Source organism: Kribbella sp. NPDC055071 (assembly GCF_053608045.1).
Map to the genome: position 1 here is coordinate 1 of NZ_JBSGUS010000037.1, position 49,236 is coordinate 49,236.

43 protein-coding genes are annotated in these 49,236 nt (G+C 67.5%); 15 read left to right on the forward strand and 28 right to left on the reverse strand.

All coding sequences use genetic code 11. The features are described from left to right. Positions 1-72 precede the first annotated feature (72 nt). From ACWF4Z_RS35940 to ACWF4Z_RS35975, 8 genes are all read right to left on the reverse strand, one after another. The gene (locus ACWF4Z_RS35940) at positions 73-834 is read right to left on the reverse strand and encodes a YebC/PmpR family DNA-binding transcriptional regulator (RefSeq protein WP_452247688.1); all 762 of its coding nucleotides are present in this window, start codon (positions 832-834) and stop codon (positions 73-75) included. 32 nt (positions 835-866) lie between these two features. Beyond that, positions 867-1,460, reverse strand: a complete 594-nt coding sequence (pdxT, locus tag ACWF4Z_RS35945; RefSeq protein ID WP_452247689.1) for a pyridoxal 5'-phosphate synthase glutaminase subunit PdxT — start codon at positions 1,458-1,460, stop codon at positions 867-869. Further along, positions 1,457-2,026, reverse strand: a complete 570-nt coding sequence (locus ACWF4Z_RS35950) for a DUF6891 domain-containing protein (protein ID WP_452247690.1) — start codon at positions 2,024-2,026, stop codon at positions 1,457-1,459. The genes pdxT and ACWF4Z_RS35950 overlap by 4 nt, the downstream gene beginning before the upstream one ends. A 31-nt stretch (positions 2,027-2,057) precedes the next feature. After that, positions 2,058-3,110, reverse strand: coding sequence for a GDSL-type esterase/lipase family protein (locus ACWF4Z_RS35955; protein WP_452247691.1), 1,053 nt, complete (start codon positions 3,108-3,110; stop codon positions 2,058-2,060). A 127-nt stretch (positions 3,111-3,237) separates the two neighbouring features. Then, a complete protein-coding gene (locus ACWF4Z_RS35960) occupies positions 3,238-4,146 on the reverse strand; it encodes a carbohydrate ABC transporter permease (RefSeq protein ID WP_452247692.1) in 909 nt (302 codons plus the stop codon). Continuing rightward, complete coding sequence (locus tag ACWF4Z_RS35965) at positions 4,143-5,138, reverse strand: carbohydrate ABC transporter permease (protein ID WP_452247693.1); 996 nt, start codon at positions 5,136-5,138, stop codon at positions 4,143-4,145. The genes ACWF4Z_RS35960 and ACWF4Z_RS35965 overlap by 4 nt, the downstream gene beginning before the upstream one ends. A 2-nt stretch (positions 5,139-5,140) precedes the next feature. Then, positions 5,141-6,553: an N-acetylglucosamine/diacetylchitobiose ABC transporter substrate-binding protein gene (ngcE, locus tag ACWF4Z_RS35970; protein WP_452247694.1), complete on the reverse strand. Its 1,413-nt coding sequence runs from the start codon at positions 6,551-6,553 to the stop codon at positions 5,141-5,143. 468 nt (positions 6,554-7,021) lie between these two features. After that, the gene (locus ACWF4Z_RS35975; protein WP_452247695.1) at positions 7,022-7,372 is read right to left on the reverse strand and encodes a hypothetical protein; all 351 of its coding nucleotides are present in this window, start codon (positions 7,370-7,372) and stop codon (positions 7,022-7,024) included. 235 nt (positions 7,373-7,607) lie between these two features. On the opposite strand from ACWF4Z_RS35975, the gene ACWF4Z_RS35980 reads away from it, so the two are divergent. Next, positions 7,608-7,853: a hypothetical protein gene (locus ACWF4Z_RS35980; protein ID WP_452247696.1), complete on the forward strand. Its 246-nt coding sequence runs from the start codon at positions 7,608-7,610 to the stop codon at positions 7,851-7,853. An 89-nt stretch (positions 7,854-7,942) separates the two neighbouring features. On the opposite strand, the gene hrpB is transcribed toward ACWF4Z_RS35980, so the two are convergent. Further along, positions 7,943-10,426: an ATP-dependent helicase HrpB gene (hrpB, locus tag ACWF4Z_RS35985; protein ID WP_452247697.1), complete on the reverse strand. Its 2,484-nt coding sequence runs from the start codon at positions 10,424-10,426 to the stop codon at positions 7,943-7,945. A 22-nt stretch (positions 10,427-10,448) separates the two neighbouring features. Further along, on the reverse strand, positions 10,449-11,258 hold the full coding sequence (locus ACWF4Z_RS35990) for a DUF6597 domain-containing transcriptional factor (protein WP_452247698.1): 810 nt from the start codon (positions 11,256-11,258) through the stop codon (positions 10,449-10,451). Between the two features lie 93 nt (positions 11,259-11,351). Between ACWF4Z_RS35990 and ACWF4Z_RS35995 the strand changes: the two genes are divergently transcribed. Further along, positions 11,352-12,164: a class I SAM-dependent methyltransferase gene (locus tag ACWF4Z_RS35995; RefSeq protein ID WP_452247699.1), complete on the forward strand. Its 813-nt coding sequence runs from the start codon at positions 11,352-11,354 to the stop codon at positions 12,162-12,164. Here ACWF4Z_RS35995 and ACWF4Z_RS36000 read toward each other — a convergent pair. Then, entirely contained in the window at positions 12,137-12,634 is a 498-nt protein-coding gene (locus tag ACWF4Z_RS36000; RefSeq protein ID WP_452247700.1) for a MarR family winged helix-turn-helix transcriptional regulator, read from the reverse strand. The two genes, ACWF4Z_RS35995 and ACWF4Z_RS36000, sit on opposite strands and share 28 nt — an antisense overlap. Positions 12,635-12,706: 72 nt before the next feature. Between ACWF4Z_RS36000 and ACWF4Z_RS36005 the strand changes: the two genes are divergently transcribed. Together ACWF4Z_RS36005 and ACWF4Z_RS36010 are read left to right on the forward strand one after the other, a co-directional pair. Further along, entirely contained in the window at positions 12,707-13,756 is a 1,050-nt protein-coding gene (locus ACWF4Z_RS36005; RefSeq protein ID WP_452247701.1) for an FAD-dependent oxidoreductase, read from the forward strand. After that, positions 13,749-14,606 (forward strand): VC0807 family protein, encoded by an 858-nt coding sequence (locus ACWF4Z_RS36010; protein WP_452247702.1) that lies wholly within the window; start codon positions 13,749-13,751, stop codon positions 14,604-14,606. The genes ACWF4Z_RS36005 and ACWF4Z_RS36010 overlap by 8 nt, the downstream gene beginning before the upstream one ends. Before the next feature lie 23 nt (positions 14,607-14,629). Here the strand turns inward: ACWF4Z_RS36010 and pdxS are convergent, their stop codons facing one another. Next, positions 14,630-15,529, reverse strand: a complete 900-nt coding sequence (gene pdxS / locus ACWF4Z_RS36015) for a pyridoxal 5'-phosphate synthase lyase subunit PdxS (RefSeq protein WP_452247703.1) — start codon at positions 15,527-15,529, stop codon at positions 14,630-14,632. A gap of 76 nt (positions 15,530-15,605) precedes the next feature. After that, positions 15,606-16,910: an aminotransferase-like domain-containing protein gene (locus ACWF4Z_RS36020; protein ID WP_452247704.1), complete on the reverse strand. Its 1,305-nt coding sequence runs from the start codon at positions 16,908-16,910 to the stop codon at positions 15,606-15,608. A gap of 376 nt (positions 16,911-17,286) precedes the next feature. On the opposite strand from ACWF4Z_RS36020, the gene ACWF4Z_RS36025 reads away from it, so the two are divergent. Further along, positions 17,287-18,942: a bifunctional 3'-5' exonuclease/DNA polymerase gene (locus ACWF4Z_RS36025; RefSeq protein WP_452247705.1), complete on the forward strand. Its 1,656-nt coding sequence runs from the start codon at positions 17,287-17,289 to the stop codon at positions 18,940-18,942. Positions 18,943-19,289: 347 nt separating this feature from the next. Beyond that, positions 19,290-19,700 carry a DUF4259 domain-containing protein gene (locus ACWF4Z_RS36030; protein ID WP_452247706.1) on the forward strand — a complete coding sequence of 137 codons (411 nt, stop codon included), beginning with the start codon at positions 19,290-19,292 and terminating at the stop codon, positions 19,698-19,700. A 1-nt stretch (position 19,701) separates the two neighbouring features. On the opposite strand, the gene ACWF4Z_RS36035 is transcribed toward ACWF4Z_RS36030, so the two are convergent. The 5 genes from ACWF4Z_RS36035 to ACWF4Z_RS36055 are packed head-to-tail and all read right to left on the reverse strand — an operon-like array spanning position 19,702 to position 24,666. Continuing rightward, positions 19,702-20,175, reverse strand: a complete 474-nt coding sequence (locus ACWF4Z_RS36035) for an Imm26 family immunity protein (RefSeq protein ID WP_452247707.1) — start codon at positions 20,173-20,175, stop codon at positions 19,702-19,704. A gap of 51 nt (positions 20,176-20,226) precedes the next feature. Next, positions 20,227-20,613 carry a hypothetical protein gene (locus tag ACWF4Z_RS36040; RefSeq protein ID WP_452247708.1) on the reverse strand — a complete coding sequence of 129 codons (387 nt, stop codon included), beginning with the start codon at positions 20,611-20,613 and terminating at the stop codon, positions 20,227-20,229. 12 nt (positions 20,614-20,625) lie between these two features. After that, entirely contained in the window at positions 20,626-23,208 is a 2,583-nt protein-coding gene (locus ACWF4Z_RS36045; protein WP_452247709.1) for an RHS repeat-associated core domain-containing protein, read from the reverse strand. A gap of 26 nt (positions 23,209-23,234) precedes the next feature. Beyond that, positions 23,235-24,122 carry an aminoglycoside phosphotransferase family protein gene (locus ACWF4Z_RS36050; RefSeq protein WP_452247710.1) on the reverse strand — a complete coding sequence of 296 codons (888 nt, stop codon included), beginning with the start codon at positions 24,120-24,122 and terminating at the stop codon, positions 23,235-23,237. A gap of 49 nt (positions 24,123-24,171) precedes the next feature. Further along, the gene (locus ACWF4Z_RS36055) at positions 24,172-24,666 is read right to left on the reverse strand and encodes a hypothetical protein (RefSeq protein WP_452247711.1); all 495 of its coding nucleotides are present in this window, start codon (positions 24,664-24,666) and stop codon (positions 24,172-24,174) included. A gap of 86 nt (positions 24,667-24,752) precedes the next feature. Here ACWF4Z_RS36055 and ACWF4Z_RS36060 point away from each other — a divergent pair, with 86 nt between their 5' ends. Together ACWF4Z_RS36060 and ACWF4Z_RS36065 are read left to right on the forward strand one after the other, a co-directional pair. Beyond that, positions 24,753-25,529: an S-methyl-5'-thioadenosine phosphorylase gene (locus ACWF4Z_RS36060; protein WP_452247712.1), complete on the forward strand. Its 777-nt coding sequence runs from the start codon at positions 24,753-24,755 to the stop codon at positions 25,527-25,529. Further along, a complete protein-coding gene (locus ACWF4Z_RS36065; protein ID WP_452247713.1) occupies positions 25,526-26,551 on the forward strand; it encodes an NAD-dependent epimerase/dehydratase family protein in 1,026 nt (341 codons plus the stop codon). Before ACWF4Z_RS36060 ends, ACWF4Z_RS36065 begins: the two co-directional genes overlap by 4 nt. A gap of 527 nt (positions 26,552-27,078) precedes the next feature. Here the strand turns inward: ACWF4Z_RS36065 and ACWF4Z_RS36070 are convergent. After that, positions 27,079-28,227, reverse strand: coding sequence for a sensor histidine kinase (locus tag ACWF4Z_RS36070; RefSeq protein ID WP_452247714.1), 1,149 nt, complete (start codon positions 28,225-28,227; stop codon positions 27,079-27,081). Beyond that, on the reverse strand, positions 28,224-28,922 hold the full coding sequence (locus ACWF4Z_RS36075; RefSeq protein WP_452247715.1) for a response regulator transcription factor: 699 nt from the start codon (positions 28,920-28,922) through the stop codon (positions 28,224-28,226). Before ACWF4Z_RS36075 ends, ACWF4Z_RS36070 begins: the two co-directional genes overlap by 4 nt. 122 nt (positions 28,923-29,044) lie before the next feature. Here ACWF4Z_RS36075 and ACWF4Z_RS36080 point away from each other — a divergent pair, with 122 nt between their 5' ends. The 4 genes from ACWF4Z_RS36080 to ACWF4Z_RS36095 are packed head-to-tail and all read left to right on the forward strand — an operon-like array spanning position 29,045 to position 33,139. Further along, positions 29,045-29,695, forward strand: coding sequence for a glycosyltransferase family 2 protein (locus tag ACWF4Z_RS36080; protein ID WP_452247716.1), 651 nt, complete (start codon positions 29,045-29,047; stop codon positions 29,693-29,695). Further along, on the forward strand, positions 29,692-30,948 hold the full coding sequence (locus tag ACWF4Z_RS36085) for a DUF2064 domain-containing protein (protein WP_452247717.1): 1,257 nt from the start codon (positions 29,692-29,694) through the stop codon (positions 30,946-30,948). The genes ACWF4Z_RS36080 and ACWF4Z_RS36085 overlap by 4 nt, the downstream gene beginning before the upstream one ends. Positions 30,949-30,971: 23 nt before the next feature. Continuing rightward, complete coding sequence (locus tag ACWF4Z_RS36090) at positions 30,972-32,285, forward strand: glycosyltransferase 87 family protein (protein WP_452247718.1); 1,314 nt, start codon at positions 30,972-30,974, stop codon at positions 32,283-32,285. A gap of 5 nt (positions 32,286-32,290) precedes the next feature. Next, positions 32,291-33,139 carry an ATP-grasp domain-containing protein gene (locus tag ACWF4Z_RS36095; protein ID WP_452247719.1) on the forward strand — a complete coding sequence of 283 codons (849 nt, stop codon included), beginning with the start codon at positions 32,291-32,293 and terminating at the stop codon, positions 33,137-33,139. On the opposite strand, the gene ACWF4Z_RS36100 is transcribed toward ACWF4Z_RS36095, so the two are convergent. From ACWF4Z_RS36100 to ACWF4Z_RS36120, 5 genes are all read right to left on the reverse strand, one after another. Beyond that, positions 33,136-33,396, reverse strand: a complete 261-nt coding sequence (locus ACWF4Z_RS36100) for a WhiB family transcriptional regulator (protein WP_452247720.1) — start codon at positions 33,394-33,396, stop codon at positions 33,136-33,138. The two genes, ACWF4Z_RS36095 and ACWF4Z_RS36100, sit on opposite strands and share 4 nt — an antisense overlap. Positions 33,397-33,488: 92 nt before the next feature. Next, positions 33,489-34,958: a glycosyltransferase family 87 protein gene (locus ACWF4Z_RS36105; RefSeq protein WP_452247730.1), complete on the reverse strand. Its 1,470-nt coding sequence runs from the start codon at positions 34,956-34,958 to the stop codon at positions 33,489-33,491. 82 nt (positions 34,959-35,040) lie between these two features. Continuing rightward, positions 35,041-35,838, reverse strand: coding sequence for an alpha/beta fold hydrolase (locus ACWF4Z_RS36110; RefSeq protein ID WP_452247721.1), 798 nt, complete (start codon positions 35,836-35,838; stop codon positions 35,041-35,043). A gap of 48 nt (positions 35,839-35,886) precedes the next feature. After that, positions 35,887-38,595, reverse strand: coding sequence for an AfsR/SARP family transcriptional regulator (locus ACWF4Z_RS36115; RefSeq protein ID WP_452247722.1), 2,709 nt, complete (start codon positions 38,593-38,595; stop codon positions 35,887-35,889). A 177-nt stretch (positions 38,596-38,772) separates the two neighbouring features. Beyond that, positions 38,773-39,567: an AfsR/SARP family transcriptional regulator gene (locus tag ACWF4Z_RS36120; RefSeq protein WP_452247723.1), complete on the reverse strand. Its 795-nt coding sequence runs from the start codon at positions 39,565-39,567 to the stop codon at positions 38,773-38,775. 81 nt (positions 39,568-39,648) lie between these two features. Between ACWF4Z_RS36120 and ACWF4Z_RS36125 the strand changes: the two genes are divergently transcribed. Further along, positions 39,649-42,213, forward strand: coding sequence for a BTAD domain-containing putative transcriptional regulator (locus ACWF4Z_RS36125; protein ID WP_452247724.1), 2,565 nt, complete (start codon positions 39,649-39,651; stop codon positions 42,211-42,213). Here ACWF4Z_RS36125 and ACWF4Z_RS36130 read toward each other — a convergent pair. The 3 genes from ACWF4Z_RS36130 to ACWF4Z_RS36140 all read right to left on the reverse strand — a co-directional run bounded on the left by ACWF4Z_RS36130 (position 42,203) and on the right by ACWF4Z_RS36140 (position 47,329). After that, on the reverse strand, positions 42,203-44,956 hold the full coding sequence (locus tag ACWF4Z_RS36130; protein ID WP_452247725.1) for a YfhO family protein: 2,754 nt from the start codon (positions 44,954-44,956) through the stop codon (positions 42,203-42,205). The two genes, ACWF4Z_RS36125 and ACWF4Z_RS36130, sit on opposite strands and share 11 nt — an antisense overlap. Further along, a complete protein-coding gene (locus ACWF4Z_RS36135) occupies positions 44,953-45,963 on the reverse strand; it encodes a glycosyltransferase (protein WP_452247726.1) in 1,011 nt (336 codons plus the stop codon). Before ACWF4Z_RS36135 ends, ACWF4Z_RS36130 begins: the two co-directional genes overlap by 4 nt. A 313-nt stretch (positions 45,964-46,276) precedes the next feature. Next, the gene (locus ACWF4Z_RS36140) at positions 46,277-47,329 is read right to left on the reverse strand and encodes a DNA glycosylase AlkZ-like family protein (RefSeq protein WP_452247727.1); all 1,053 of its coding nucleotides are present in this window, start codon (positions 47,327-47,329) and stop codon (positions 46,277-46,279) included. 203 nt (positions 47,330-47,532) lie between these two features. Between ACWF4Z_RS36140 and ACWF4Z_RS36145 the strand changes: the two genes are divergently transcribed. Next, entirely contained in the window at positions 47,533-48,390 is an 858-nt protein-coding gene (locus ACWF4Z_RS36145; protein WP_452247728.1) for a hypothetical protein, read from the forward strand. A gap of 110 nt (positions 48,391-48,500) precedes the next feature. After that, a complete protein-coding gene (locus tag ACWF4Z_RS36150) occupies positions 48,501-48,755 on the forward strand; it encodes a GlsB/YeaQ/YmgE family stress response membrane protein (protein ID WP_452247729.1) in 255 nt (84 codons plus the stop codon). Positions 48,756-49,236: the final 481 nt, after the last annotated feature.

A 49,236-nucleotide genomic window follows, 5' to 3' on the forward strand; every position in this document is an offset into this window, starting at 1 on the left:
GGTTTGGTATGCTCTAAAAACACCCCCGGCGCTTCCGCCCGCCGGGCTCAAGCGCCGGTTTTTCTTCGTCTTTTAACTGACGCTTTCCATGACCTCGTCGGAGACGTCGAAGTTGGCGTAGACGTTTTGGACGTCGTCGCTGTCTTCGAGGGCGTCGATGAGGCGGAAGATCTTGCCGGCGCCCTCGGCGTCGAGCTCGACCGTCATCGACGGGACGAAGGACGCGTCGGCCGACTCGTAGTCGATGCCGGCGCTCTGCAGTGCCGTCCGCGTGGCGACCAGGTCGGTGGCCTCGGTGATGACCTCCCACGACTCGCCGAGGTCGTTGATCTCGTCGGCGCCGGCCTCGAGGACGGCCTCCATCACGTCGTCCTCGGTGAACTTCTTGCCGTCCTGCTCCTTGGCCAGGACGATGACGCCCTTGCGGTTGAACAGGTAGGCGACGCTGTTCGGGTCGGCGAGCGACCCGCCGTTGCGCGTCATCGCCGTCCGAACGTCGGCCGCCGCGCGGTTGCGGTTGTCGGTCAGGCACTCGATCAGCATCGCGACGCCGTTCGGCCCGTAGCCCTCGTACGTGATCGACTGCCAGTCCGCGCCGCCCGCCTCGGCACCGGAGCCGCGCTTGACCGCGCGGTCGATGTTGTCGTTCGGGACCGAGGACTTCTTCGCCTTCTGGACCGCGTCGTACAGGGTCGGGTTGCCGGCGAGATCACCACCACCGGTGCGCGCGGCCACCTCGATGTTCTTGATCAGCTTCGCGAAGAGCTTGGCGCGCCTCGAGTCGATGACCGCTTTCTTGTGCTTGGTGGTGGCCCATTTGGAGTGGCCTGACATCGCGAACCCAACCCTTCTACCGCCGAACTGACTTAGTGGCCGCGCACCAGATCGGCGAAGTAGCCGTGCAGCCTCGCGTCCCCGGTCAGCTCCGGATGGAACGACGTGGCCAGCAACCGATCGTGGCGAACCGCGACGATCCTACCCGTGGCCGGGCCGGACCTCACCGTCGACAGCACCTCGACGTCCCGACCGACCCGCTCCACCCACGGTGCGCGGATGAACACGGCGTGGAACGGCGTATCCAGAGCGGCGAACTCCAGGTCCGCCTCGAACGAGTCTACCTGCCGCCCGAACGCGTTCCGCCGGACCGTCACGTCCAGTCCGCCGAGCGTCTCCTGACCCTCGATCCCGCCGGTGATCTGGTTCGCCAGCATGATCATCCCGGCGCAGGTACCGAACGTCGGCATCCCGTCCGCGATCCGCTTCTGCAACGGCTCGAACAGCTCGAACGAGCGCGCCAGCTTGTCCATCGTGGTCGACTCGCCACCTGGCAGGACCAGCCCGTCGACCAGCTCCAGCTCGGAGGGACGCCGTACCGGCCGGGCCTCGACACCGACCTCGGTCAGCATCGCCAGGTGCTCGCGCACGTTGCCCTGGAGCGCGAACACGCCGATCACGGTCATAGCGTCACCCGCTTCTGCCAGGTGAGCGTGACCTCGATCCGGCCCTCGTCGAAGACCGCCGGGAGGCCGCGCTCGTTCAGCAGGGTGAGCACGTCCTCCAGCAGTGGCTCGCCCGGTGCAACATTGGCGGTGTCGGGGTGCCAGATCTTCAGCTCGAGCATGCCGTAGTCCACTGCATGCCAGACGTCGGTGTCGGTGAAGAAGACCAGTCCCTTGGGGTCACTGGCCGCTTCGAGCGTCAGCCGGGCGTCATGGTGGTCGGACGTATAGCGGACGACCACCACCCCCAACTGCTCGAGCTCAGCCAGTACGGCGTCCAGCCGGTCCGGGTCTGTGGTCTCCGGCCACTCCTTGGCGTCCTCGTTGAGGTCCATCACGGCTTCACCCATGAGGAGTGGCACCACGGCGTTCGCGTCCATCGACGGCGCGTCCTCACGGACCGCCTCCGTGAGTGCGGACGTGATCGCCTCGGCGTCGGCGTACCCGGACCGCACCAGGACGCGAGCCAGACCGCGCAGCTCCCGGGCGGTCCGCTCGTCGACGGATTGCAGGCTGTTAGTGCTCACCGACCCAGCCTAGTCCAGGCCTGTCGTGGCCTCAGTGAGCGGCCAAATAGTCCTGGATTGCGGTCGCCAGCTTGACGGAGATCTTGTCCTGGGCAGCGATCGTCGGGTGCGTACCGTCGGTCGTCTCGGTCGCAACATTGATCCAGCCCGTGGTGTCGACGTACGTGACCTTGGCGTCGCCGGCAGCGTTCCGGAGGCCCACCGTTTCGGCGATCTCGGTCTTGTGGGCGGTGTTGAACGGCGACATCGCGAAGATCGTCGCCTCCGGGTAGTACGAGCGGATGTTCTCGAGGAAAGCCAGATAGGCAGGCTTGAAGTTCGGCGTCGTCGGCCCGGTCGACGGATCGTTCGTCCCAAGGTTGATCACCACGTAGTCGGGGACATACCGGGAGGTGTCCCACGCCGGGACGTTCGATTCACCGGGGACGTATTCCGACAGTTTGAGGTACCGGCTCGCCATCCCGCTCGAGTCCGGCGAGCCAGAGCCGGCCGCCGCCGCGATCCCACCGAACGCGACGGTGTTGTGCGAGAAGCCCAGCAATTCCGGCGTTTTGTACGTGAACGAACTCCCCAACGAGTTGACCAGACCCGTCCCGATGAACCCGACCGAGATCGAGTCCCCGATGAATTCCATGGATGGTCTTCTGACGGCAGGCCGGGTGCACGAGCCCTGGTCGAGCTCGAAGTACTGCACCTTCGGAAAGGACTGCTGGTACTCCGAATAGAACCGCACGGAGTGCCGGCCGCTGCTGAGGCCCGACGCGATCGGCACGGTCCCGTTCGCGGTGATGTTCCGCTGGGGCGGGCCACCGTCCACGCTGTAGAGAATCCGACACTGAGCCTCGAGCGCGACCGACAACGACGTACCGGTGAAATCGAACTCGAGCCCGCTTTGGAAGTATCCGTAGACGGATCCACTGGCTTGTTGCTGCCAGCGACCCAGGTACCGAATGTTCCGGTCGGTCGTCGGGACCACGACCGCCGCCGCCGCGGCCGCCGTGGCGAGGTTCGGCACCCCCAGCACGATCCCGATCGACGTTGCTGTGAGGAGTGTCCTTCGGCGGAGTTTCGCTTGTTCGCTCATACGACCGGACGCTAGCCACCGCAATCCCGGGAGTCCTTGGACCAGATTGCTCGATCACCGGACGATATTTCCTGGCGCGAGAACAATGTCCCGAGGCGATTGCCCCGGGACATTGCCGACGTACGAACTACTTCACGCCTCCGGCGGTGACGGAGACCTGCAGCTGACGCTGGAAGATGATGTAGACGACCAGAACGGGCGCCACCGTGATCACCACGGCCGCGAACAACGCACCGAAGTCGACCGCATAGCCGGCCTGCGACGCGAACGACGCCATGCCCTGCGAGAGCACGTAGTTGTCCGAGTTGGTGTTCAGGGCAACGGGGAGCAGGAACTGGTTCCACAAACCCAGGAAGTTGAAGATGGCGACCGAGGCCATCCCCGGACGCGCCATCGGCAGCATCACCGAGAAGAACGTGCGCCACTCCCCCGCACCGTCGATCTGCGCCGCCTCGTAGATCTCACCCGGCAGCGCCTTGAAGAAGCTGTGCAGGAAGAACACGGTGAACGGCAGCGCGAACGCGACGTACGTCATGATCAACCCGGGCAGGGTGTTGAGCAGCTCGATACCGGTGGCATCCCCGATGTTCTTCAGCACGAAGAACAGCGGCACGATCGCCAGGAAGACCGGAAACGTCAAGCCGGCCAGCATGGAGTAGTAGATCAGCCGGTTACCGGGGAACGAGAACCTGGCCAGCACGTACGCACACATGGCACCGAGGATCATCACCAGCACCAACGCGCACCCGACGACGATCACCGTGTTCAGGAAGTAGCGACCGATGCCGGCCGTCGTCCACGCGTTGACGTAGTTGCTGAACCGCAGCTTGCTCGGCAGCGACAGCGGGTTGCCCAGGACCTCCTGCGTGGACTTGAACGAGGACAGCACCGTCCAGACCAGCGGGAGGATCACCAGCAACGACCACAGAATCAGCGCGATGTGGGCGCCGGTGGCGACTCCCTTGCCCTCCCGGGCTCCCTTGCCGGGTGCTTGGGCCTCCGCGGGGAGGTCGACCCGCTCGGCAGTGGTTGTCATCGGCGTACCTTCACTTTTCTGTCACGTCCGCCGGTCAGGGCGTTGACCAGGAAGACCACGAGCGCGAACAGCAGCGTCACGCCGGCCAGCACCACGCCCATCGCGGTCGAGTAACCGAACTGCCCCTTGGCGAAGGCCGTGGTGAACAGTTGCTGGGGCATGACCAGCGTCGAGTTCTGCGGGCCACCACCGGGGTTCAACGCCTGCATGTAGACGAACGCGTCCAGCGCGGCGATGCCGAGATAGATGTACGCCGTTTGCACGTTGTCGCGGATCAGCGGCAACACGATGGACACCGCCGTACGGAAGCGCCCGGCGCCGTCGATGCGGGCCGCCTCGAAGACCTCGGGGTCGATGCCGCGGATGGCCGCGATGAACAGCACCATGTAGAAGCCGACGAAGCCCCAGACCATCACGAACATCGACACCGGCATCGCGGTCCGCGCGTCACCGAGCCAGGCATAGTTCGTGAACTGGTGGAACCCGATCTTCGACAGCACCGCGTCCACGACGCCCGAGCTCGGCGTGAACACCTGGGCCCAGATGAGGCCGATCACGATCGCGGGGATGACGTACGGGAAGAACGAGACGATCCGGTAGAAGCTCGAGTTGCGGAGCCCCCGGACGGTACCGGTGCCCGAGCCGCCGATCGTCACCAGCGTGGCCAGCGTCAGCGCGAGCACGATCGTCACGATCGGCACCACGATCGCCAGCTCCACGTTGTTGCGCACGGCCTTGAGGAAGATGTCGTCGTGGAACAGCTTGACGTAGTTGTCGAAGCCGACGAAGTTCATTCCCTTGCTGAACCCGGTCCAGTCCGTCAGCGAATACCACAGCGCCTGTACGAACGGCGAGATCACGAACACCACGAAGATCAGCAGCGGCAGGCCGAGAAACACGACCATGAAGCTGACCCGGTCGAAGGTCAGCGGCCGGCGGCGCCGGGGGGCGGGCCGCTGCGGCCCGCCCTCCGTCACGACATCCTGCGTCATGGTCACTTGGTGACCGGGATCTTCTTGACGGAGCTGTCGTTGCGCACCTTGTCGGTGATCTGCTGCAGGCCCTTGGCCAGGCCCGCGGCGTCCAGCTGGCCGGACAGGAACGAGTTCCAGACCACGAGCTGGTCGGTGTTCATGCCGTACAGGCCGAACACCTGGTAGTCGAAGATGTTGGTGCCGGCGGCATCCAACATCGCGGTCTGCGACTGCAGCGCGGTCGAACCGAAGCCGTCGGCGGGAACCAGGCCCTTGACGATCGTCGGCGCCAGCCGGGTCTTGGCGAAGTTGGTCGCCGCGTCCTTGGACAGCATGGCCCGCAGCAGTTCCTTGCCGCCGGCGACGTTCTTGCCCTTCGACGGGACGACGAACGGCTCACCGGCCGCGCTACGCAGCGACGCGTACGGCAGCTTCGGGCTCTCGGTGAGCGTCGGCTCCGGCACGCCCTTCATCTGGAAGTCGGCCTTGGTGGCCTTCTTCATCTCGTTCTCGATCCAGGAACCCGACGGGTACAGGATCGCCTGCTGGTCGTTGCTCCACTTCGCCTGGGCGGCGGTGAACTGCGTACCGGCGCCACCGGGGACGAAGTAGCCGTTCTTGACCATGGTCTCCAGGGCCTTGAAGATGCCCTGGAACTGCGGCATCGACCAGCAGTCGGCCTTGAGGTTCTCCAGCGCCAGCCGGACCTCGTCGCCACCCTCCTTGATGGCGCCGTCGACGGCCATCGTGTGGTAGTAGGTCGCGGCTTCCTTGCCCCAGACGAACAGGTACTTGCCCTTCGCCTTGGCCTTGGCGCCGAGGTCGAGCAGCGCGTCGTAGGTCTTCGGCGGCTCCCAGCCGTTCTCCTTGAACAGGCTGTCGGAGTACCACAGGCCGTAGAGGGTGAGGACGTAGTTCATCGCGACGAACTTGCCGTCGAACGTGCCCGGGTTCTTGGCGCCCGGGTACAGCGTGTCGGCGATCTTCGTGCCCTCGTAGTTGTTGGCCTCGAAGACGTCGTCCAGCGTCGCCAGCTGGTCCAGGATCGTGTTGAAGCCGATCTGGTTCGCGCCGGAGTTGTCGATCAGGTCCGGCGGGTTGCCGCCGACGAAGCGCGGCTGCAACTGCTGGGCGATCTGGGTGGACGGGGCGACCTTGAACGTCGAGCCCGCGAACTTCTTCTGCGCGATGTCGGCCGCGAACGACACGTAGTCGTATCCGTACCCACCGTTGAAGATGACCGCGTCGACGGTCGCCTTGTCCGCCATGCCGAACGGGTTGTCCGCGCTCTTCGTACCAGTCTGTCCGGAGTTGCCGCTGTCGCTGCCACTGCCCGCGCAGCTGGCGATCACGCCACTGAGGGGAAGCACCGCGGCCGCCGCCAGGCTCCCTTTCAGGAGACTCCGTCGCCCGATCTTGCTGGTCTCGCTCATTCGGTCCTGCCTCTTCTCACTAGATTCCCGACGGTGCTGATGACACCTGCCCCTTGTGGTGAGCCTCCCCCGCTCTGCAGCAAGCCGCTCGTCACGGCTCGTTGCCCACAGTCCAGCCGCACGATATTCGCAGCAGGGCGCACTCCGACGCACTGCTGCCGAGGTGATTACGCATTGTCTTTGCCAAAGTCGTTCGACGTCAAGCCTCGCGACGGCGAGTCCCCGACCCGACAACGGGCCGCCGACAGGCGTAAATCGACCTCCGCGCGCACGCCCCCACGCTCGCCGTCCTTCCCCACCACCGCGACCGACGCGCCGAATCCGATCCCATTTCGTGACCTCTAGGTGTCCGATACGACGCCTTCAGAGACACAAACAGACAAGTTCGAGCACTTTCACCGCACCCCAACACCTCGGTCCACCCACGAGATCCGGGGCGCTAGGGACGGGTCGGCTCCGGCACGGCCATCAACGACGCTGTACCGCGCCCCAGCCGGCTGCCGCTAGGGCCTCGCGGGCTCCGGGGTCGGTTGCCGTCACTTCGAGCCGGCAACTCGCGACCCAGCAGCGACGCTGAGCTGTGTCCGCGAGATGGCACAGCTCTTCGTAGTCGGCCGGATCGACCACGGCTTCGATCGCCAGCACCAGCCCGACGGACCCGGGTTCGCAGAGATCCAGGAGCAACTCGCGCACCGCGGCCGCCGCGGCCGCGCCGAAGGTGCCACCGATGACGACCCGGGCAACGCCGGCATCCATCGACCAGCTCACACCGTCGGGCGTGGACGAGTCGTCGTACGCGACACCATCGACAGCAAACATGAACCGAATCCTTCGTCAGGCAGTGCGAAACGACCCGCACACTTCCTGACGAGTAACCACCCGGTGCCCGCCGCAAGCGGAATCAAAACCTCGCGTGTCACAGCTCAACGACCCGTGAACCCGCAATTCTGACGAATTCCTGCCCGTCGGATTGACGGCGAATACTAAGGGTACCTGCCTCGGTACACAGCGTGACTATGTTGCGCACGGCAAACAACAGGTGGAGGCGGGTCTCATGAGAACCATCCGACGGATAACAGCAGTTGCCGGGCTGGTCGCGGCCGCGGCGAGCGGTGGTGCGACAGTTGCCGATGCACACGGCACATCAGCGATTCGGGTCCAGTCCGAGGGTGAGGTCGCGTGCGGTTACGACTACGACGCGTGCGTCACCCAGTGGTACGACTATGTGCTCGTCAAGAACTACATCGTCAGCAAGATCTACTACCGAGGCGGCGGCTACCACTTTTACTGGTGGAATTGATTCCTGCTGCGAAGCTCAGCTGGTGGTATTTCGTGAGGGCGCTGGGGTCTCCGGCGCTGGGACGCGTAAGGGTTGTCCTGGCTTCTGGTTCAGGAGCGAGGTTTGGGGCGTTTGGTGGGGGTGGCGGTGAGGGGGTCTTCTGGCCAGGGGTGGCGGGGGTAGCGGGCTCGGAGGTCGGCTCGGACTTGGGGGTAGCCCTGCCGCCAGAAGGAGGCGAGGTCGCTGGTGATCGCGACGGGGCGGCGTGCAGGCGACAGAAGGTGCAGAACGACGGGAACCCGACCGTCGGCGACGGTTGGAGTGGTGGTCCAGCCGAAGACCTCTTGGAGCTTGACTGCGAGGACCGGCGGCTCGGCGCCGTCGTACGTGAGACGCACCTCGGAGCCTGATGGGACCTTGAGCCGTTCGGGTGCGAGTTCGCCGAACCGGGCTGCGGCTGGCCACGGCAGGAGTCGCCGAAGGGCCGAGGTCACGTCGATGCGGGCAAGATCGCCTGCACGTCGTACCGAAGCGAGCTCCGTGCCGAGCCAGTCGTCGAGATGGGTCAGGAGTGCCTCGTCGTCGACCGCCGGCCACGGGGCTCCGAGGTGGGCATGGCAGAACGCGAGCCGCTGCCGCAAGGCGAGTGCGGCCTCGGACCAGCGCAGTACGGACAGACCGCTGCGCCGGATCCCGTCGCGTACGGCGGCTTGAACCAGCAACGGATCAGGCTTTGTGAGCGGTACGTCGGTCAGCACGATCGCACCGAATGTCTCGACGCGCCGCGTCACGATCCGGCCGTCGTCCCAACGGATCTGATCGGTGGTCGAGACGAGGTCGCCCGCGATGTCGCGCGCGGTCTGCTCATCGATCGGCGCCGCGGAACGGATCCGCGCGTCGGCGCGACCAGGCGCCCGATCAGCAACCGCGATCGCCAGCCACGGCGTCGTGCGCAACGGCGACTGAGGATCCAGCGCAGCGCCTGTACCACCAGACATCTGGTACGTCGCGGACTCGGCCGACCGGATCCGCGCAATCCGATCCGGATACGCCAACCCCACCACGATGCCCGCCGCAAGATCATCCGGTACGACGCTCGCCGGGCCGCCGGTCGTCGTACCGAGCCGCTTGGTTTCTTCTCGCCACCGTGCAGTGGCTGCGCGATCCTCGCCACGGCGAAGGGCTCGCCAGCGGGCCGGTAGATCGTCGCCGAAGTCGCGGCCGGAGTCGTCCGAGAGCAGCGCGACGACCTCACGGGCCCGGTCGGCGCCGACCCGCGGCGTACCGTCCAGCAGCGCACGGGCCAAGCGCGGATGCGCCCCGACCGCCGCCATCCGCCGTCCCCGCTCAGTGATCCGGCCGTTGTCGTCGACGGCATCGAGGCGGCGCAGCAGTTCGGTGGCCGCGGTCATCGCCACCGCCGGCGGCGCCTCGAGCAAAGTCAGACCGTCACCAGCCGGCGCACCCCACGCCGCGAGGTCGAGGGCGAACCCGGCCAGATCCGCGATCGCGATCTCCGGCGCGGGGTGATCGTCGAGATGCGCGTGGTCGGTGGCGGACCAGCACCGATAGACCCGGCCGGGCGCCTCCCGTCCGGCGCGACCCGCTCGCTGCTCGGCCGACGACTTCGAAACCCGGCAGGTGACCAACGTGCCGAGGCCGCGGGATTGATCGGTCCGCGGCTCCCGGGCGAGCCCGGAATCGACCACAACCCTGACCCCGGGCACGGTCAGCGAACTCTCCGCAACCGAGGTCGTGACCACGATCCGACGAGTGGCAGCCGGCATCAACGCGCGCTCTTGTTCAGCGCGGGATTGGCGGCCGAACAACGGCAGGACGTTCTCGCCGGCCAACCGACGGGTGACGCCGTTGATCTCGGCCTCCCCCGGGACGAACACGAGGATGTCGCCGTCGTTCTCGGTCAGTGCACGCCGGACGACGGCCGCGACATGATCCAGCAGGCGTGGGTCGACGCGCCCACCGGGAAGCAGCGGTACGGCGACCGGTGGTGGTGCCCACTCGATCGCGACGTCGAACAGCGCTGCGGAGGCCGTGATCACCTCCGCGCCGAGGACGCGGCTCAGGCTGACCGTGTCCGCCGTGGCCGAGGTCGCGACGATCGCCAGGTCCTCGCGAAGATTCGCCCGGATGTCGATGCAGAAGGCGAGCAAGAGGTCGGCATCGAGGTGCCGCTCATGACACTCGTCGATCACGATCGCGGTGACACCGGGCAACTCCGGGTTCTGCTGCAGACGCCGTACAAGGAGCCCTGTCGTCACCACCTCGACGCGGAGTCCTTTGCCACCACTGCGTTCGCCGCGCATCGCGTAGCCGATCCGCTGCCCGAGCGGTTCGCCGGCCAGCATCGCCAACCGGGTCGCGGCTGCCCGCGTCGCCATCCTGCGCGGCTCGGCGACGATGATCGTGCCGCCGAGGGCGTCGGCCAGCGCGAGTGGCAACAGCGAGGTCTTCCCCGATCCGGGTGGCGCGACGAGCACCGCCGTACCGCGCGAACGCACTGCGTCGACCGTGGCAGGCAGAACCGCCCGCACGGGCAGGTCCGCCCCGGGCATCGATGAGTCAGGCAGCAACACGCCTCGACGCTAGCCGACCTTGTCAGGTTGTCAGCTGGAGCACGGGAGCGAAGGAGGCGGAGTGGTCGTGGTTGTCGGCGCAGGTTTGGTGGGTTTCTGCGCAGAAGGTACCGGGTGAAACGCCGGTCAGGCGGAGGCATTCGCGGTTGAGGTGCGACTGGTCGGCGTACCCGGCGCGGACGGCCAAACGGCCCAGGGACGTGGGGTGGTGCTGGGCGATGGAGTACTGGACCAGGGCGAGAAAGCCTTGAAAACGAAGGATTCGGTGCAGGTCCTTGGGTGCGAGGCCGACCGCGGCGTGACAGCGGCGGCGGAACTGCGACTCGGAGATGTGGAGTGCGGCGGTCAGCGACGCGACATCGGCCGCCTGCCAAGGCATCAGGCCGCGGACCCCAGCCGAGATGAGTGGGTCGGGCGGAGCAGTCATCCACGTGCGCACGTGCCGCTGTACGGCGATCAACGCTGCCGATGCCGATGTCGCCGTACCGACGGCGTCGGCTAGCGCGTTGCCCCAGAGATCGGACGCATCGACGGTGAGCCCGGTCAGCTCCGAGGCGGGCACGTCCGAGACGGCCGGGAAGGCGCCTGGCACGAACCGCACTCCGACGACGGTTGTGCCGGGCTCGAGCACCTCGGCGAGCGCTTCGGTCCGTGGGCCTTGCAGGCGTGGCGTGTCGCCGAGCCGGCAGGTGAGCTCGACGGCGCCGTTCGGGATCTGGCGGTGCAGGTACGGCGAGGAATCCCGGCCGATCTCCTGGATCCAGACCGACGACACGACTGAGCGCAGTACGGGAAGGGGCCTCGCTTCCCGGTACGTCTGCTCCTCGCTCATGCCAGCCAGTATGCGCACCGGACCGGCATGGCGGCGAGCATCATGACCGTTTTGATCAAGATCCGGCCGCCGGGCTGTCCTTATCGTTTTGCCATGCCCAACACCAGCATCCAGGCGACGCTCTGGAGCAGCGATCCGCAAGCCTGGGCGGATGACGCGGAGGGTCGGATCCGCCCGCTCTACAAGGATGTGCTCGCCCGCCTGCACCTCGGTCCCGGTACTCGCCTGCTCGACGCCGGCTGCGGTGCGGGTCTGTTCGCCGAGCTGGCCGCCGGCACCGGGGCGGAGGTCACGGGACTGGACGCGGCCGCCGGCCTGGTCGAGTACGCGCGCCGCCACCGGCCGACGGTCAGGTACGTCGTCGACGACCTCCAGCGGATGCCATTCGAGGACGAGGCGTTCGACGTCGTGACCGCGTTCAATTCCGTCCTGTACGCCGCCGACCCGCACGGTGCCCTGGCCGAGATCGCCCGGGTGACCGCCCCCGGCGGCCGCTTGGTCGTGACCGTCGGCGCCGGGCCCGACCAGGCGGAGAGCGCAGCACTGATCAACCCGCTGGCGCGGTACGACGACGTCCCCGACCACGCCGGCTTCGACCTCGCCGACCCCGACACAGCCCGTCGGGCGTTGCTGGGCGCCGGCTTCACCGCTCCCCGGATCACCGACGTTGTCTTCGACGTCGAGTACGCCAACGAGCACGACGCGATCGCCGCCCAACTCCCGGCCGGACCAGTCGTCGCAGCGATCCGCCACTCCGGCCGTCTCGCTGTGGAAGCCACGTTGCGATCATTCTTCGCACCCCGAACCAGACCCAACGGATCGATCCAGATCAACATGGTCTTCCGCTGCTACTTCTGCGAGAGAGAGTTACCCGCTGCTCAGAGGCTGTCTGACGGGTTGAGCTGAGCAACCCTTCGGGTGTTGCGGAGTAGGACCTCGGTGGTGGTCGCGACCCAGTCGGAGATGACCGCCAACTCGGCCGGGGTGTACTTGGCGGCGGCCTCGGTCATGTCGGCCACGAAAGGCCCGAACGCCGCGGCAGTCAACTGTGCCCGCCGTTCGTTCGGGACGAGCTCGATCAGCACCTTGCGCCGGTCGTGCGGGTCGCGGGTCCGGCGGGCGTATCCGGCCTTCTCCAACCGATCAGCGAGGCCGGTGACCGCGCCGGTGGTGAGCCCGGTGTGCTCGGCGATCGCCCCAGCGGTGACCGGCCCCAACCGGTCCAGCACATCGAGGCACTTGCGCTCGACAGAACTCAGTCCCAGCAGGCGCCCGACTGTCTCGTGAAACACCACGATCGCCGTGGCGAACTCGCGACCCAACAGCGATCCGGGCGGCGCCGCCGGCTGGTCGGCGGGTGCGTCTGCTTGCGACATGCCCGCATTCTATCTTAGAGTCTAGATATCTTAGAAGATAAGAGATCTACTGACTAAGAGATTGGATCGGCGATGCGCGTCGTGGTGGTCGGAGCGGGACTGGGTGGCTTGTGCGCGGCCAATGGACTTCAGGCCGCGGGATGCGATGTCGAGGTACTGGAGGCGCAGGACCAGATCCAGGACGAACAGCAGGGCTATCGGATCAACGTCAGCCCGAGCGGGCAGGAGGCGTTGCGTGTCTGCCTGGACGCGGAGCAGTTTGCGGCGTACGAGCAGCTCTTGCATCGCCAGCCGGATGCGGCGGTCTACCTCTACTCCTCGGCGCTCGAACTGCTCGCGCGCTACCAGACCCCGGACCCGCCCGGTGCGATCGACCGGACCCGGATGCGCCGCCTCCTGGCGGACGGGGTGGCTGGCCGGATCACGTTCGGCCGGCGGGTCGACTCGGTCGCGCAGGTCGGAGCTGCCGACCTGATCGTCGCCGCTGACGGCGTCGGCTCGGCGCTGCGCCAGCAGCTGATCCCGGGCCGCGATCCGCAACCACTCGGCTGGTCGGCGATCTTCGGACGCGCCGCGATCACCGAGGCGAACCGCGGCTGGCTGGCGCCAGTGATCCTGCGGAGCAGGTTCTGCGGAGTCGTCGAGGCCGACACCACGCTGGCTCTGTGCGCGTACGACGCTCCGCAGGCCCCCGCGCCGTACGTGATGTGGGTGTTGATGGGCCCCTCCGACGAACTGCCCACCGCACCGGCCGGCTTGCTGGACTTCGCTCAGAGCCGGACCAAGGGCTGGGATCCCCGCGCGACCGCCGTACTGCGGGAAACCGCGGCAGCGGACTGTTTCACCACGCCGCTGCGGGCGATGCCGGAGATCCCGCCGCTTCCAGCGCCGTCCGGCGTACCGGTTGCCTTTCTCGGCGACGCGATTCATGCGATGTCGCCCGCTGGTGGTGAGGGCGCGAACACAGCCTTCGCCGATGCGGCTTTGCTGGTCGCTGCGGTGCGCTCAGGCGAGCCGATCGGCCGGGCCGTTGCGCGGTACCACGAACAGATGCGAGCGATGGCCGGCGAGGCACTGCAGCGATCCGCGAACTACAGCCCGAAGGTGGCCAACGATGCCTGAACCGACCAAGCGCCAGAGGATCGTCTGGGTCTCGACCGCGATCGCGAACCTGGCGGTCGATCTACTCCTGCCGACGGTGATCCTGCTCGCGCTCGCACCGACCGGACTACCGGCCGCGCTCCGGCTCGCGATCGGCGGTGCGCTGCTGAGCGGCAAGGCGATCGGCGGCCGGATCGAGTCCGGCGAGTTCCGGTGGCGCTTCGCTCTCGTCGCCGGGCTGGTGCCGGCCGCCACGATCGTCGGTTGCTATCTCGCCGGCATCGGCTCGACGGCAAGCATGGTGGCCGGAGCAGCCGTGGCGGGCGTCATCGTCATCGCCGACCTGGCCCGAAACCGGATGCGTGCAACCGAAGGGCGACGGGTCGATGCCTTCGCGGTGCTGGTGCTGGTCGAGGTACTGGTCAGCGTCGTGGTGACCTCGATCAGCGGCGACGCCCGCTTCGTGCTGGCCAGGTCTTCGCTGTACCTCGCCGTCGGCGGGATCTTCATCCTGGCGACCACCTGGTCGGAGCGGCCGATGATGCGAACCACCCTGAAACCCGTCGCCAGCAAGGGAGATCCGGTTCGAGCCGAGGCCTTCGAGCGAGTCTGGACGCGGTCCCGCGAGTTCCGCGGCCTGTACCGCGCGATGACGTTCGGGCTGGGGTTGGTGTTCCTGATCGACGCTGTCCTGCGGGTCGCGATCATCTACAGCCAGCCGGCCGACGACGTCACCAAGACCTCACTGACCTCGCAACTGCCACTGATCGTGCTCCTGGTGATCTGGTTCGCCGCCGGCCGCGGTCTCGCCGTACCACGAGCCGAACGCCTCCTCGACGCCGAAACGACCCCACAAAACCAAGCATCCTAGGTCTGTCGGTAGTACCCCGCCCGCTACCAACCACGCTCTGCGAGGCGGTGCGGCTGCGGGATCTCATCGACGTTGATGCCGACCATCGCTTCGCCGAGGCCGCGGGAGACCTTCGCGAGTACGTCGGGGTCGTCGTAGAACGTGGTGGCCTTGACGATCGCCTCGGCGCGCTGGGCCGGGTTGCCCGACTTGAAGATGCCGGAGCCGACGAAGACACCCTCGGCGCCGAGCTGCATCATCATCGCGGCGTCGGCCGGGGTCGCGATGCCGCCGGCGGTGAACAGTACGACGGGAAGCTTGCCGAGCGCGGCGACCTCCTTGACCAGCTCGTACGGCGCCTGCAGCTCCTTGGCGGCGACGAACAGCTCGTCCTCCGGCAGGTTCTGCAGCTTGCGGAGCTCCTGGCGGATCTGACGCATGTGAGTGGTCGCGTTGGAGACGTCGCCCGTACCGGCCTCGCCCTTGGAGCGGATCATCGCCGCACCCTCGGTGATCCGGCGCAGCGCCTCGCCCAGGTTGGTCGCGCCACAGACGAACGGAACGGTGAAGTTCCACTTGTCGATGTGGTTCGCGTAGTCGGCCGGGGTGAGCACCTCGGACTCGTCGATGTAGTCCACACCGAGGCTCTGCAGCACCTGCGCCTCGACGAAGTGACCGATCCGGGCCTTGGCCATCACCGGGATCGAAACGGAGCTGATGATCGAGTCGATCATGTCCGGGTCGCTCATCCGGGAGACGCCACCCTGCGCGCGAATGTCGGCCGGAACCCGCTCCAGCGCCATCACGGCGACCGCACCGGCGTCCTCGGCGATCTTGGCCTGCTCGGCGGTGACGACGTCCATGATCACGCCACCCTTGAGCATCTCCGCCATGCCGCGCTTGACCTTCGCGGTACCGGTCTGGGGGGTCTGGTTCTCGGTCACTGCACATCCTCCTGGTCGTGGTGCGTCACGTACCAGGTTAGGTGGCGGTGGGCATCGATCCTGAGTCCACTTCGGATCAAGTGGACTGGTCTAGTGCTTCTTTGAGGCGTGCGGTGACCAGTCGGAGGGTTGCAGGCGGCGCGGTGAACGGGATCCGGATGTGCCTGCGGTCCGTGCCGTCCGGCGTGAACAGGTCGCCGGCGCCGAGCAGAAGGTTTTGCTCCCGGGCTTTGTCGAGGACGCGACGCGCTCGAGTCTCGGTCAGCTCCAGCCACAGCGTCATCCCGCCGGTCGGTGTGGACCACGCCACACCGTCGAGTGTGTTCAGTCCGGCTTCCAGCGCGTTCAGGTTGGCTCGCAGCCTGGTACGGCGCCGACTGATCACCTTGTCGAGTCTGTGCAGGATTGCCTGGGCCAGGAGGTCGTCCAGTGCACTCGGCGACGCCACGCTGAGCTGTGCGGCCGTGTTGATCCGCCTGCGCAGCTGTTTACCGGTTCTGACCCAGCCGACGCGGAGTCCGCCCCAGACTGTCTTGCTCAGCGAGCCAACGCTGACAGTGCGCGGATAGCGGCTCAGCGGCTCGGCTTGCTGACCACTGGCCAGCCAAAGCGGTCGCATGGTCTCGTCGCTGATCAGGGCAGCGCCGTACCGGCGTGCTATCTCGACCACCGCGGTTCGCCGGTCTGCTGGGAGGCTCAGGCCGGTGGGGTTGTGGTTGTCGGCCTGTAGGTAGATGACCTTCGGACGGTGTCGTCTGCACAGGTGCGTGAGCTGGTCGGTGTCCCAGACGCCGGCGGGCCAGCCTGCGACGTCCAGGCGGTGTTTCCGGAGTAGGTCGAAGGCGGCTGGGTACGTCGGGGTCTCGGTGATCGCTACGCCCGGTCCTAGGTCCAGTCCGGCCAGTGCGGCGTTCAGACCGGCTGCTGCGCCGACTGTCAGCGTCAACTGGTCCGGCTCGGTCGGTACGCCTTCTCGGGTCAGCCTTTCGGCCAGCGCCTCCCGGAGCTCCTGCGAGCCGCCCGGTGGCGGCCCGTCCCCGCCCATCGCTTGCGGCAGCCCGTCCTGAACGATCTGCGCCGCCGCCTCCGCCACATCATGCGGCGCCGCCGTCGTCGCAAACCGCAAGTCCAACACCGGCTGGTCCCCCGCGGTCACCGTCGAAGCCGGCGCAATCGGGTCCAACAACCGGTCCAGCGGCCTGATCACCGTCCCGGAACCCCGCTTGGTCTCCAGCACCCCGTCGTTCCGCAGGTTGTCCAGCGCCCGTACGACGGTCACCCGGCTGAGGTTGAGCCGCTCCGCCAACACCCGCTCCGACGGCAGCCGAGACCCGATCGACAGCTCCCCGCGCTCGATCCGCCTGAGCACCAGCGCTTCCACCTGCTCAGTCTTGGTCCCGTCCGCCGAATCCAAGTCCCCCGCACGCCACATAAGTCCAGTCTCCCACCACTGGCCTCATATTCGCCTCACTCCCCCTCCCCGCATGCCCGCCCACCCGACCCCGCCCGGCTCGCCCGCCCCGCCCGGCTCGCCCGACCCCAGCCGACCCCACCCGCCTCGCCCGACCCCGCCCGACCCCGCCCGACCCCACCCGCCCACTCGCCCGCCCCGCCGCGCCCCGCCCCGCCCCCAACCAGGCCGACTTTGTGCACCAGATCCGTACTTTCCGCCGCTCCAGACACGGATCCGGTGCACAAAGTGGGGCGTCGTAGGTGGTCGGGGTGGAACTGTCGGCGAAGGGTGTGAGGATTCGGGTATGGATGAGAGGTGGGCGATTGGGCCGGTGGAGGGTGGCGGGGCGGTTCTCGTCGCGCTGCATCCGGACGGGCAGCCCGCCGGCGAGATCCTGCACGAGCCGGACCTGGCCGCCGCCGTCGCGTCCCGCCCGCACGTCACGCGATGGGTGTGGCGGTCGTCGTCCGAGATCTATCCACGGTTGCTGGCTGCCGGCGTACGCGTCGAACGCTGCTACGACATCGAGAACACCGAGGGCCTCCTCCTCGGTCACGAAGGCCGCCTCGGCGAACCACGCTCCGCGGCCGCAGCCTGGGCCCGCCTCACCGGCGCCCCTGTCCCACCCGACCCGCCAATGCGTTCCGTCGTACCGGGTGAGCAGTCGTCGCTCTTCGAGTTCTCCGAGGAGCCGGTCGCGTTCGAAGCCTTACTACGTGTGTACGCCGACCAACTGCGCCGTCACGGTCTCACCGAGCACCCCGACCGCATGCGGTTGCTCACGGCATCCGAATCCTCCGGGATGCTGATCGCCGCCGAGATGGACCGCGCCGGGCTGCCCTGGAGTGCTGACGCCCATCGAGAGCTGCTCAGCGAACTGCTAGGCGAACGCTTCGGCGGCACCGGCGAACCACGGCGGCTGACCGAGCTTGCGGACGAGGTGTCCGCCGCCTTCGGGTTCCGAGTCCGTCCGGATCTGCCGGCCGACGTACTGAAAGCCTTTAAACAGGCGGGCTATCAGCTCAAGTCCACGCGCCGCTGGGAGCTCGAGACCATCGACCACCCGGCCGTCGCGCCGCTGGTCGAGTACAAAAAGCTCTACCGCATCTACACCGCGAACGGCTGGTCCTGGCTGCACGACTGGGTCCACGACGGCCGGTTCCGCCCCGGCTTCGTCCCCGGCGGCACCGTCTCCGGCCGTTGGATCACGAACGGCGGTGGCGGCCTTCAAATCCCCAAGGTCATCCGCCGGGCGGTCGTCGCCGATCCTGGCTGGCGCCTGGTCGTAGCCGATGCTTCTCAACTCGAGCCTCGGATCCTGGCCGCGATCTCTCGTGATCCTGCGCTGATGGAGGTAGCCAGCGATCCCGGTGATCTCTACAAAGCCGTGTCAGACCAGGCGTTCTCGGGTGACCGCGCGCAGGCGAAGGTCGCCGTACTGGGTGCGATCTACGGTCAGACCTCCGGCGACGGACTCAAGAACCTCGCCATGCTGCGCAAACGGTTCCCCGTGGCCGTCGCGTACGTCGACGACGCTGCCCGAGCCGGCGAAGAGGGCCGCCTGGTCCGCACCTGGCTAGGCAGAACCAGCCCACCCACCGGCCACCCCCTCGACGAGGCAACCCTAGAAGGCCCGCCCGCCGACGACCTCCCCACCGACGCCCGCAAAGCCCGAGCCTGGGGCCGCTTCACCCGAAACTTCGTGGTCCAAGGCAGCGCCGCCGACTGGGCCTTGCTCATGCTGGCTGCCCTCCGCCAATCCCTGGTGGGCCTCAAAGCCGAACTCGTCTTCTTCCAACACGACGAGGTCATCATCCACGCCCCCGCAGACGAAGCCGACCAAGTAGCCGCCGCCATCCAATCCGCCTCAACCCTCGCCGGCCACCTAACCTTCGGCCCAACCCCCACCAACTTCGCCTTCACCACAGCCATAGCCAAAACCTACGCAGACGCAAAGTAAATTCTGGTGAGGTGGTGGATGTGGATCATCCCCCGCGCGCTACGCACCCGCTCCGTTCGTCGCAACGCTCCTCACCGCAGCCGCTCCGCGCGCTCCCACCCGCCCTCCGGCTATTCGCCGGCATTCCCCTTCCGGCTAGCGCCGTGCCTATCCGGCTACCGCCGGAGCCCGCGGGCTACCGCCCGCCCCCGACCACGCCGCGCGAACCGCCGTGGGCCTTCATCATGTTGTTCGCTTTCGGATCAGCATGGTCCACCGGCCCATTAGCGTTCTACCTGATCATCCGGAGTCCACGGAGCATGCGAGGTCAAATCGCGCCAGGCGGAACTCGTGGCTACTGTTCACGTATGGGTGCCTGGGATCCGTCGACGTTTCGCAATGATGACGCCGCAGACTGGGCGCGCGGCGTAGTCGAAAGCGACAGTGACTCAATGGTTCGGGACACGCTCCGGCAGGTCGCCGCTTGGGAACCTGCCCACTATCTCGAAGCAGACCTCGGTGCAGCCGCCCTCGTCGCCGCAGAACTTCTCGCCGCCGCCGCAGGCACCCCAGCGTCCCCCACACCAGCGAATCAGGAAGCTCTCGCGTGGGCGGCAACCCAGCCGCAACTGGCCGAACTGGCCCCACTCGCGATCGGTGCGATTGGTCGCGTGAGAGCGCCAGACTCCGAGCTGCGCGAGCTGTGGGCGGACGCCGGTCCGCTCGCCATGGCCGAATGGACAAGCATCATGGACGAACTCTTAAAGCGCCTTACATAAGCTACAAGCCGGACTCAGATCCCAGGAGCCTCTCCAGCTTGAGTTCCACGAACTTGTCACCGGCGAGGCCATGGTCAGGCAGACCAGCTAGCCTCTCGGGGTCCGACAGCATCTGCTCCGGACGGTTTCGGAGATCGCCAGCATAGGAGACACGGTAGGAACGTCCTGACAACTCCTCATGACGAACAAAGTCAGGCAGCGGCCAAGCTCTCGGATCCCAATCCTTCACCGATCCAATGATGGGCCAGCGCCCCTCGAGCAAGCCAAGGTCGCCGAACAACTTAATCCACACGGCGGACTCCATGGTGAAGTCGATCTCAGCGACCGAAGGCAGCGACTCGTAGCGGACGGAAGAGAAATAGCCGAGTATGGTGCCGTCTTGTCCGATGCGAGCAGCTACACCCAAGCCATACGCACCACCGGAGAGCGGAACGCCGAAATATTCACCTTCGCCAATTCTTCTACCCACCGCCACATAGATACCTTTTCACCGATTCCATACTCCATGAATTATCATCATTAGCCATCAATTCAGCATCTCAGGTCGAAACCATTCTTGAGAACGCAGCCAGTCGGCGTACATCGCATAGATCCTCAGTATGCCGTCGCTCTGGTTCCGGTCATCAAAGAACCGGTCGAGGACATCGAAGAGCCCATCGGCACTCAAGTCGGGCTCGATTCGCCCCTCACGCTCGACTTCCATCTTGTGCATCCGACGGATTAATGCCTGCCAACTTAGATTGTTTCCCCCATCGAACCGGAGGACCAACCACTCTCTGAAGCCCAACAGCATCGACCCTTGACTTCCCAAATCCCAGCCAAGAATGAAAGCCTCAAGCGAGGCCAGCGACCCATCCAGGCCATAGACCGCTGGCCTCGATCGAATCGAGCGCACCATCTTTTGAAAGTCCATTTACCCAATCCATCAAAATGGGAACTCTTGAGGATACATATCTTTCCACAAGTTCTTATATTGATCGATAGGCACGCCGCGCCTATCAGAGAAGGCATCGTAAACTCTGCCACCTCTCACGACGACGTCGTGGTGTCCCCACCCGCTCCACTCGTCTCGATATCTTCCAAGGTTCTGGGCACCCTGGGGTGGCTTGATCCGATAGATCTCGCCTCCGATCCTCTGCTGGATGTCTCGAGCAACTTCCTCGCAGCCACTTGAGTTACAGACGTCCGACGATGGGCGTGGCTTCCAGTCGGGGCCAAGGTCGCCGCCAGGATTCTCCGGTTCGTGGCCGCCGCCGCGGTGGTCGTCGTCTGGGTCTGGTGGTTGTGCTGTTGCGCCGGCGTTGCTGTCGGTGTTGCTTGTGCTGGAGTTGTCGTCTCCGCCGCTTGCTATTGACCAGATTTGGCCGCCGAGTGTGAGGTTCTTGATGAGTTGGCCGAGGGCGGTGCCGAGGGCGATGCTACCGATTGCGCCGCCTGGACCAACGCTAGCTCCGCCGGTTCCGGCTGTGTCTCCGCGCGGGTTGAAGCCCATGTTGAACCAGTCGATGTTTTCGGTCTTGCCTACTGTTGCTACTACCGAGCCGTACTGGTTGAGGGCGTTTTGGTATTGCTGGTCGGACCACTGGCTGGTTTCGCTGGTTAGGTCGCCTCCGGGGCCGACGATGGTGGCGGGTTGGGAGGGGTCGACTGAGCAGAGTGCTGGGTTGCCGTTCGCGCAGGACGGGTCGCCAGGTGGCGGCTGCTTCTTGGTTTTGGCGTCGTTTTCTATGTCCTCTTGTTCCTGCTGGATCTTCTTGCGCAGCTGGCACTGAGCGTCGCAGGGTGGAGGTGGAGGCGTACGGCCGCAACGAGTCTTGCACTTCGTGGGTGGTGGGTCGCAGTGCTTCTTACAGTCCGGCGTGCAGTTCGGCCCACTGGTACCGGGCGGGCACTTCGTGACCGGGCAGTTCTTCCCGCTCCCTCCGGGCGGGCACTTCGGTGGCGGGCACGTATGCGTCTTACGGCAATCGGTCGGTGGTGGGTCGCTGATCCACTTGCAGTGGTAGACCCCTGGGTGTCCGTCACCGTTGCGCTCATACGTCCACCAACAGACCCGCTTCATCGGGTTGCCATCGGGGTCGACAGCTCGATGCCCGTCGGGGTCGTTGAAGGTTAGAGGGTTGCCGCCCGTGTAGGTGTAGAGGTTGGCGGTTGCGGTGGATTCGCCGGCGGCGGAGGTGATGGTGTCTCGGGAGTTGAAGGTGGCGGATTCTGGGTCGTACCAGCGGGCTCCTTCGTTGACGTCTCCGGAGCGGGGGTCGGTCCAGTCGCCTTGGTAGCCGACTCTGTATTTGAGGCCGGTGGCGCTGGTGGAGTTGCCGAAGGGGTCGAAGGTTCTCGTGTCGGGCAGGCCCGTGCCTAGGGTGGTGTCGGTGGGGTCGAAGCCTGCGATGACGTCGCCGTGGCGGTCGGCCAGGACCAGTCGTTTGGTGGTGTCGTAGCCGATCGACAGCAAGCCGTCGGAAGCGGAGCGGCCGAAGAACTGCGTTCCGTCGGACACGACCTCGTCGCTGAAGCCGTCGTAGCGCATCCGGGCTGTGCCGGCCTGCACCGGCCGATCGAGAGCGTCGTACGTGAAGTCACGGTCGAAGCGGCTGATCATCCGGTCGAACGCGTCGAATGTGAACGCCTCCGTCGTCGTCCCGGTCGTCTTCGACTGCATCGCGCCACGGGGCGTGTAGGTGTACGTCGAGGTCCCGTCGCTGATCAGGCGGTTGCGTTCGTCGTACGACGCCAACTTGGTGCCGGCCTTGATCCGGTTGGACGCGGCATCCCACCCGTACTGCGTGGTGGTCGAACCCTTCGTCCAGGAGGTCAATCGGCCCAGTTGGTCATAGACATAAGTGTTGTTACCAGCACCGGCAACGCCGGTGGTGTTCTTGGATGTGATGTTGTTGTCGGCGTCGTACCCATAGGTGATCGACGAGACCGACGCTGCGCCTGCCTTCAGGACGTCCGAGTTCATCCGCCCGTAGGCGTCGTACCCGATCGTTCGGATCCGCGAGGAGCCGTAGTCGATGGTCGACAACTGGCCGGCGGCGTTGTACCCGAGCGTATGCAGCGTCCGCGTGACCGGGTCAGTCTCCGTGGTCGGCCGCCCGTTCACGTAGGTGAAGTCCGCGGTCCCGGCAGCGTCGATTCGCTGTGTCAGTTGACCATCGGGGTCGTAGCCCTGAGTCGAGGTCCCCGACGGCCCGTCCGCACGCAGCAGCATGCTGCGGTCGTTGTAGCTGTAGGTGTTGACCCCGTCGAGCGAGCTCGAGGTCGCGAGTCGGCCGGCCAGGTCATAGGTCAGGTTGCGTGCCGTGGTCGAAGCCTCGGCGCCGTTGCCCTCTTCCTTGGTCAGCCGACCCGCCGCATCGTACGCCCGAGTACGCTGCACGCCGCCCGGCGACAGCAACGAGACCGCGTTGCCGGCTGCGTCGTACGACGCCGTCCACGTTCGATCCGCATCTGCCGGGTGCGCGGTCGTCGAAGGCTCGATCACCTTCTCCGGCAACCCGAGCACGTTTCGGGCTGCTGTCCGAGCCGTGGTTATGCGGTGAGGCGGTCGGCTTCGGTTAGGAGGAGGTGGCTGAAGGGTTGGAAGTTTATGGTGTGGGCGTAGACGCCGCTGAAGACTCGGTGGATGGTTCCCCATTCCCAGATGGCGGTGGGGTCTATGCCGGTGCGGGCGGACAGGAGTTGGGTGCGGGTGTGGAGGTTGTCGCCTAGGTCTGGGTTGCAGCGGATGATGGTGCCTAGGTCGCAGGCCGGTTCGGCGCGTAGGCCGTCTGGGTCGATGAGTTTGTAGGTGCCGTCGCTTGCCTGGAGTGCGTTGGCCTCGTGGACGTCGCCGTGGACGAGGACGGCGGACCGATCGTCGTGGGCGAGGCGGCGGCGGTTCATGCAATCCAGGGCGTCGGCGATAGTGGCCGGGGAGCACGGGCGGCCGGCCTGTTCCCAGAGGATTGGTAGGCGATTGGCGTAGTGCTCAGCCAACTGCGCGCCGGTTGGGAGGTCGATGTCGGGGCCGATCGGACGCCAGAGGCGGACCGCGACCTCGCATAGGAGCTTGTGGCGGCTTGCGGGGTCGGGCACGACTTCGTACATCTGAGGTCCCAGGCGCTCCAGCAGGAGGGCTTGTCGACTCAGGTCTTCGCGCAGCAGCTTGGCGCAGCCTTCGCCGTTCGCTAGGCGCAACGCGGTGGCCTCGTGGCTGAGGTCTCGACCTGGGACACCGATCTTGAGGACCGCTGGGGTGCCGTCAGCCAGCGTCACGCCCACGGCCAGGGCGGCGTGACCGCCTTCGAAGCTGGGGCCGATCGAGAGGGACCACTCCTGGGCGAGTGAGTCAACCAGGTCTGGCAGCGCGTCCAGCCAGGATTCGTTGCCGTCGGCCATGACCGTCTTGCGGACTTGGTCGGGAATCTCGAGGCTCACTCGGCCAGCCTAGCCAGGACGTCGGGTGTGAGGCGCTGGATTAAGCAGGTTAGCTGCCGTCCTCCAGTTCGATGGTGGACGGCATTGGCGCGTGGCCGGATAGGTGGAACCAGGTGACTAGGCGGCGTTGGCGGAGGTCGCGGGTCGATACGACGATGTCGTTGTGGAAGCGGCGGGCCAGCTGGACCCGTCGCATCGCCAGGCCGAGTTCGCCGGACCATGGTTCGGCATCGGTGCCGGTGGCGTTGATCGCACGGGTCAACGCGGATTCGGCCTGTTCGTGCTGCTCGATCGAAATCAATGATGCGGTACGGGCGCGATGCGCAGCATCGAGGAGTAGGAGCGACGACGCGGGGTCGAGGATGCCGGTGCCGGCGAGCTCCGCGACGAGGGCGGAACGGCGGGAGAGCTCGGTTTCGAGGGACGCACGGGCGAGTGCGACCCGGCTGTGCAGGCGGTCGAGCCGGCCCGCGGTCCACGTCGCGTACGCGCCGAACAGCAGGAGCAGTACGCCGACCGCGAGCAGCGCCCAGGAAACCTTCACGCCCCTATTCGATCATCGATTACGGAGCGCTGACGGTCCGGCCGAATCCGGTAGTCGCCGCCGCACCCGCCACTAGCGTCGGAAGCATGGCTGATATCGGTGTCATCGGTGGTTCCGGCTTCTACGAGTTCCTGAACGACGCGCGAACCGTCGAGGTCGACACGCCCTTCGGTGCGCCCAGTGAGCCGCCGATGGTGGGCGATCTCGACGGGCGCGAGGTCGCATTCATCCCGCGGCACGGCGCCGATCATCGCTTTCCGCCGCATCGGGTCAACTACCGCGCCAACCTGTGGGCGTTGCGCGAGCTCGGCGTACGGCAAGTGCTCGCTCCGTGCGCGGTCGGATCGCTCAACCCCGAGCTCGGACCTGGCACGTTTGTAGTCCCGGACCAGTACGTCGATCGCACGTGGGGCCGGGCCCATACGGTGTACGACGAGGCGCCCGTCGTACACACGTCCGTCGCCGATCCGTACTGTCCGACCGGCCGCGCGACGGTGATTGCCGCGGGCAACGTCGTACCGGCAGGGACGATGGTGGTGATCAATGGGCCGCGGTTCTCGACGCGTGCGGAGTCGCAGTGGCACGCGGCGCAGGGGTGGTCGGTCGTGGGCATGACCGGGGCGCCGGAGGCGTCGATCGCTCGCGAACTGGCGTTGTGCTACACGTCGATCGCTGTTGTGACGGATCATGACGCGGGGGTCGAGACCGGTGCTGGGGTGACGCAGGCCGAGGTGTTCGAGGTGTTTGGGCGGAGTATCGAGCGGTTGCGAGGATTGATCATTGAGGTGATCGGGCAACTACCCAAGCCAGATGCGGACTGCGGTTGCCGGCATGCGCTGGATGGTACGGCGGCTGCAGTATGAGGGTCCTGTTGACGGGTGGCGCGGGGTTCATCGGGCAGCATGTTCACCACCAACTCGTTGCTGAGGGCCACGAGGTTGTCGTGTTCGACTCGTTTCGGGCGGATGTGCATGCGGTCAGGCCGGAGCCTCGGCCGGGGTTGATTGTCAGCGATGTGCGCGATGCGGCCGCGGTCTCGGCGGCGCTTGGTGGGATCGACACGGTGATCCACCTTGCCGCGAAGGTCGGGCTTGGGGTCGATCTCGATGATCTGGATGACTATGTGTCCAGCAACAGCCTTGGTACGGCGGTTTTGCTGAAGGAGATCGCTCACGCAGGGGTCCAGCGGGTCGTGTATGCGAGCTCGATGGTCGTGTACGGCGAGGGCCGGTACGACTGCTCGGAACACGGTCGGGTGGCGCCGGGGCCACGTCGTACGGAGGAGCTGGACGCGGGGCAGTTCGAGCCGCCGTGCCCGCTCTGTGGGTCGCCGCTGCGGGCTGGGTTGGTCGAGGAGGACGCGCTGCTCGATCCGCGGAACGCTTATGCGGCGAGCAAGCTCAACGGCGAACACCTCGCGGCCGCGTGGGCTCGGGAGACCGGCGGGCGGGTTACTGCGCTGCGGTTCCACAACGTCTACGGGCCGGGAATGCCGCGGAACACGCCGTACGCCGGGGTCGCGGCGATCTTCCGGTCAGCGCTGGAACGGGGTGAGGCGCCGCGGGTCTTCGAGGATGGACGCCAACGGCGTGACTTCATCCATGTCCATGACATCGCCGCCGCCGTCACCACAGCGGCGACAGCCCTCCTCCATCAGCCGCCATTCACGGCGTACAACGTCGGCAGCGGGACTGTGACGACGATCGGTGAAGTCGCGGCAGAGCTGGCGCGCGCGTACAACGGTCCGGCGCCGGTCGTCACCGGGCAGTTCCGCCTCGGCGACGTCCGCCACATCACTGCGTCATCAGGCCGCCTCCACAACGAGCTCGGCTGGAAGCCCACCTACAACCTGACGACGGGTATCAACAACCTGATCCAGTCGTAGCCCTGTCCGGACAGATCCGACCGCATCACTCTCCGAGATCCCGAGCATCGACTCGTGGATCGCGGTCGGCGACACGCGGTCGGTCAAGGTGCGCGTCGCGCAGCGGCCGAGGTCGAGGTCCGAGGGGATGAGGCGGGCCTCCAGGCCATTACAATCGCCCGCCCAGCTGGGTGGCAGGCGTGGCGGACGGGTTGGACGGGTTGGACGGCGATTGTGATGGTCTGGGGATCCGCGAGGGCGGACCCCAGCCACTCATCAACCACCGAGCCGGCCGTACCGGGGCCGGGTTGTGAGCGTGGACAGGTGCTCAGCGGTCTGCTTGGTGAGTGGTGCCGGTCCGCTCGCCCGCCAAGCGGTCCGCCCCGCCGTCCTTCCTCGACCAGCTCACTCACACAGCCCGGAGACCGAGACACCACAGTCCCTCCGCAAGGCCCGACCCAACCACATCCCCTGTACGCACACCCGATGAGCGCCGGACAGGGATCAGCACCCCGCCGGAGGCGGGTAAATAGAACAGCCGCCGTGGGTTAGTTGCTGGCGGCAACTGGGGGGAGGTCTATCTGGAAGGCGCAGCCGCCGGCGACGTTGGTTACGCCTATTTTGCCGTCGTGGGATTCGACGACGCCTCGGGCGATCGCCAGGCCTAGGCCGCCGCCGCTGGAGGGGGTGGATTCTGGGGTTCGTTGTTCGTCGCCGCGCCAGCCGATGTCGAAGACTCGGTCGAGGTCGTCGGTGGGGATGCCGCCGCAGCCGTCGGTGACGGCCAGCCGGACGCGCCCGTCCGGCTCACGATCGACGGCGACCGTCACGGAACCACCAGGTGAGGTGTGGCGAATCGCGTTACCCACAAGGTTTGTGACGGCCCGCGTCAACTCATCCGGATCGCCCTGGACAGCCAGCCGATCGTCGTCCGACGGCGTCGACACCTTCAACTGCACGCCGGACGAACGGGCATGCGCCCCGTTCTCCCCCGCCACATCCTCAGCCAACTCCCGCAAACTCACCGCAGACCGCCGCCGCGGCAACGGCGCGGCTGACAACCGCGACAGCTCGAACAGGTCGTCAACCAGCCCTGTCATCCGATCAACCGTCGCCCGCATTTGCCGAAGAGCACCCGGTACGTCGTCGATCACACCGTCTTCAAGCCCCTCCGACACGGCCCGGAGCCCAGCCAGCGGCGTCCGCAAATCGTGGGACATAAACGCGACCAACTCCCGCCGACTCGCCTCCAGCGCGCGCTCGCGTTCGTGCGATGCGGCCAGCTTCTTCCGTGTCATCTCCAGCTCGTTCGTCAACTCAGCCAACTCAGCAGGCACCGCACCGGACAAAGCGACCGGCGCTTCGTACGACGTACCCAGGTGACGCAATCGCCGACCGACATCCCGCGACCCCGTGCTGATCCAGTGCCCGAGCAGCACCGACATCCCCAACCCGAGCAGCGCGGCAAAAGCCAACGTCCACAGCACCACCCACGAGTCGTGCTCGGAGATGAACATCGCCCGCACGCTCTGCAGCACCGCGGCCAGCGCGGCCGCCATCGGGGCCAGCGCCGCGACGATCATCGTGACCCGCAACGAACGACGCCGGAACTGCCACAGGATCGCCGCCCCGACCGCCGCGACCACCAGCGTCCAGAGCGTGGTGAGCAGGAGAATCGTGAACATGTCCTTGTTCATTCGGCATCTCCCACGAACCGGTAGCCCGTCCGCGGCACGGTGAGCACGAGCCGCGGATCGGACGGATCCACCTCGATCTTCTCGCGCAACCGCCGTACGTGGACCGTGACAGTCGACGAGTCACCGAAGTCCCAACCCCACACCCGCCGGAGCAGCTCGGCCTTCGTGTACGCCTTGCCCGGATGCGACACCAGGAACGCCAGCAGATCGAACTCCCGGTGCGTCAGCGACAACTCGTCCTCGTTCAGGTACGCGCGCCGCGCCGCCGTGTCGATCGTGACCGGGCCGGCGCTCAGCTTGGCCGGCGTCAGGTCGAGCCCGGCCAGCCGCTCCTCGCGCCGCAGCATCGCCTGCACCCGCAGCGTCAGCTCCCGCGGGCTGAACGGCTTGACCACGTAGTCGTCCGCGCCGACCTCCAGCCCGACCAGGCGGTCCTCTTCCTCACCTCGGGCGGACAGCATGATCACCGCGGCACCGTCGTCGGCCGCGCGCATCCGCCGCAGCACCTCCAGACCGGACAGGCCGGGCAGCATAACGTCCAGTACGACGACCGACGGCTTCCACTGCTGCCAGACCTCGACCGCCGCGACACCGTCCGCGACCACGCGGGCGTCGTACCCGGCCTTGGTCAGGTACGCCGAGACGACGTTGGACACGGTCGGGTCGTCATCCACCACGAGTACACGAGTAGCCACGGTCAGAGCCTAGATCTTCCACTGACAGTCTTACGTGCTCCGCACCCTGTCGACAGACGCCGTAAGCGACCCGTAGCCGCGTTTCACCGCAACTACGCACCGATTTTCCCTACGGTCGAAGGGTGTCCATCGATCTCATTCTGCCCTGCCTGAACGAGGCAGCGGCCCTGCCGTGGATCCTCGAGCGGCTACCGTCCGGCGTACGAGCCGTTGTCGTGGACAACGGTTCCACCGACGGGTCGCCGGAGGTCGCGGCGAGCCACGGCGCGACCGTGGTCCGGTGTGAGATCAAGGGGTACGGCGCCGCCTGCCACGCCGGCCTGGAAGCCGCCAAGACCGAGGTGGTCGCGTTCATGGACGCCGACGCCTCGCTCGACCCATGGCAGCTGGACCGGGTCACCGCGCCCATCCTGGCCGGGCACGTCGACCTGATGCTCGGCCGGCGCCGACCGACGTCGGCCAACGCCTGGCCGTGGCACCTCCGACTCGCGAACGCCGAACTGTCCCGCCGGATCCGGCGCCGTACGGGCGCTCCCCTGCACGACCTCGGCCCGATGCGCGCGGCCCGGCGTACTGCTCTCCTCGGCCTCGGCCTGCGAGACCGCCGCTCGGGGTATCCGCTCGAGACCGTGGTCCGGGCGGCCGACGCGGGCTGGCGGATCGCCGAGGTCGATGTCGACTACCTCCCGCGCTCCGGCCGCTCCAAAGTCACGGGTACGCCGCTCGGCGCGGCCCGCGCTGTCCTCGACATGTCCAAGGTGCTGGCCGGATGACTCGCGGCACACTGATCGTCATCGCGAAGGAGCCCGTCGCCGGGCGGGTGAAGACGCGCCTCCAGACCGAATTCACTCCCGCCGAGGCCGCCGCGCTGGCCCGGGCCTCGCTCGTGGACACCTTGAGCACCGTCCGTTCTGCACCCGCGTCGCGTCGTGTCCTCGCGCTCGAAGGTGAACCAGGCCCCTGGCTCCCGGACGGTTTCGACATCGTCGGGCAACGCGGGGACGGATTGGCCGAGCGGCTCGCAGGCGCTTTCGAGGACGCCTTCGACGGTACGCCGATGGTGCTCGTCGGCATGGACACACCGCAGCTCACGCCCGAGCTGCTCAGATTCCGATGGTCCGGGTACGACGCCGTCCTCGGGTTGACCGACGACGGTGGCTACTGGTGTCTCGGGCTGCGCGTACCCGACCGGCGGGCGTTGATCGGCGTACCGATGTCGACCGATCACACCGGTCGCGATCAGCTTCGGCGGCTGCGGGCGCTCGGAATGCGCGTGCTCATCCTGCCGACGCTGCGGGACATGGATACCCCGAACGACGCCGCCCTGATCGCCGCGGCCTATCCGGGGTTGCGGGTCTCGCGGCTCTATCAGCGGTTGCGACACGCGGCCCACCCGGGCTTGCTGTTCGAACAGGCCTTGGGAGGTACGGCGCGAGTCGTTGCTACCGGCATCGATGGCCGCACGGTGCCGGCACTGTCCGAGGTGGACCGGTGGAAGGCGCCCGCGGATGAGGTCGATCGGCTCGCGCTGAGTCGCTGTGAGGGTCCGGTCCTCGACATCGGCTGTGGGCCGGGACGGATCGTGACGGCGCTGGCCGAGCGTGGGATTGCGGCGTTGGGTGTCGACGTGTCGCCGCGGGCGGTGTCGCTGACCACGGCTCGGGGCGCGGCGGCATTACGACGACCGGTGCAGGATCGGCTGCCGGGCGAGGGGCGTTGGGGCAGTGTGTTGCTGATGGACGGGAACATCGGGATCGGCGGTGATCCGGCTGATCTGCTGCGCCGATGCGCCGAGCTCGTTCGGCCTGATGGGTTGGTGCTGGTCGAGGTCGATCCGGATGACGAGCTCGATGATGCGGCGCCGATCGTGCTGCGAAGTTCGACCGGTCGCCGGTCGAGCCCGTTGCCGTGGGCGAGGATCGGTACGCGGGCCGCACTCCGGCACGCCCGGCAGGCCAACCTGCATCCCACCGAGGACTGGAGGGCGGGCCACCGCGCCTTCCTCGCCCTCCGCCGAACCGCATGAACCAAATAGCCAAAGCAGGTGTCGTGGCCGGGGTGGTTGCGGTCACCGTCGCTAGTGCGGTGATCGTGACCGCGGCTGAGAACTGGCGGCCCAACCTGACCTTATTGGTGGGCAGTCTGCTCGTGATGGGCGTGATCTGGCGTGCCAAGAAGCTGACCGTTGCCGGCGTCGTGCTGATCGCAGCACTGTGTCAGCTCCCCGGACTCACCCACGCCCCGATCACCAGCACGGACTCCTACCGCTATGTCTGGGACGGACGTGTCCAGCTCTCCGGGCACTCGCCGTACGCCCACGTCCCGCTGGACGACAACCTCGCTCAGCTCAGGGACCCACTCCTCTTCCCGGGATTGTCGCCGACCGACAGGACCGGCGTGACCGGAGTGCCGAAGCTCCCGAAGGATCCCTCCGCGCTCGGCCAGTTCGCCGCCGACGACCCGCGGACGCTCATCAATCGTCCGCGCGTCCCCACCATTTACCCACCCGTGGCCCAGGTCTATTTCACGATCGTCGCGTTCGTCACGCCCTGGTCGGTCGGCACGCTCGGCCTGCAACTCGCGGCCGCGCTGATCGCGATCGCGACAACTTGCTTACTTTCTGTAAGAAGCCCACGTTGGGCCGCCCTGTGGGGTTGGTCACCGATCGTCGCTCTCGAAGCCGGCAGCGCCGCCCACGTCGACGTCCTCGCCGCTCTCCTGATCGCGGCCGCCGTCATCCTCGCCACCCGCCGGCCCAAACTCGCCGCAGCGATCCTCGGCGCGGCCGCGAGTGTGAAGCTCCTTCCGCTCCTGCTGCTCCCGGCCTTCCGCGGCCGCAAACCACTAGTTGCCGTCGGCACCTTCATCGCCTCGTACGTCCCGTATCTCGTTGCCTCCGGCACCTTGGTACTCGGCTTCCTCCCCGGCTACCTGACCCAGGAAGGCTTCGACGACGGCAGCTCCCGCTTCGCGATTCTCGCGATTTTCCTACCTCCTGAGGCCCGCAAGCTCGCCGCCGCAGCCCTCGCGCTCGCCCTGGCCGTCGCCGCCTGGAGACGAACCGAACACGAACCGATAGCCGTCACCTGCTGCTGGCTGTACGGCGCCGCCCTCCTGATCGCCACCCCCACCTACCCCTGGTACGGCCTCCCCCTGATCGCCCTCGTGGCCCTGGCCCGCCGCCCCGAATGGCTCGCCGTACCACTCGCGGCGTACCTGGCGTATGCGAACTTCGGGCACGACACCCGCCAAGGTCTGATCCAGCTCGCCGCAGCTGTCACCGTTGTCACCGCGCTCACGATCCGTCACCAGCTCGACACACCAAAGCCGTTTGACGCAGTGCCCGCCGTCAACCAACACTGAGCGGCGTGACGAAACGCATCGCCCTCGCGACCTCGGTCGACTTCCCAGACCTGCACGAGCACGACCTCCCGCTCGTCGACGCACTCCGCGCCGCCGGGCTCGAGCCGGTCGTCGAGATCTGGACCGACCCCTCGGTCGACTGGTCCGGGTACGACGCCGTCTTCCTGCGCTCGGTGTGGGACTACCACCGCCGGTACGACGAGTTCACGGCCTGGCTCGCGCTGATCGACAAGGCCGGCGTGCCCGTGCTGAACGACTCCGGCCTGGTCCGCTGGAACGGCGACAAGCGCTACCTGCTCGAGCTGCGTGAGCGCGGCGTGGCGATCGTGCCGTCCCAGATCGCGGCGGGTGCGGGCCTGCGCGAGGTGATCGCGGGGCTGACCGGCGAGGAGATCGTGATCAAACCGACGGTCAGCGCCAGCGCTCTGCACACGATCCGTGGCGTGGCCGGGTCGCCTGAGCTCGACGAGGCGATGGGCGAGCTGCCCGACATCGTGTACCTGGTGCAGCCGTTCCAGCAGGAGATCCTGACCGACGGCGAGTGGTCCCTGATGTTCATCGACGGCGAGTTCACCCACGCTGTCGTGAAGCGCCCGGCAGCTGGTGACTACCGGGTCCAGGAACACCACGGCGGCCAGTCGATCAGCTCCGAGCCGGCTCCCGCCGTACTGGAGAGTGCACGCACCGCCTTGCAGGCGGCCGCTTCCCCGCCGCTGTACGCGCGGGTCGACGGCGTGGTCGTCAACGGCCGGTTCCTGCTGATGGAGCTGGAGCTGATCGAGCCGTACCTGTTCCTCCCGCAGTCCCCGGAAGCAACCACCAAGCTCGCCGCCGCGGTGGCCGCGCGGCTCTAGCCGACAGCGCTGTCCGGCTTACCCCGCCGGCGTCCGTAGAGCAGCGTCTCACCGGCCGCCGTACCGGTGAACTTGGTCCGTCGGGCCCACTCGAAGCACTCGGCGAGCACCGGGCAGGAGGTCCGGCACAGCTCGCGAGCCTTCCGCTGCTCCCACGGTGACGCCGTCTCGTCGTAGTCAGGCGCCTGCCCGATACACGCGGCCTGGCTCATCCAGCGGTCCGCGGGATCCACGATCACTGTCAGCGTCGGCCTCATGACATCGACGGTAGATGCCGTGGACCCCGGCCCGGACCGAGTCTCGAAATATGAGCGAGTTACTAGACATTCACGATCAGTAACAGAGGCGCCTATGCCGGCTGGCTGCTGGTCGTGGCTAGTCGGGTTCGGGCCCGGGATCTGACCCCGTCGCTCGGATCGTCGACCACGTCACCTTGGCGGACCGGATCCTTCTCCGGGAGCAGGATGTCGCGCGCGACCACCAGCATCAGCCAGAGCGTTCCACCCATCCGCAGGATCACGGAGAGCCAGTAGATCCGGTCCGGTACGTTCGGATCCCCTGGCGCCAGGAACTGGGCCAGATGCATCCACACGAGCATCCAGTAGAAGCACTCGCAGGCCTGCCAGATCAACCAGTCCCGCAATCGCGGCCGCGCCAGCGCCACCAACGGCAGCAGCCAGAGCACGTACTGCGGTGAGTACACCTTGTTGATCAGCAGGAACGCCGCCACCACGAGGAACGCCAGCTGTGCGAACCGTGGTGGTCGTGGCGCCATCAGGCCGAGGATCGCGATCGACAGACAGAGTCCGGCGAAGATCACGATGTTCAGCTGGTTGACGTCGGCCACCTCGTGCTTGGCCAGCTTCAGCACGTACCAGATCGAGCCGTAGTCGCTCTCGCGCTGGTCGTTGAAGGTCCAGAACGACATCCACTCGTTCTTGGCCAGCAGGTAGATCGGCGCGTTCACCAGACCCCACGCGACCACGGCGGCGACCAGCGCCTGGAACCACGGCCAGAGCTTGCGACCACGGATGCACACGATCAGCAGCGGCCCGAGCAGCAGGAACGGATAGAACTTCGCCGCCGTCCCCAGCCCGAGCAGTACGCCGAACCACACCGGCTTGCCGCGCGACCACGCGAACATCGCACCCGCCGTCAACGCGACCGCGAACAGGTCCCAGTTGATCGTCGACGTGAGCGCGAGCACTGGCGCGGCAGCGACGTACAGGGCGTCCAGTGGCTGCCCACGAGCCGCACCGGGACGCGTTTCGACACCGCGCGCGGTCGCGACCGTCAGGCCGACGATGACGAGAGCACAGAGGAACAGCATCACCAGGTTGACGACGAAGAAGACGCCGGCGGTGTCCCGCTTCTGGTCGGCCGTCACGTCCTTCTTCGGATCGCCCGTCATCAGCCAGGTGATCCGCGCGGCGACCTCCATGAACCCGCCGGTCAGCACCGGGTACTCCAGCACCGGATAGTTGCCGGTGTCGAGGAACGGCCGGTTGCCCTCGGCGAACCCGCGCTCCTGGTACAGGAACCCGATGTCGGAGTAGCAGAGCGCCTTGAACGGACGCCAGCTCTCCCGGTTCCAGCCCTCGTCCATACACGGCGCCTTCTGCAGTACGCCGAGGCCGAACGTGATCGTGCACACCGCCAACGCGATCCGCAGCGGCGTCCACCAGGACGAACTCAACCGGGCGAACCGTCCGGACGGCCCATCGAGCCCACCGGTCAGCGCAGCGATGGCCGGATCGGCCTCCGACGGTGTCAGCCGGTCGTGCGCTTCCTGGCTACGTGGTCCGGTCACGGTGGGCATCATCTCCTATCGGCTCACCTTGCGACCACCAGAGGTTACCTATCGGTCCCCAGGTAGACCGGCAGGCCGTCCCCGCGCGCCGTCATCCGGTGGCGTGCGCAGTGATCGAAGCGACCGTGCGCTCGGGGTCCTGCCACCAGAACAGGTGTCCCGCATCGTCGAACAATTCAACCTTCGCGGCCGGCATCAGCTCCGCCAACTGGTGCGCGTTCACCACCGGGATACCGGCATCCGCCGTACCGTGCAGGATCAGCGTCGGTACGTCGACCTCGCCCAGCCGGGCTGTGGTGTCGTGGGCCTGGACGGCCTCCCACTGCATCAGTACGACCGGGACCGGCATCTTCACGGCGAGGGACCGCTGGCGGTAGATCTCCAGCGCTCCGGGCACGTCGGTGGCGTACCGCCGGGGGAAGTTCCCCTCGAAGCCGGTCCGGATCCCGTGCTCGACGTCCCGGGTGGCGATCGCCTCGACCATCCGGCGCGAGGTCTCCGACATCACGCCGTTCGGTCCCCCGGCCCACGTGCACCCCAAGGCGACGGACCTGACGGCTGCCGGATGCCGCAGGACCAACTCCTGGGCCGTCATCCCGCCGAGTGAAATGCCGAAGACGTGCGCGTCGGTCCACCCCACCGACTCGATGACGGCGGCCGCATCGTCGGCCAGATCCGCCACCGTGAACGGCTCGTCGGCCCGATCGCCTCGCCCGACTCCCCTGTGGTCGTACGCGACGATGTCGAACCGGTCCTCCAGACCGCTCAACAGCTCCTCGCCCCACATCTCGTGGTGGCAGCCCATCCCCTGGATCAACAACAGCGGCGCACCCCGCCCCCGCCGTACGTAGTCGAGCCGCCGTCCCCCGGCCCCAGTCACAAACTCCATACCCACCACTGTGCCGTCACGCCTTGCACTCGGCTTGCAACCGCGCGGTCAGTCTTGGGCCAGAAGGGCGACCATGGCGTTCCAGGAGAGGTCGACGTCGACGGGTTCGACGTTCAGGGCCTCCTCGATCCAGGGCTGGTCGGGCAGGTACACACCCGCTGTTTTCAGGCCGAGGCGGTCGGCATGCACGCGTACGGCGGAGAGCAGGCGAGCCGCATCGTCGAGCGGCCGACCGACCCGGGCGAGGGCGAGCGCTCCGGCCCGCAGTGCGTTGAGCACGTACGGGTAGTCCTCCTGGCGGAGGAAGCGGGTGACCGCTGCCCGCAGCGCCACGAGAGCACGCTCGGCGGAGTTCGGGACGAGGTCGGGATAGCGCAGGTAGAGCTCGCCGACGATCTCGTTGGCCCAGCCCTCCTTCCAGCCACGCCTGGTCTGCAGCAGCTCGTCGGCGTACCGGCGCATGTCGTCGGGGTCGGTCGCGGCCTTCAGCAGCGCGACATTGCGGAACGAGAGCGCGGCCGGGATCATCACCTCGAGCCCGTGCTTCTCGCAGTACTCGATCATCTCGTCGGCGACGCGGATCGTGAGTTCGGTGTGGCCTACGACCGCCATGGCGACCCCGTAGAAGAAGAGGGTCTCGGCGTACTCCCGCGGCGCGACGTCCGGGGAGATCTGCGGGATGAGCTCGCCGAGGACGGCGACGAGGTCGAGCGTCCGGGCCGCGTCGCCGGAGAAGTGGGTGAGCGCGGTCAACGTGTTGAGGGCGCGGACGCGGTCGTGCGCCGAGGCATCCGGGGCCACATCGAGGGCGGCGCGGAGCATCCGGATCGCCTCGGGATGATGGACCATTCGATGCAGGTAGACGCCGAGGTTCACAGCGATCTGAAGTGCCGCGTCCGGATCCGTGACCAGGTCGTGGGCGAAGCCGGCCCGCAGGTTGGGGAGTTCGCGGCTCATCATCCGCATGAAGGACCCGGCTCGGGGACCGCGGACCGAGTCTGCGCAGCGCTCGGCGAGCAACTGCACCGAACGCGCCTGCAGCGCGCGGGTCTCGGCCGGGTCGGGATCGATCGTGCGGCAGTACGCGCGGATGCTCTCCAGCAACTGGTACCGGGTCGGCTCGATGCTGGTGTCGACGACCACGACCGAGCGCGTGACCAACGCGGACAGCGACTCCAGCACCGCCGCACCCCGGTCCGGCCAGATCGTCTCGGCCGCTTCGAGGGTGAAGCCGCCTTCGAACGCCCACAGCTTCAGCAGCAACGCACGATCGGCCGGGTTAAGCAAGTCGATGCTCCATCCGATCGCCGCCTCCAGGGTCTGATGCGCTGCGAGCGATCCCCGCGGCACAGATCCGAGTACGGCGAACCGGTCGTCGAGCCGATCCGCGATCTCACCCAGTCCCAGCACCCGGGCCCGCCCGGCCGCCAGCTCCAGCGCCAACGGCAACCCGTCCAGCGCGGCCGCGATCCGCTGGGCCGCCGCCAGCTCTCCGGCCGCCGGCTCCCATCCGGGCCGCACGCCGCGGACCCGGTCGATCAACAACTCGACCGCCACCGGCACGGACTCCGACTCTGTTGCCCAGGGCAACGGAGCGACGGAGACGGTGAGTTCGCCCTCGAGGTCGAGCGGTTCGCGGCTGGTCGCGACGATGTGAAGGTTCGGGCACGCGTGCATCAGGTGGGCGACCAGCTCGGCGGCTGCGGCGACCACGTGTTCGCAGTTGTCCAGGACCAGCAAGCCGGGCGCCTTGCCGATCGCCTCGTCCACCGCCGCGGTCGCATCACCGCTGACGATCACCCCGACCGCATCCGCGACCGCCGCGGCAACCCCCGAGCCGTCCGGCACATCGGCCAACCGCGCTACCCACGGATCAGCGACCGGATCGAGCGTCGACAGATACTCGACCATCAGCCGTGTTTTGCCTACTCCGGCCGGGCCGATGAGATTCACCAGCCGATGCGTGTCGACCCGCTGCGCCAGGACCGCGAGCTCCGCCGACCGACCGAGGAACGAGGTCAGCGGCCGTCGCATCGGCGTCGGCCGCACTACCCGGGGTGGCTCGGCCAACCGCAACCGCGGATCGTGTGCAAGCACTTGGCGCTCGAGCTCGCGCAGCTCCGGCCCCGGATCCACCCCAAGCTGGTCGGCCAGCAATTCACGCACCCGGCGCAGCGCGGCCAGCGCGTCTCCCTGCCGATCGCACCGGTAGAGCGCGAGCACGAGGAGGGCCCACCGACGCTCCCGCAACGGCTGCTCACGGACCAACTGCTCCAGCTGCACAACCGCCTCGGCTGCATCCCCACCTGCAAGCCGAGCGGCGGCCAGGTCCTCCAGCGCAACCTCCCGAAGCTCGGCCAGCCGAACCCGCTCACCCTCCGCGGCCTCGACCGACAACTCCGGGAACGGCCCACCCCGCCACAACCCGAGCGCCTCGATCAACTGTGTCCGCGCCGACTCCGGCCGATCACCGCTCAACCGACCCCGCGCCGACTCGATCAGCGTCGAGTACCGCCGTACGTCGGTTTCGTCCGTGTGCAGGAAGTATCCAGCCGGCGTCCGCCCCAGACGGTCCCGGTACGGCGGCCCGAGCACGGACCGGATCCTGGACACGTACGCCTGCATCGCACCGGCCGCCTTGGCGGGTGGTTGGTCGTCCCACATCGCCTGCGCCAGCCGGTCGTCGGACACCGGCTTGCCGTCCGCCAGCACGAGCGCCGCCACGAGTCGCCGCGGCAGCGCACCCCCAACCTCCACCGGAGCACCGTCCACCACAACCTCGACGGGCCCCAGAACCCGGCACTCCAGCACGGTCCCACGATACGCAACCCGTACAGCTCGACAGGTAGTAGTCGCCTTTTCGGGCGTTCACCTGCGTGGCCCAGGCGTGCGAGCGGGTGTACGTAGACGACTACGTCCTGTTGTTCGGTCCAGTCAGCGCCAGCGTCGATCGCGGCGGTTGGGCTGACGGACAGGTGCCGGAGCCGGGCCGAGCCGACGTTCGAGGGCAGTCAGAGCCGCGCTGGGGTCCAGACCGAGGTTGTCGGCGAGCAAAGCGCGGAAGCGGCGGAGCTCGGCCGCCGCCTCGTCCGGGCGGCCGGCGTCGCACAGCGCCATCGCGAGCAGCTCCCACCGGCGCTCACGGTACGGGCTGTCGGCAACAAGCTGTGTCAGCGAACTGACGGCCAGGACCGGATCCCCGACCGCCAGGTGTGCGGCCTCCAGTTCCTCGCGCGCCAGCTCGTACAACTCGGTCAACCGAGCCCGTGCGCCGATCACGACCGTCGACTCCCCCAGCTCCTGCCAGGGCTCACCCCTCCACAGCTCGACTGCCGCCTGCAGCTCGACCACCGCGCCGGCACCGTCCCCCGACGCCAACAGCTCCAACCCGGATGCGATCGCCGCGCCGAATCGATGCTGATCGGTCGCTTCCACCTCCAGCGCGAACCGGTACCCGACGGCGGTCCGCTCAAGCCGCTCCCCCACCACCCCCAACGCGTTCCGCAACCGCCAGACGAGCATCCGCAGCGCGCGGACCGAGGACTCTCCCGGCCAGAGCATCTCAGCGAGCTGACCATCCGGGACCGCTTGCCCCTCCGCGAGTACCAGCGCCGCAAGCAGCCGCCGCGACATCCCCCCGCCGACCGCCACCGGTACGTCGTCCACCACGAGCTCCAGCGGGCCAAGAACCCGGCAGCAGACCTGCTGATCAACACTGACTGTCGACATGTCCGCAACTGTCCGTCGGAGACCTTGCAAACCACCTGCAATCCTCGGACGACGCACCTGACAGCGGGCTAAGGTCGTCCGGTGGAAGACAGCCGGGTACAGCTGCGCTGTCTGGGCCCGTTCGAGCTGCGTGTCGACGGTCAGCTGTTCGACTTGCCCGGAGCTCGGCCCAAGACGTTGCTCACGGCATTGGCTCTCCGCGCCGGCGAGACCGTCACTCCGGACCAGCTCGCGATGGTGCTGTGGGGTGACGACGAGCAGCCGGCCGATCCGCGCGCGAGCATCTACACGCTGGTCTCGCGACTCCGCAGCCGCCTCGGCCCGGACGTGCTGCAGCGGCACCCGGACGGCTACCAACTCGGTGCCGTCGCGGTCGATGCGCTGGAGTTCGAACGGCTGCTGGCAGCCGGACAGCCGGAAGCCGCGATCCAACTCTGGCGCGGTACGCCGTTCACCGGCCTAGTCTCCAGCTGGCTCGATCGTTACGAGACACCGCAACTCGTCGAGCGCTACCTGGATGCCGTCGAACGCCTCGCCGACGTCCCCGACGCCGGCCAACTACCCCGACTGATCGAGCTCGCCACCGCACATCCACTCCGCGAATCACTGTGGCAACGCCTGATCGTCGTCCTCGATGCCTGCGGCCGCACCGCAGAGGCACTCGACCGGTACGACGAGATCCGCCGCCGGATCGCGGACGAGCTCGGCGTCGACCTCAGCCCCGGCCTCCAGGCGGTCTATCAAGGACTGCTGTCGCCAGGACTGCAGCTGATCCCCCGCCAGCTCCCCAGCCCAGGCATCCGGCCGGTCGGCCGGGAGACCGAGCTCAAAGCACTCGACGAGATCGCCGACCGGGACAGTCATCGGATCGCCGTGGTGATGGGAACGGCCGGGGTCGGCAAGACCACGCTGGCGGTGCACTGGTCGCAGAAGTCCGCGGACCGCTTCCCCGACGGCCAGCTCTACGTCAATCTCCGCGGCTTCGAGCCGACGGCGACCCCAGTCTCCGCCGAGGACGCCGTCCACGGATTCCTGACCGCGCTGAACGTCCCGGCGAACACCATCCCACCCGGATTGGACGCCAAGACCGCGCTGTTCCGCAGCATCGTCGCGGATCGGAAGCTACTGATCCTGCTCGACAACGCCCGCAACGCCGACCAGATCCGCCCCCTGCTCCCCGGTACGACGACGTGCCTGGCGGTGATCACGACCCGGCTGCAACTCGACGGACTCATCGCCGCCGGCGCCGAACCGATCGTGCTCGACCTGCTCTCCCGCGACGCCGCCCGTCAACTCCTGGTCGACCGCCTCGGCGCGGAACGGGTCGGCAGCGCGGCGGACGCCGTGGACGAGATCATCCGCTACTGTGCCGGCCTCCCGCTCGCGCTGGCGCTCGTCGCGACCCGGGCGGCGATGCATCGCGACTTCGGCCTCGACACAATCGCCGCCGAACTCCGCGACAGCCGACTGAACGTCCTCTCCGGCCCCGACACCCGCGTCGACGTACGCGCCGTCTTCTCCTGGTCGTACGTCGATCTCCGGCCGGAGGCGGCGGATCTGTTCCGGCTGATCGGGCGGCATCCTGGACCCGGCATCGCGACCGACGCGGCCGCGGCTGCGCTCGACCGGTCGGCTCGCGAGGCAACCGTCGTACTGCGGGAGCTGCAGCGGGCTCACCTGGTTGACGAGCAGCGGCCCGGCTGGTTCACGATGCACGACCTGCTGCGGGCGTACGCCCAGGATCTGCCGACCGACCTACCAGCGGACGACACCAGGGCCGAACAGCGGGTCCGGGACTTTTACTTGCGGGCGGCAACCACTGCGGCGGCCCGGTTGGCGCCGGCGGACTTCGACTGGTTCGCCACTGAAAGCCCCGCCCTGCTGGCGTTTCTGGTCGCGGCACCGGAGGCGTTCCTGCCGGTACTGCAGGACTACCTGGACCGCAGCGGCCACTGGCAGGACTGGCTCGACGCCGGCGAGCTCGCGCTGACCGACGCCCGGCAACGCCAAGATCTCGCCGCCGAGCGATACGCACTGCTCGGCCTGGCACTGGCGCACACCCGGCTGGAAAACTTCACCACCGCCGCCGCCTTCGCTGCACAGTGTCTCGCGGTCGCTCGCCGGATGAACGACGTACCGGCTGAAGCGCGGGCCCTTCGGGTGCTCAGCTTCGACGTCGGCAACCTCGGGCGGCACGACGAATCGCTCGCGCTCGCCCGCGAATCGCTCGATGCCTACACGTCACTCGGCGACGACCGCGAGATCGCCACCTGCCTGAACGCGGTCGGCTGGGAGCTTGCACACGTCGGCCAACTCGAGGAGGCCGAGGCGACCTGCCGCGACGCGCTCGACCGGCTGGTCGCGCTGGACGAGCGGCCGAGCGTGGCCGCGACGTACGACAGCCTCGGTCACATCGCCGGCCGGCTCGGCCGACCGATGGATGCCGTCAGCAACTATCGGTCCGCCGCCGAGCTCTACCAGGCGCTCGCCGATCGGTATCACGAGGCGTTGATCCGCACCCGCCTCGCCGACGCCCTCGCCACCGCCGGACTGGACCCGCGGCCCGAGTACGACGTGGCGCTGGCGCTCTTCACCCGACTCCATCACCCGCAGGCCGACGCCGTCCGGGCCAAGCTCACGTCCTAGGCCGTCGTCTCCGGCGCGTCAGGATCAGCCCACCGGCCAGCAGCAACACACCCAACAGGGCAGCCGCTCCGATCGCCGCACCCATCCGGACCCCGATCGGCCGGTAGTCACAGGACACGTTGTGCGCACCGGCCTTGATCGGGACGGCCATCAGGCCTGCCCTGGTGCTGGGCTTGGTCGCCGCCGAACCATCGACCGAACAGCGCCAGCCGTCGATCCGGATCACGCTGATGACCACTGCCCCGGCGTCCGTGCCCGGCTTGAGTTGCACGTCGAGGCTGTGACCGCCGACGTGGACCGCGGCGGGCTTGTTCGCATTCAGGTTCGCGACGGCCGACTCGAGCTTGACCGGGTCCAGGCAACCGACGGCCGAGGACGGCAACCGGGCCGGGCCTTCCACCCGAACGCGCAGCTTGGCGATCCCGTCCGCGCCGACCGTCCCGATCCGGAGCATCGGCGCGCCGGAGTAGACGCCCGGACGCTTCGTGTTCGGGTTCAGGCTGGTCTTCCAACCGAACCCGTCGACGAACACCTTGCCGACGAAGTCCGGCGCGTCGACGTAGGCCTCCTGGCCAGGCTTGCAAGACCCGTTGAACTGCACGTCGACCGGCTTCTGGGCCCCTGGCGTGATCAGGAGAAGGCCTTCCTGCCGGTCGGAGATGGCTGCGCCACTCCCCTTCTTGGCCTTCAGCGTCGGCACGATGTAGACCTGTGCACCGAGCGCGGACTCCTGCCGACCCCACGGGCCGGGGTTGGGCGACGAAAAAGCCCTGAGCCGGCGGACACTGACCAGCGGCCCGACCGTCTTGTACGTTTCCAGCCGCGGCGGCTGCGCCACCGGCAGGTCGCTGCTGCCGGTGTCCGGGTTGTCGTCGTTGTCGGGCGGATGGTCGACCACGACCCGGGAATGGATCGCGAAGATCGCGTCGATGACCGGGTTCTGCGGATCGATGGTGGCGCGGCCGTACGACCGGTAGCCGAATCCGAGACCGACCAGCTCCTTGGAGACGTCGTACGGAATCGTGCTCGAGTAGTACTGCGGACCCTCGCCACCGATCAGCATCGGATCGTTCACGGTCGTCTCGCCACCGGGTGCGGTCCGATGGAGCGGCCAGTCGTCCGAAGACTCGACCAGCGCACGGATCTGGGTGTGCTCCTCACCCCACGGCGGCGACGCGCTCAGGAACTTCGAGCGGGCCGCGTCGATCGCGACCGACGACATCGTCACCTCGACCAGTACGGCGCCGACCAGCAGGGCCACCGCACCGCCGCGCAACCACCCCGGTCCTGGACGCCGGGTCAGCAACCAGACCAGCAGTGCGACAACGGTGAGGACCGGTACGGCGATCTTCGAGGTCTCGGTGACATACCGGACGTGCTCGGTCGCGTAGTACAGCCCGCCGGTCAGGACGACACCCGCGATCACCGGGATGACACCGAGCCGACCGGACCCGACCGACATCCAGCCGACGATCACCAGCATCCCGGCGACCACGAAGGCCTGCCGGTACGGGCTCCCGTTCGGCGAGTCGAAGCCGTGCCAGAGCTCGTGCGTCCACTCGATCTGCATGCTCGCGATCGTGATCGCGATGGTCAGGACCCAGACGATCCGCTCCCGGATCCGGATCCGCCCGTTGAACGGGAAGCTCAGCGCGAGCAGCAGCATCAGGCTGCCGACGGCGAGGCTGGGGCTGCTGCCGACACCTTCGCTGCCGGGCATCAACCGCGAGAAGAAGTCGACCCAGGAGACCGGGTCGAGCTCGGTCTTCGGGCTCGGGGTCGCGGCCTCGATCGCCTGGAACGTCGGGATCAGCAGCGGCATCGCCAGTCCGACCCCGAGGGCGACCGCGACGACACACCGGACCGCGCCGGTGACCCGCTCCCAGGCGGACTTCGCGCCCTCGTACGTCAGGACCCGGGCGATCACGACGAGCGCGGCGCCGAGGGTGGCCATGTAGACCGTGTAGAAGTGCGAGGTCCACAGCAGCGCGATGACGAACGGCGTGACGATCATCGACGGGATCGACCGGCGGCGCAGGATCCACTCGCAGAGCAGGCAGATCAGCGGGAACGCGACCATGCCGTTCAGCCAGACCGTCATGTACGCGCCGTCGTCGATCGCCCAGCCACAGGCGCCGTACGAGACGCCGGCCACCACGGCAACCCAGACCGGGCCGGTCGGGCGCAGCATGCGCAGGTACCCCGTCATCGCGGCGGACCCGAGTCCGATCGCGGCCACGGCGACGAGGAAGAGCGACAGGTCGATCTTGTCCCGCGGCAGGACGAAGGCGATCCACGACAGGGTCGTGCCGACGTACGCCGCGAAGTCGCCGAGGAACGGGACGCCGAAGCCGCTGTTCCAGTTGAAGATCAGGTCACCGTGCGCCTGACCGGTGACGATGTCGCGCATGTGCGCGTACATCGGGACGAACTGCTGGCCGAGGTCGTTGGTGCTGCGGTTGCGGTCGCCGAACGGGTAGGTGTGGCGGATGATCCCGCTCGCCACGAACGTCAGACCACCGGCAAAGAACGCGATCAGGATCGGCCAGACGCCGCGCAGCCGGCCGGTGGTCCGCGCCGGCGCGACCTCCGCGCCCGCTTCCTTCTTCGCCGGCTCCGGCTCGGTGGATGCCGGTTCGGTCGACGTTGGCTCGGTCGACGTGGGCTCGGCCTTCGATTCAGCCCCGGCGTCAGCGGCGGACTCGGCCGCGACGGTCTCGGCCGCGGTCGAATCGAGCGTCACGGCAGAACGACCTGCGGTGATTCGTCCGGCTCGAGTTTTGACGCGGGCATTCGCATCGGTGAGACCGTGACAGGCGCCGGGTACTGCAGGTAGGCGAGCCGGGCGTTCTCGGCGCGGGTGCGGCCGATGGCGTCGAGCAGGTACCCGAGCACGACCATCAGGATCGCGATCAGGCCGATCGACGAGGCCAGGATCGCGGTCGGGAACCGCGGCACCAGGCCGGTGTCGTAGTACTCGACGACGACCGGCACCCCGAGGACCAGCGCCACCACGCCGAAGATCGCGGCCAGCACACCGTGGAACAGCGTCGGCTTCTCCAGCCGGGCCATGCTGAGGATCGAGCGGAGGATCCGGATGCCGTCGCGGTAGGTGCGCAGCTTGCTCTCACCGCCGCTCGGCCGTTCCTTGTACCCGACCGGGATCTCCGCGACCGGCACCCGCAGGTGCAGCGAGTGGATGGTCAGCTCGGTCTCGATCTCGAACTCCTGCGACAGCGCCGGGAACGACTTCACGTACCGGCGCGAGAACGCGCGGTATCCGCTCAGCATGTCGGTGATCTCGCGACCGAACAGCGAGCCGGCGGCACCGGTCAGCACCCGGTTGCCGAACGTGTGGCCCGGGCGGTAGGCGGCGGTGTTCGAGTGCTTCCGTACGCCGACGACGTGGTCGTAGGGACCGGTCAGCAAGGTCCGCACCAGCTCGGACGCGCGCGCGGCCTCGTAGGTGTCGTCGCCGTCGATGATGACGAAGACGTCGGCCTCCACGTCGGCGAAGGCCCGCCGGATGACGTTGCCCTTACCCTTGCGCGTCACGTGGCGAACGACCGCACCGGCCTCCGCGGCGATCGCCGCGGTGTCGTCGGTGGAGTTGTTGTCGTACACGTAGATCGTGGCCGTCGGCAGCGAGGCCTGCAGTTCGGTGACGACCTTCCTCACCGCTGCGGCCTCGTTGTAACAAGGCACGATGACCGCGATCTCGGTGCCGGAAAAATCCTGCACGTTACCCATTTCCCCTCGCTCCAAACACTGACCCTCGACACAGGTTAGCCACGCATACGACCGATCTCCCGCACTCCAGCGCCCCCGAGGCAGCTACCCCATAGATGTAGCGAGAGGCCGAGAAGTTGCACGCTCGGGGAAATATTGTCATCTAGACCGGTAAAATGTCGGCATTCGACCCGGACCGTGACGGTGCGACTACTGCCAGCAGGCTAAGCCGCCGAAGGTCCAGATCCCTCGGCCAGGGGCGGCCGAGGCGGCACCAAGTGTGCCCTACCCCTTGTTTGATCAACACTCGGGTCTGCGGTCTCGGACGGTCCTGTCAATGGCTCGCGACGACGAGTTCCAGCCGGAGCCACTCGGCGAGGTCGCGGAGCTCGCGGTGGACGGCCGCGGTCAGGGATTTCGAGAACGGCGCGTCCTCATGAACGGCGTGGACCCGCAAGACGCCGGCCTTGCGGTCCGAGGCGGCGTCGACCTTGCCGACCAGCTGATCGCCGTGCAGGATCGGGAGCGCGAAGTAGCCCCACTTGCGCTTCGCGACCGGCTTGTACATCTCCAGCTGGTAGTCGAATTCGAACAACTCCGTGAGCCGCTTCCGGTCGTACACCATCCGGTCCAGCGGCGACAACAACGCCGTACGTCCAGAGAACGGCTGGCCGAGCAGCGCGGGGTCCACACGCCATTCACCCTTGACGCCCTCGATCACGGCACACTCCCCGGCTGCCCCGGCATCCTGCGGCTCGTCCGGACACTCCGGCCCCTTCGCCCGCAGCAGGCCGAGTGATCGCAGCCGCTGCTCGTCCAGGATCCGCCGGGCCTCGTCGACCGGGACGACCGGCTGGTCTGGGTAGACCCGACTCGCGAGATCCCAGAGCCGATCGCGACCGTCTCGCCCGGAGATCGCCACCTCCCCGCGCTGCATCATGAACTCGAGCAGCTGTGACACATTCCGATTGTTGGTCCAGCCCGATGACCTCCACGGGACCCGGCATGTGTCCGGTAGCTCGCGCATGACCAGCGGACCGTCCTGCCGGAGCCGCTCGAGGATGTCGAGGCGACAGCCTTCATTCGCGTCGACCCAGCCGCGCTTGTACTCCTGCCACTCGAGCCGCTTCCCGACTTCCTTGCGCCCAGTGCCCGGCCATCGAGCCATGTCCGCCCGGAACAGCACCAGGTCCTCAGCGGGCCGCACAAACCCGCGCAGCTCGAGCAGCTCCTGCGCTGCCAACGCGTCCGCCAGCTCGGCAGCGTCGTACGACGAACCGAGCCGGCTCCACGCGACCAGGTCGGCATTCGGCGCGACGTACGCCGTCTGGTCCAGCTGCAGCACGTTGAGACCGCGGACCACCTCGAAGCCCGTCCGGCCGATCACTGGTCAACAGCTGCGCCCGCACGGCGATCCGCCGCGCATCACGCCGCGAAAGCTGGTGAACAGTCATGGCAAGAGGCTAGGCGAAAGGTCGGACAGTTCGACGCAGACAAGATGAGGCGTTGTCCACTACTGGGTGTAATGCGAGAATATGGCTGAACCGAGCAGGTGGGGACCTGACGAGCTCGGTGTTGCAGGGGGTCATCGTGGCGGTACGTAGTCGGGCGTTCATGCCCTTGGTGGTTCTGATCGTGATGGTCACGGCGGTGGCCTGTTCGAAGGCTGAAGGAGCGGACTACCCGGGCGGCAGTACCGTCTCGGCCCCGCCGATCATCCTCTCCAAGACTCCGAGCGCGGCGCTCAAGCCGGCGAAGGACTGCTCGCAGTCGACCAAGCAGCTCACGCCGATCTCCGAGATGGAAGGCGTGCGACTGACCATCAGCACCGACCCGGCCGGTACGTCGTTGCTGCTGAAGAACACCGGTAGCCAGTCGGTTGTCGTCATACCGGATGCGAACTTCCGGACCCGGCTGATCGCGGCTCCGTACGCGAACCCCACCGACCAGGCGTCGCGGGCGGCGCTGCTCGCGGTCAACAGCAGTGGCAGCCTGACCACGGTCCACGAGATCCCGGCGTTCGTTCCCGCGGCCCAGGTCGTCATCCTGCCGCCGCTCTGGGCGGTCTGCGCGCTGACCGACGTGCTGACCGAGACGGCCAGCGTGCGGTACCTGCGCGACAAGCCGACGAGTGCCGAGTACTACGTGACGAAGGGACTGGCCGACCAGCTGATCCGCAAGTTCACGGCGAAGTCACTGCGGCCGACACTCGTCGCCTGCGCGAAGGCCACGCTCGACCTGCTCAAGGGTGCTCCCGACATCACGGACGTCGAGTTGTACGCCGACATCCTCGGCAGCGACTCGGCGTGCCGGGCGCAGTACAAAGCCCTACTGAAGGACGACGAGCAAGCCACCCAGCAGATCGACACCACGGTCCTCAACCAACTGCAGCGCACGCCGCGACTGGTCGGGAACACCCGGCTCTTCGACGTAACCGCCAAAGGCTGATCACCCAGGGTCGGCTCCGGGTGCGATCAGGGTGAACTCCCCTGCCGTCGACCCCGGCTGAGCCCGAAACTGGACGAGTACAAACCTTTGGCACTCGGAGGACACCAGACATGATCGGCTTCATCGTCGCCGGACTCATCATCGGAGCACTGGCACGGCTCTTCACGCCCGGCAAGCAGAAGCTCGGCCTGCTCGCCACTCTCCTGCTAGGCCTGGTCGGCTCCGTCATCGGCGGCACCATCGCCAGCATCCTCGGCACCGGCGGAATCTTCGAACTGAACATCTTCGGCTTCATCGCCGCCGTCGTAGCCTCAGTCCTCCTGGTAGGCACCGCCGAATCCCTAGCAGCCCGCAACAACAAGTAGCCCACCTAACCTCCCGAGCCTCAGCCCGGGAGGTCCGGTGTACCCGGCTCTGGTCCCGAATGTGTAGTGCAACCGGCCACCGCTTCGCGGCGACTCTTGTTGCCGCCTTCGGCGGGGGCGCGGATGGTGGATCCGCCGCTCGCGTGATTTGCGCAGAACGACTGTGGTGCGGTCGGGCGTTGCGGAGGGACTGTGGTGTGGTCGGGCCTTGCGGAGGGACTGTGGTGTGGTCCGGCCCTGCGGAGGGACTGTGGTGTGGTCCGGCCCTGCGGAGGGACTGTGGTGTCGCGGTCTCCGGGCTGCGTGATCGTGCCAGTCGCGGTGGTGTGCGTCAAGGGCGCCTACGGCGTCGCTGCGCGATCTTCGACCCTTGACCCACCCCACCGCGACCAGGGAAGGACGCAGCTGATATGGAGTGGTTGGTTGTCAAGAGGGCAGGGTGAGGCGCCCGTCTCGGGTTTGCCGTGGCGGGCGCCTCGTG

Bases quoted from the DNA above. Each gene is read 5' to 3' on its own strand.
- ACWF4Z_RS35960 (WP_452247692.1), bottom strand. From the start codon at position 4,146: ATGACAACCACTGCCGAGCGGGTCGACCTCCCCGCGGAGGCCCAAGCA.
- ACWF4Z_RS35995 (WP_452247699.1), top strand. From the start codon at position 11,352: ATGCCCAACACCAGCATCCAGGCGACGCTCTGGAGCAGCGATCCGCAA.
- ACWF4Z_RS35940 (WP_452247688.1), bottom strand. From the start codon at position 834: ATGTCAGGCCACTCCAAATGGGCCACCACCAAGCACAAGAAAGCGGTC.
- ACWF4Z_RS36000 (WP_452247700.1), bottom strand. From the start codon at position 12,634: ATGTCGCAAGCAGACGCACCCGCCGACCAGCCGGCGGCGCCGCCCGGA.
- ACWF4Z_RS35955 (WP_452247691.1), bottom strand. From the start codon at position 3,110: ATGAGCGAACAAGCGAAACTCCGCCGAAGGACACTCCTCACAGCAACG.
- ACWF4Z_RS36060 (WP_452247712.1), top strand. From the start codon at position 24,753: ATGGCTGATATCGGTGTCATCGGTGGTTCCGGCTTCTACGAGTTCCTG.
- ACWF4Z_RS35965 (WP_452247693.1), bottom strand. From the start codon at position 5,138: ATGACGCAGGATGTCGTGACGGAGGGCGGGCCGCAGCGGCCCGCCCCC.
- ACWF4Z_RS36110 (WP_452247721.1), bottom strand. From the start codon at position 35,838: ATGGAGTTTGTGACTGGGGCCGGGGGACGGCGGCTCGACTACGTACGG.
- ACWF4Z_RS36040 (WP_452247708.1), bottom strand. From the start codon at position 20,613: ATGGACTTTCAAAAGATGGTGCGCTCGATTCGATCGAGGCCAGCGGTC.
- ACWF4Z_RS35975 (WP_452247695.1), bottom strand. From the start codon at position 7,372: ATGTTTGCTGTCGATGGTGTCGCGTACGACGACTCGTCCACGCCCGAC.
- ACWF4Z_RS36010 (WP_452247702.1), top strand. From the start codon at position 13,749: ATGCCTGAACCGACCAAGCGCCAGAGGATCGTCTGGGTCTCGACCGCG.
- ACWF4Z_RS36030 (WP_452247706.1), top strand. From the start codon at position 19,290: ATGGGTGCCTGGGATCCGTCGACGTTTCGCAATGATGACGCCGCAGAC.
- ACWF4Z_RS35990 (WP_452247698.1), bottom strand. From the start codon at position 11,258: ATGAGCGAGGAGCAGACGTACCGGGAAGCGAGGCCCCTTCCCGTACTG.
- ACWF4Z_RS36085 (WP_452247717.1), top strand. From the start codon at position 29,692: ATGACTCGCGGCACACTGATCGTCATCGCGAAGGAGCCCGTCGCCGGG.
- ACWF4Z_RS36070 (WP_452247714.1), bottom strand. From the start codon at position 28,227: ATGAACAAGGACATGTTCACGATTCTCCTGCTCACCACGCTCTGGACG.
- ACWF4Z_RS36100 (WP_452247720.1), bottom strand. From the start codon at position 33,396: ATGAGGCCGACGCTGACAGTGATCGTGGATCCCGCGGACCGCTGGATG.
- ACWF4Z_RS36005 (WP_452247701.1), top strand. From the start codon at position 12,707: ATGCGCGTCGTGGTGGTCGGAGCGGGACTGGGTGGCTTGTGCGCGGCC.
- pdxT (WP_452247689.1), bottom strand. From the start codon at position 1,460: ATGACCGTGATCGGCGTGTTCGCGCTCCAGGGCAACGTGCGCGAGCAC.
- ACWF4Z_RS36150 (WP_452247729.1), top strand. From the start codon at position 48,501: ATGATCGGCTTCATCGTCGCCGGACTCATCATCGGAGCACTGGCACGG.
- ACWF4Z_RS36105 (WP_452247730.1), bottom strand. From the start codon at position 34,958: ATGCCCACCGTGACCGGACCACGTAGCCAGGAAGCGCACGACCGGCTG.
- ACWF4Z_RS36025 (WP_452247705.1), top strand. From the start codon at position 17,287: ATGGATGAGAGGTGGGCGATTGGGCCGGTGGAGGGTGGCGGGGCGGTT.
- ngcE (WP_452247694.1), bottom strand. From the start codon at position 6,553: ATGAGCGAGACCAGCAAGATCGGGCGACGGAGTCTCCTGAAAGGGAGC.
- ACWF4Z_RS36065 (WP_452247713.1), top strand. From the start codon at position 25,526: ATGAGGGTCCTGTTGACGGGTGGCGCGGGGTTCATCGGGCAGCATGTT.
- ACWF4Z_RS36135 (WP_452247726.1), bottom strand. From the start codon at position 45,963: ATGGGTAACGTGCAGGATTTTTCCGGCACCGAGATCGCGGTCATCGTG.
- ACWF4Z_RS36120 (WP_452247723.1), bottom strand. From the start codon at position 39,567: ATGTCGACAGTCAGTGTTGATCAGCAGGTCTGCTGCCGGGTTCTTGGC.
- ACWF4Z_RS35980 (WP_452247696.1), top strand. From the start codon at position 7,608: ATGAGAACCATCCGACGGATAACAGCAGTTGCCGGGCTGGTCGCGGCC.